This is a genomic window from Neisseria sp. 83E34, from assembly GCF_001308015.1.
Classification (GTDB): domain Bacteria; phylum Pseudomonadota; class Gammaproteobacteria; order Burkholderiales; family Neisseriaceae; genus Neisseria.
In genome coordinates this window covers 1-57,671 of sequence record NZ_LGYH01000012.1, presented here as the reverse complement: position 1 = coordinate 57,671, position 57,671 = coordinate 1, and the positions used below count along the sequence as shown (strand labels likewise).

The 57,671-nt window shown below is 47.6% G+C and carries 55 protein-coding genes; 34 read left to right on the top strand and 21 right to left on the bottom strand.

Annotation, left to right across the window (positions count from 1 at the left end):
* Positions 1-55 precede the first annotated feature (55 nt).
* Positions 56-2,092, bottom strand: a complete 2,037-nt coding sequence (dnaX, locus tag AKG09_RS10755; RefSeq protein ID WP_054619444.1) for a DNA polymerase III subunit gamma/tau — start codon at positions 2,090-2,092, stop codon at positions 56-58.
* A gap of 265 nt (positions 2,093-2,357) precedes the next feature.
* Positions 2,358-3,260: a LysR family transcriptional regulator gene (locus AKG09_RS10750; protein ID WP_054619449.1), complete on the bottom strand. Its 903-nt coding sequence runs from the start codon at positions 3,258-3,260 to the stop codon at positions 2,358-2,360.
* 416 nt (positions 3,261-3,676) lie between these two features.
* Here AKG09_RS10750 and AKG09_RS10745 point away from each other — a divergent pair, with 416 nt between their 5' ends.
* The 15 genes from AKG09_RS10745 to trxA all read left to right on the top strand — a co-directional run bounded on the left by AKG09_RS10745 (position 3,677) and on the right by trxA (position 18,567).
* On the top strand, positions 3,677-3,997 hold the full coding sequence (locus AKG09_RS10745) for a DUF485 domain-containing protein (RefSeq protein WP_054619443.1): 321 nt from the start codon (positions 3,677-3,679) through the stop codon (positions 3,995-3,997).
* Complete coding sequence (locus tag AKG09_RS10740; RefSeq protein ID WP_054619442.1) at positions 3,994-5,682, top strand: cation acetate symporter; 1,689 nt, start codon at positions 3,994-3,996, stop codon at positions 5,680-5,682. Before AKG09_RS10745 ends, AKG09_RS10740 begins: the two co-directional genes overlap by 4 nt.
* 161 nt (positions 5,683-5,843) lie before the next feature.
* A complete protein-coding gene (locus AKG09_RS10735; RefSeq protein ID WP_054619441.1) occupies positions 5,844-6,203 on the top strand; it encodes a hypothetical protein in 360 nt (119 codons plus the stop codon).
* A 5-nt stretch (positions 6,204-6,208) separates the two neighbouring features.
* Positions 6,209-6,631, top strand: coding sequence for a protein YgfX (locus AKG09_RS10730; RefSeq protein WP_054619440.1), 423 nt, complete (start codon positions 6,209-6,211; stop codon positions 6,629-6,631).
* Positions 6,632-6,697: 66 nt separating this feature from the next.
* Entirely contained in the window at positions 6,698-7,987 is a 1,290-nt protein-coding gene (gene folC / locus AKG09_RS10725; protein ID WP_054619439.1) for a bifunctional tetrahydrofolate synthase/dihydrofolate synthase, read from the top strand.
* A 20-nt stretch (positions 7,988-8,007) separates the two neighbouring features.
* On the top strand, positions 8,008-9,444 hold the full coding sequence (locus tag AKG09_RS10720) for an SPOR domain-containing protein (protein WP_054619438.1): 1,437 nt from the start codon (positions 8,008-8,010) through the stop codon (positions 9,442-9,444).
* A 7-nt stretch (positions 9,445-9,451) separates the two neighbouring features.
* Entirely contained in the window at positions 9,452-9,949 is a 498-nt protein-coding gene (locus tag AKG09_RS10715; protein ID WP_054619437.1) for a CvpA family protein, read from the top strand.
* Between the two features lie 22 nt (positions 9,950-9,971).
* Positions 9,972-11,519, top strand: a complete 1,548-nt coding sequence (gene purF / locus AKG09_RS10710) for an amidophosphoribosyltransferase (protein ID WP_054619436.1) — start codon at positions 9,972-9,974, stop codon at positions 11,517-11,519.
* A gap of 224 nt (positions 11,520-11,743) precedes the next feature.
* The gene (gene metZ, locus AKG09_RS10705) at positions 11,744-12,907 is read left to right on the top strand and encodes an O-succinylhomoserine sulfhydrylase (protein ID WP_054619435.1); all 1,164 of its coding nucleotides are present in this window, start codon (positions 11,744-11,746) and stop codon (positions 12,905-12,907) included.
* Between the two features lie 93 nt (positions 12,908-13,000).
* Positions 13,001-14,197, top strand: coding sequence for an MFS transporter (locus tag AKG09_RS10700; RefSeq protein WP_054619434.1), 1,197 nt, complete (start codon positions 13,001-13,003; stop codon positions 14,195-14,197).
* Positions 14,198-14,202: 5 nt separating this feature from the next.
* Positions 14,203-14,409 carry a DUF2788 domain-containing protein gene (locus tag AKG09_RS10695; protein ID WP_197272148.1) on the top strand — a complete coding sequence of 69 codons (207 nt, stop codon included), beginning with the start codon at positions 14,203-14,205 and terminating at the stop codon, positions 14,407-14,409.
* Between the two features lie 69 nt (positions 14,410-14,478).
* Positions 14,479-15,531 carry an ABC transporter permease subunit gene (locus AKG09_RS10690; protein WP_054619432.1) on the top strand — a complete coding sequence of 351 codons (1,053 nt, stop codon included), beginning with the start codon at positions 14,479-14,481 and terminating at the stop codon, positions 15,529-15,531.
* Positions 15,532-15,564: 33 nt separating this feature from the next.
* Positions 15,565-16,587, top strand: a complete 1,023-nt coding sequence (locus AKG09_RS10685) for an ABC transporter permease (RefSeq protein WP_054619431.1) — start codon at positions 15,565-15,567, stop codon at positions 16,585-16,587.
* Positions 16,584-18,128 (top strand): ABC transporter ATP-binding protein, encoded by a 1,545-nt coding sequence (locus tag AKG09_RS10680; RefSeq protein ID WP_054619430.1) that lies wholly within the window; start codon positions 16,584-16,586, stop codon positions 18,126-18,128. The genes AKG09_RS10685 and AKG09_RS10680 overlap by 4 nt, the downstream gene beginning before the upstream one ends.
* A gap of 109 nt (positions 18,129-18,237) precedes the next feature.
* Entirely contained in the window at positions 18,238-18,567 is a 330-nt protein-coding gene (gene trxA / locus AKG09_RS10675; RefSeq protein WP_009116303.1) for a thioredoxin TrxA, read from the top strand.
* Positions 18,568-18,602: 35 nt separating this feature from the next.
* Here the strand turns inward: trxA and rarD are convergent, their stop codons facing one another.
* The 5 genes from rarD to AKG09_RS10650 form a co-directional block, all read right to left on the bottom strand.
* On the bottom strand, positions 18,603-19,517 hold the full coding sequence (gene rarD / locus AKG09_RS10670; protein WP_054619429.1) for an EamA family transporter RarD: 915 nt from the start codon (positions 19,515-19,517) through the stop codon (positions 18,603-18,605).
* 109 nt (positions 19,518-19,626) lie between these two features.
* Positions 19,627-20,244 (bottom strand): NAD(P)H-hydrate epimerase, encoded by a 618-nt coding sequence (locus AKG09_RS10665; protein ID WP_054619428.1) that lies wholly within the window; start codon positions 20,242-20,244, stop codon positions 19,627-19,629.
* Positions 20,245-20,304: 60 nt separating this feature from the next.
* Entirely contained in the window at positions 20,305-21,555 is a 1,251-nt protein-coding gene (gene murA, locus AKG09_RS10660) for a UDP-N-acetylglucosamine 1-carboxyvinyltransferase (protein WP_054619427.1), read from the bottom strand.
* 162 nt (positions 21,556-21,717) lie between these two features.
* Positions 21,718-21,993: a hypothetical protein gene (locus AKG09_RS10655; protein WP_054619426.1), complete on the bottom strand. Its 276-nt coding sequence runs from the start codon at positions 21,991-21,993 to the stop codon at positions 21,718-21,720.
* A 16-nt stretch (positions 21,994-22,009) separates the two neighbouring features.
* Positions 22,010-22,258, bottom strand: coding sequence for a BolA family protein (locus AKG09_RS10650; protein WP_054619425.1), 249 nt, complete (start codon positions 22,256-22,258; stop codon positions 22,010-22,012).
* 131 nt (positions 22,259-22,389) lie between these two features.
* Between AKG09_RS10650 and ftsE the strand changes: the two genes are divergently transcribed.
* Both ftsE and ftsX read left to right on the top strand, forming a co-directional pair.
* Positions 22,390-23,040, top strand: a complete 651-nt coding sequence (gene ftsE / locus AKG09_RS10645; protein WP_054619424.1) for a cell division ATP-binding protein FtsE — start codon at positions 22,390-22,392, stop codon at positions 23,038-23,040.
* Positions 23,040-23,963, top strand: coding sequence for a permease-like cell division protein FtsX (ftsX, locus tag AKG09_RS10640; RefSeq protein ID WP_054619423.1), 924 nt, complete (start codon positions 23,040-23,042; stop codon positions 23,961-23,963). The genes ftsE and ftsX overlap by 1 nt, the downstream gene beginning before the upstream one ends.
* Positions 23,964-24,045: 82 nt before the next feature.
* Here the strand turns inward: ftsX and trpD are convergent, their stop codons facing one another.
* The 10 genes from trpD to AKG09_RS10585 form a co-directional block, all read right to left on the bottom strand.
* Positions 24,046-25,089 (bottom strand): anthranilate phosphoribosyltransferase, encoded by a 1,044-nt coding sequence (gene trpD / locus AKG09_RS10635; RefSeq protein WP_054619422.1) that lies wholly within the window; start codon positions 25,087-25,089, stop codon positions 24,046-24,048.
* 26 nt (positions 25,090-25,115) lie between these two features.
* Positions 25,116-25,712 (bottom strand): aminodeoxychorismate/anthranilate synthase component II, encoded by a 597-nt coding sequence (locus AKG09_RS10630; RefSeq protein ID WP_054619421.1) that lies wholly within the window; start codon positions 25,710-25,712, stop codon positions 25,116-25,118.
* A gap of 54 nt (positions 25,713-25,766) precedes the next feature.
* Positions 25,767-26,066: a hypothetical protein gene (locus tag AKG09_RS10625; RefSeq protein WP_231623934.1), complete on the bottom strand. Its 300-nt coding sequence runs from the start codon at positions 26,064-26,066 to the stop codon at positions 25,767-25,769.
* 113 nt (positions 26,067-26,179) lie between these two features.
* A complete protein-coding gene (locus AKG09_RS10620; RefSeq protein WP_054619419.1) occupies positions 26,180-26,941 on the bottom strand; it encodes an endonuclease/exonuclease/phosphatase family protein in 762 nt (253 codons plus the stop codon).
* A 90-nt stretch (positions 26,942-27,031) separates the two neighbouring features.
* Positions 27,032-27,472 (bottom strand): dihydroneopterin triphosphate diphosphatase, encoded by a 441-nt coding sequence (nudB, locus tag AKG09_RS10615; protein WP_054619418.1) that lies wholly within the window; start codon positions 27,470-27,472, stop codon positions 27,032-27,034.
* Positions 27,469-28,932 (bottom strand): mechanosensitive ion channel family protein, encoded by a 1,464-nt coding sequence (locus AKG09_RS10610; RefSeq protein ID WP_082391996.1) that lies wholly within the window; start codon positions 28,930-28,932, stop codon positions 27,469-27,471. The genes nudB and AKG09_RS10610 overlap by 4 nt, the downstream gene beginning before the upstream one ends.
* 550 nt (positions 28,933-29,482) lie before the next feature.
* Complete coding sequence (locus AKG09_RS10600; protein ID WP_054619416.1) at positions 29,483-30,244, bottom strand: TatD family hydrolase; 762 nt, start codon at positions 30,242-30,244, stop codon at positions 29,483-29,485.
* 70 nt (positions 30,245-30,314) lie between these two features.
* Positions 30,315-31,616 (bottom strand): adenylosuccinate synthase, encoded by a 1,302-nt coding sequence (locus AKG09_RS10595; RefSeq protein ID WP_054619415.1) that lies wholly within the window; start codon positions 31,614-31,616, stop codon positions 30,315-30,317.
* A 41-nt stretch (positions 31,617-31,657) separates the two neighbouring features.
* Positions 31,658-32,797: an ATP phosphoribosyltransferase regulatory subunit gene (locus tag AKG09_RS10590; protein WP_054619414.1), complete on the bottom strand. Its 1,140-nt coding sequence runs from the start codon at positions 32,795-32,797 to the stop codon at positions 31,658-31,660.
* 227 nt (positions 32,798-33,024) lie between these two features.
* Entirely contained in the window at positions 33,025-34,197 is a 1,173-nt protein-coding gene (locus tag AKG09_RS10585) for an alpha-hydroxy acid oxidase (protein ID WP_054619413.1), read from the bottom strand.
* Positions 34,198-34,592: 395 nt separating this feature from the next.
* Here AKG09_RS10585 and iscR point away from each other — a divergent pair, with 395 nt between their 5' ends.
* From iscR to AKG09_RS10545, 8 genes are all read left to right on the top strand, one after another.
* Positions 34,593-35,045 carry a Fe-S cluster assembly transcriptional regulator IscR gene (iscR, locus tag AKG09_RS10580; protein WP_054619412.1) on the top strand — a complete coding sequence of 151 codons (453 nt, stop codon included), beginning with the start codon at positions 34,593-34,595 and terminating at the stop codon, positions 35,043-35,045.
* Between the two features lie 71 nt (positions 35,046-35,116).
* Positions 35,117-36,331 carry an IscS subfamily cysteine desulfurase gene (locus AKG09_RS10575; protein ID WP_054619411.1) on the top strand — a complete coding sequence of 405 codons (1,215 nt, stop codon included), beginning with the start codon at positions 35,117-35,119 and terminating at the stop codon, positions 36,329-36,331.
* A gap of 57 nt (positions 36,332-36,388) precedes the next feature.
* Positions 36,389-37,147 carry a DUF695 domain-containing protein gene (locus tag AKG09_RS10570; protein ID WP_054619410.1) on the top strand — a complete coding sequence of 253 codons (759 nt, stop codon included), beginning with the start codon at positions 36,389-36,391 and terminating at the stop codon, positions 37,145-37,147.
* A 52-nt stretch (positions 37,148-37,199) separates the two neighbouring features.
* A complete protein-coding gene (gene iscU, locus AKG09_RS10565; RefSeq protein ID WP_009116326.1) occupies positions 37,200-37,583 on the top strand; it encodes a Fe-S cluster assembly scaffold IscU in 384 nt (127 codons plus the stop codon).
* Positions 37,584-37,645: 62 nt separating this feature from the next.
* A complete protein-coding gene (locus AKG09_RS10560) occupies positions 37,646-37,894 on the top strand; it encodes a hypothetical protein (protein WP_054619409.1) in 249 nt (82 codons plus the stop codon).
* Positions 37,895-37,996: 102 nt separating this feature from the next.
* Positions 37,997-38,320 carry an iron-sulfur cluster assembly protein IscA gene (gene iscA / locus AKG09_RS10555; protein ID WP_054619408.1) on the top strand — a complete coding sequence of 108 codons (324 nt, stop codon included), beginning with the start codon at positions 37,997-37,999 and terminating at the stop codon, positions 38,318-38,320.
* 331 nt (positions 38,321-38,651) lie between these two features.
* Positions 38,652-39,113 carry a ProQ/FINO family protein gene (locus tag AKG09_RS10550; RefSeq protein ID WP_054619407.1) on the top strand — a complete coding sequence of 154 codons (462 nt, stop codon included), beginning with the start codon at positions 38,652-38,654 and terminating at the stop codon, positions 39,111-39,113.
* A 144-nt stretch (positions 39,114-39,257) separates the two neighbouring features.
* A complete protein-coding gene (locus tag AKG09_RS10545) occupies positions 39,258-41,111 on the top strand; it encodes a SurA N-terminal domain-containing protein (RefSeq protein ID WP_054619406.1) in 1,854 nt (617 codons plus the stop codon).
* A gap of 111 nt (positions 41,112-41,222) precedes the next feature.
* Here the strand turns inward: AKG09_RS10545 and AKG09_RS10540 are convergent, their stop codons facing one another.
* Both AKG09_RS10540 and AKG09_RS10535 read right to left on the bottom strand, forming a co-directional pair.
* The gene (locus AKG09_RS10540; protein ID WP_054619405.1) at positions 41,223-41,960 is read right to left on the bottom strand and encodes a toxin-antitoxin system YwqK family antitoxin; all 738 of its coding nucleotides are present in this window, start codon (positions 41,958-41,960) and stop codon (positions 41,223-41,225) included.
* 6 nt (positions 41,961-41,966) lie between these two features.
* Entirely contained in the window at positions 41,967-43,310 is a 1,344-nt protein-coding gene (locus AKG09_RS10535; protein WP_054619404.1) for an aldehyde dehydrogenase family protein, read from the bottom strand.
* Between the two features lie 252 nt (positions 43,311-43,562).
* Between AKG09_RS10535 and AKG09_RS10530 the strand changes: the two genes are divergently transcribed.
* The 8 genes from AKG09_RS10530 (at position 43,563) to pepN (ending at position 53,952) form a co-directional block, all read left to right on the top strand.
* Positions 43,563-43,769 carry a (2Fe-2S)-binding protein gene (locus tag AKG09_RS10530; RefSeq protein WP_054619403.1) on the top strand — a complete coding sequence of 69 codons (207 nt, stop codon included), beginning with the start codon at positions 43,563-43,565 and terminating at the stop codon, positions 43,767-43,769.
* 145 nt (positions 43,770-43,914) lie between these two features.
* Complete coding sequence (locus tag AKG09_RS10525) at positions 43,915-44,871, top strand: FKBP-type peptidyl-prolyl cis-trans isomerase (RefSeq protein ID WP_231623931.1); 957 nt, start codon at positions 43,915-43,917, stop codon at positions 44,869-44,871.
* A 150-nt stretch (positions 44,872-45,021) separates the two neighbouring features.
* Positions 45,022-46,317 carry a serine--tRNA ligase gene (gene serS, locus AKG09_RS10520; protein WP_054619402.1) on the top strand — a complete coding sequence of 432 codons (1,296 nt, stop codon included), beginning with the start codon at positions 45,022-45,024 and terminating at the stop codon, positions 46,315-46,317.
* 407 nt (positions 46,318-46,724) lie between these two features.
* Positions 46,725-47,684: a beta-ketoacyl-ACP synthase III gene (locus AKG09_RS10515; RefSeq protein ID WP_054619401.1), complete on the top strand. Its 960-nt coding sequence runs from the start codon at positions 46,725-46,727 to the stop codon at positions 47,682-47,684.
* Positions 47,685-47,871: 187 nt separating this feature from the next.
* Positions 47,872-49,182, top strand: a complete 1,311-nt coding sequence (locus AKG09_RS10510) for a DUF1294 domain-containing protein (RefSeq protein ID WP_054619400.1) — start codon at positions 47,872-47,874, stop codon at positions 49,180-49,182.
* Between the two features lie 10 nt (positions 49,183-49,192).
* Positions 49,193-50,119 carry an ACP S-malonyltransferase gene (gene fabD / locus AKG09_RS10505; RefSeq protein ID WP_054619399.1) on the top strand — a complete coding sequence of 309 codons (927 nt, stop codon included), beginning with the start codon at positions 49,193-49,195 and terminating at the stop codon, positions 50,117-50,119.
* 121 nt (positions 50,120-50,240) lie between these two features.
* On the top strand, positions 50,241-50,987 hold the full coding sequence (fabG, locus tag AKG09_RS10500; protein ID WP_054619398.1) for a 3-oxoacyl-ACP reductase FabG: 747 nt from the start codon (positions 50,241-50,243) through the stop codon (positions 50,985-50,987).
* A gap of 343 nt (positions 50,988-51,330) precedes the next feature.
* Positions 51,331-53,952 (top strand): aminopeptidase N, encoded by a 2,622-nt coding sequence (gene pepN, locus AKG09_RS10495; RefSeq protein WP_054619397.1) that lies wholly within the window; start codon positions 51,331-51,333, stop codon positions 53,950-53,952.
* 132 nt (positions 53,953-54,084) lie between these two features.
* Here the strand turns inward: pepN and hemH are convergent, their stop codons facing one another.
* Both hemH and ffh read right to left on the bottom strand, forming a co-directional pair.
* Positions 54,085-55,095, bottom strand: a complete 1,011-nt coding sequence (gene hemH / locus AKG09_RS10490) for a ferrochelatase (RefSeq protein WP_054619396.1) — start codon at positions 55,093-55,095, stop codon at positions 54,085-54,087.
* 85 nt (positions 55,096-55,180) lie between these two features.
* Entirely contained in the window at positions 55,181-56,545 is a 1,365-nt protein-coding gene (ffh, locus tag AKG09_RS10485) for a signal recognition particle protein (protein ID WP_009116345.1), read from the bottom strand.
* Between the two features lie 128 nt (positions 56,546-56,673).
* On the opposite strand from ffh, the gene AKG09_RS10480 reads away from it, so the two are divergent.
* A complete protein-coding gene (locus AKG09_RS10480) occupies positions 56,674-57,486 on the top strand; it encodes an inner membrane protein YpjD (protein ID WP_040666951.1) in 813 nt (270 codons plus the stop codon).
* Positions 57,487-57,671 lie beyond the last annotated feature (185 nt).

Here is a 57,671-nt window from a genome sequence, read left to right as displayed (position 1 = left end):
TCTATTCCAACGGTTATGAAACTTGATGGCCGATAGGTTTTCAGACAGGCATATTTTATTCTTCGATATTTTCAGCCAACTCTATCGTATCGGCTTTCCACTCATGGCAATCGAGCAAATTCATTAGTTTTTGACATGCCGGGTCGCTTTCAAGGAGCTGTTGTGCGCGTTGGCGGCCCTCAATTTGGAGCCGGTTTTTCCGCATGGCGGGCGTTTCCCAGTTGCGGTTTTCTTCCCAGGCGCAGGTTTGCAGCTTGAGGTCGGGCATGTCGTAGGCTTCGGCCAGTGCGTTTCGGATTTTGTCAAAAAAGCCTTTGCTTTTGGCTTCTTTGGCAGCGTTGGCGGTAAGCGAAAGTGTCAATACTTTGTTTTCCGTGTCGAAATCAACCCATGCCGCATGGTTTGTGAGCATTTGTGCTGCGCCGAGTTTGCGGGAAAGGCGGAATGAAATTTGTGCCCAATTGTCTGCCGTAAATTCGGGCATGGGCGCAAATGTTTCTTCTGCATCCGTTTCTACGCCATCCTCTTCTTCATTGCTGCCATACGTTATGTGTTCGGATTCTGGCAATGGAAGCAGGTTGGCTTCCTCATCGTCGAAGGGGGGAGGGTAATCGATCGGGTAATCCGGGTAGGGTTGGGTGGCGGATATTTCGTGTTCCGACGGTGTTTCTTCCCACGGCGGGCTGTATTCTTCGGCCTGCGTGGCGGTAACGGCCACGGCATGTTCAAAAATGGTATCCGCCGGTACAGCTTCTGCAAAAACAGGAGCTTCTATAATGGGTTCAATAAAAGGTGGTGGTTCTACCTGCTCTGCTTCGGGAGCAATAGCCGGTTTGTTTTCAGGCGTCGCTTCTTCGATAACTTGTACATCGGAAGGTTCGGCTGCTTCGGGCTGACCGGAATGATCAGGTAGGGCTATAGGCTTTTTTGCGCCGGTTTCCTTTTCGGTAGAGGGCGTGTGTAGCTCGGTGCCGCTGATTTGGCCGTTGGTTGGTTGGCCTGCGGCGGCGAGCGGGGAGAAAGCGAGCATGCGCAACAAGGTCATTACGAAGCCTGCGTATTCATCCGGCGCCAGGCTGAGATCGCGTTTGCCGTGAATGGCGCATTGGTAATAAAGCTGGATTTGTTCGTCACCTAAATGCTCGGCTAATATTTGCAAGGTGTCCCGTTCGGGGTCGTCTTGACTGATAGCGGAGGGTACGGTTTTGAAGAGGGCGATGCGTTGCAGCAGCACGGCCAACTCGTTCAATGCGCTGTCGAATCCGATGGCGCGTGCGGCCATTTCTTGCGCTTTTTGCAGTAAGGCGGCTCCGTTTTGCTCGGCAATGCTTTGTAGCAGTTCGTAAAGATAGCGTTTGTCAACCGCGCCTATCATATGGCGCACGTCTTCTTCGCTTACTTTGCCCGAGCCCATGGCGATGGCTTGATCAAGCAGGCTCAAAGCGTCGCGCATGGAGCCTGCGGCGGCGCGGCCTAATAGTTGAAGTGCAGCAGGTTCGGCAGGAATATTTTCGGCTCGCAGAACATGGGCAAGATGGTCGGCGACTTGTTGCGGGGTCATATTACGCAACACGAATTGCAGGCACCGGCTCAATACGGTTACCGGCACTTTATGCGGGTCTGTGGTGGCGAGGATGAATTTTACATGCTCGGGCGGCTCTTCCAATGTTTTGAGCATGGCGTTGAATGCCGATTTGGAAAGCATGTGCACTTCATCGATGATATAGACTTTGTATTTGCCGGAAGTGGGCGCGTATTGGGCGTTTTCGAGCACTTCGCGGATATTGTCGATGCCGGTGTTGGATGCAGCGTCGATTTCTAATAAGTCGACAAAACGGCCGGAATCGATTTGTGTACAGCTTTGGCATTGTCCGCAAGGTTCGCCGTTGCTCGGGTTTTCACAGTTCAGGCTTTTGGCTAGGATGCGTGCAATTGTGGTTTTACCGACGCCGCGAGTGCCGGTTAAAAGATAAGCATGATGCAGACGGCCTTTGTCGAGCGCATTTTGCAGAGCTTTGACAACGTGCTCTTGGCCGACTAAATCGGCAAAGGTTTTGGGGCGCCATTTTCGGGCAAGAACTTGATAAGCCATAAGCTTTCTTTAAGGATGCGGGTTGGGATAATTGAATGCTTTCAGACAGGCATTGTGTTTGATTGAAATCCTATGCCTGTCTGAAAAACAAAGTTGCGCTATTTTAGCAGATATGACGGGAGAACTTAATCATCAATCAAGCCGGCCCGATCACTTGGCGGAATTGTCAGTCGCAGATGATGTTCAAGGTTTTGCCGGACATTGTTTGGAAATGCACCGCAGATGGGCGTGTTGCGGAGGGTTTAGCCGATTTGTTTGAAACGGCTTATGTGCCCTCGGGTTGGTTTTTTAGCTGCCACACGTTTTCTACACTCTGTTTGATCAAGACAAGGGCAGGGTCGTGCTCGTATTCGTCCAGATAAATGAAATTGAGCGGTAAGGTTTGGCGGAATTCTTCAATCACGCTAACCGGTTTGCCGGCGTTGATTGCATCCTGTGCTTTGTGGCTGGGCACCATCGCCACGCCGATGCCGTCGCTCACTAAGTCGACTATGGTTTGGGGATAGTCGCAGATAATCTGCCGCTTGGGCGAAAGGCGGTTGGCGCGCCAGAATTGTTGCAAGTGTTTGTTGCTGGCAGATACGCCCGACATTTCGATCCAGATATAGTTTTCAAGGTTTTTGGGTAGGTTGTTGCGGATATTTTCTACCTCTGCCGTAGGGCAAATGAGTGAATATTGAATGTTTTCCAAAAAGATGCTGCGCACGCTGCGGGTGTTGACCGGGCCGAGAAAGAAACCGCCGTGCAGCTGTTTGGACAATATGCGCTCCAGAATTTCACCGCTCATGCCGTATTGGATGTGTAGCTGGATATCGGGTGCCGAATCGTTTAGCAGGCGGGTTAATTTGGATACGCGTTTGCTGCTGATGGGATGTATCAGGCCGATTTGTGCATCTTGCGTGTAATGCTCGGCCAGTGTTTTGGCAAAGTTATCAAGCCGGTGTTTGTGTTGTAGAAGGGATTCGGCTTCCGGCAGGAAAATCTCGCCGGCGCGGGTTAGGCTCATGCCGTTGCTGGTGCGGTTGAATAAAGGCGTGCCCAAATAAGTTTCGATGGCTTTAATCTGGGCGGATACGGCAGGTTGTGAAAGAAACAAACGCTCAGCGGCTTGGGTAAGGTTGCAGTGGTAGGCAACTGCTACAAATGATTTTAAATGGTTGATGTCCATATCGGTATTTCTCAATTTCAGCAGAATTAGGTCGGCAAAAATATGGTGTATTCCGGCCATTTTTTATTATGTACATTATTTTTTTAATATATTAACTGATTGGAGATAAATTTGGAAATTGTTTTAAAAACAGAAAATTATTGTTAGTTCATAAAAAAAACGGATGGATGGCATCAGAAAACAAAATACAGCATAAGCTTATCTTTGAAGTATGGTTATGGAATTTTAATATCTTAGGTGATGGATAAGCTCGTCGTTTTGTATGGGAAGTTATGGCAAATGAACTTATTCCTGCTACGGCTTTGCTGTATATTGTGTCAAAAATAAGTTTGTTTGCTAAGAAGTAGTTTGGCATATATTGACGATACGGTTTGTCTGTTATGGGTAATTTTAAAGGGTAGAAGGAGAAAATTAAGATGGACAAACAAACTGCACGCAGGGTGTTGGATGATCCTGAATTTCAAAAAATGGCCCGGCAAAAAGCTTTGCTCGGCTGGGGGTTTTCGGCAGTCATCCTCTTTATGTATCTGGCTTATATATGGGTGATAGGCAGTAGTCCTGACCTGCTTAAAACCCCCGTGTCTGCAGATGGTATTACCACTTGGGGCATTTATGTCGGTATCTTTGTGATTGTGTTTTCATTTGTCACCACAGGGATTTATGTGACGATTGCCAACGGTAAGTTTGAAAAAATGACTAAGCAGGTAATTGACAGCGTTATGGAGGATAAAGCATGAATTTTTCAGGCAAAACTTTTTGGTTTGCAGCTTTATCGTTGCTGGCTTGTTCGGGTGCATTTGCTGATGCGATTTCGGGAGAAGTGCAAAAGCAGCCTTTGAATATCCCGGCGATTGTAATGTTTTTGATTTTTGTGGGTTTAACATTGGGCATCACGGTTTGGGCGTCGATGCAGAATAAATCTACAAAGGATTATTACACTGCAGGCGGCGGTATTTCCGGCTTTAAAAACGGCTTGGCGATCGCGGGCGACTATATGTCGGCAGCTTCGTTTCTCGGTATTTCTGCAATGGTGTTTACCAGCGGCTATGACGGCTTGATTTATTCGACCGGCTTTTTGGTGGGCTGGCCAATTGTGCTGTTTCTGGTAGCCGAGCGGTTGCGTAATCTGGGTAAGTTTACCTTTTCCGATGTGGCCGCTTACCGTTTGGCACAAACGCCGGTACGTTTGTTTGCTGCTTCCGGCTCGATTCTGGTGGTGATCTTTTATCTGATTGCCCAAATGGTGGGTGCAGGTAAGCTGATTCAGCTTCTCTTTGGCATGGATTATATTTATGCCGTGATTTTGGTGGGCGTATTGATGGTTTGCTATGTGTTGTTCGGCGGTATGCTGGCCACGACATGGGTGCAGATCATCAAGGCGGTGTTGCTGCTTTCCGGTGCGACGTTTATGTCGTTTATGATTTTGAAGCACGCCGGTTTCAGCTTTGAAACCATGTTCCAACAGGCTACTGCTATTCATGAAAAAGGTACGGATATTTTAGGCCCGGGCGGTTTGGTGAAAAACCCGGTTGATGCGCTTTCGCTCGGCTTGGCGTTGATGTTTGGTACGGCCGGCTTGCCGCACATTCTGATGCGCTTTTTCACCGTGCCTGATGCGAAGGAAGCACGTAAATCCGTGTTTGTGGCCACAGGCTTTATCGGCTATTTCTATTTGCTGACTTTCATCATCGGCTTCGGTGCGATTATTTTTGTGTCTAAAGAAAATCCGCATTTCTTTACCGCCATTTTGAAAGAAGGCAAAACAGTGTATGAGATGGTGGGCGGCACGAATATGGCGGCGATCCACCTTGCCGAAGCATTGGGCGGTAATTTGTTCTTGGGCTTTATTTCTGCGGTGGCATTTGCCACGATTCTGGCGGTGGTGGCCGGTTTGGCTTTATCCGGCGCTTCTGCGGTGAGCCATGATATTTACGCCTCGGTTGTCCGTAAAGGCAAAGCTACGCAAGAAGAGGAAATGCGCGTTTCTAAGATGACAACGCTCACGCTGGGCGTATTGGCGATTTTGTTCGGTGTGATGTTTGAGAAACAAAACGTGGCGTTTATGGTGGGCTTGGCGTTTGCCATTGCTGCATCGGCCAACTTCCCGGTGTTGATGCTTTCTATGTTCTGGAAAGGCTTAACCACTAAAGGCGCGGTAGCCGGCGGCTTTACCGGCTTGATTTTGGCTTTGGTGCTGATTGTGTTGGGGCCGACTGTGTGGGTGAGTGTGTTGCACAATGAATCGGCGATTTTCCCGTATGCCAATCCTGCGCTTTTCAGTATTCCGGCGGCGTTTATTGTGGGCTGGCTGGTGTCGCTGATGGATAAATCCGAGCAGGCGCAAAAAGACAAAGAAGGTTTTGAAGCCCAATATGTGCGTTCGATGACGGGTATCGGCGCTGCCGATGCTTCGGATCATTAATCAGGCTTATTGAATGAAACACCATCCGCTAAATTGCGGATGGTGTTTTTTTTCAGACAGGCATTGCGGGGCAGTCATAACTGCCGACGCATACTTTCAGACAGGCATAGTTTGAAGTACAATCCTGCTTCGCTAAAACCGAATCCAAAGGATAACCAAGCATGTATTTTGTTGACCGAACGGCCGTAGTGCTGAAGCCTACTGAAAAATTTCTAAGCTGGCTGAAATCTTCCGATCAAGATATGCCCGACTTGACCTTGGCGCAAATCCGCACCAACTGTTCGGTTTATCTGGTGCCGCAGTTTGACGAACCGGAGGCAGTGGTTTCTTATTTCGATGAGCGTTATCAGGAAATTTTTGAAGCCGAAATTTCCGGCTGGGACATTGAAAAAAGCAAATGGCCCCAAGACATGAGCCTGCAAGCTTTTTGGGAGTTTTTCGAAGTGGAAATCCACGATATGGTGCTGGACATGGATGATTCGCACATCAGCGTCAGCCCCGTGTTCGACAATATGATGTAAGCCTGATGCAGGCGTTTCAAGTTAAGCTCAAGCCGTCGAAACGCGGCATGCTGCTGGCAGCGGCATTGCATGTTTATGCTTTTGTGTTATGTTTTACCGCATTTTACGGCTGGATGCGTTGGCTGGGTGTGGCGGCATTGGGAGCAAGCTCGGTTTGGGCATGGTGGCTGCAAAGCATGAAGGGCAAACACAGTGTGTCTGCCATCCATATCGATACTTCGGGCCGCGCCTCGCTTTCGCAATCGGATGCCGTGTTGCGCCATGCAAGCCTGTCTGAAAGCAGTTTGATACACAGAAGAGCTTGTTTTTTGCAATGGCAGCTTGAGGGTAAACGCATTTCGCACACCGTGCTACCCGATATGACCGATGCCGAAAGCTACCGCCGCCTGATTGTGTGGGCGAAATTCGGCAGAAGCAAAGAAGAGTAACATTAATCCACCTATGCCTGTCTGAACAAGTTTTCAGACAGGCATTCAGCCAATATCATCAAAACCATGAAAAAAAATCTGAACGACTGGCTCTCCCATTTAGAAACCGCCCACAGCGCGGGTTTGATTTATATGGGTCTATCGCGCGTGGGAGAAGTGAAAAACACCATGCGCCTGAATCCGCAGTGCCCGGTAATCGTGGTAGCGGGCACCAACGGCAAAGGCTCGGTTTGCGCATTTTTATCGCAAATATATAAAGAGGCCGGCTTCAAAACCGGCACGCTAACCAGCCCGCATCTGTTGAAATTCAACGAGCGCATTTGTGTCAACACACAGCCTGTTTCAGATGAAGAAATCGTGGCCGCATTCGAGCGCATCGAAGCAGCGCGGGGCGATATTTCCCTAACTTATTTCGAATTCAACACGCTGGCCGCAGTAGATATTTTCATGCGAAACCAAGTAGATGTGATGATATTGGAAGTCGGGCTGGGCGGCCGTTTGGATGCCGTGAACATATTTGACGCCGACGTATCCGTGGTAACCAGCATTGATTTAGACCACCAATCTTTCCTCGGCGACACCATAGAGCAAGTTGCTTATGAAAAAGCCGGCGTGTTCCGCAGTGGAAAACCCGCCATCTGCGGTCAGAACCCGCCGCCAGAAACGCTGAAAAAACACGCTGAAGCCATAGGCGCGGATTTATTGTTGATCGGCGAAGATTTCAGCTATACCAAGCTGGAAAACCAGCAATGGTCATACCGTTTTCACCCGCGGCCTGATCCGCAGTTTTCAGACAGGCATACACGCAACCGAAACGCTCTGCCGATTCCCGCATTGCGCGGTGCATATCAAATCAATAACGCGGCCTGTGCGCTGACCGTTATCGAGTGCCTCAACCATCAATTGCCGATAGACATAGGCGCCGTCAAACGCGGCTTATTGATGGTGCACAACCCCGGCCGTTTCCAAGTTTTACCCGGCAGGCCGCTGACGGTTTTGGATGTAGGCCATAATCCCCACGCAGCCCGCGCGCTGCGCCAAGGCTTGATGGCCTTGCCGTTTGCACAAAACCGCACTGCCGTGTTCAGCATGTTGAACGACAAAGACATTGATTCGGTTTTGGAAATTCTAAAAGACCAGTTTGACGAATGGCATATCGCCCCGCTGCATCTGCCTCGCGGCATGACGTTGGAGCAGATAGCTGAAAAACTGGCTGCCCACGACATAAGCAATGTAAAACAGTTTGAAAATATAGCAAAAGCCTATGATGCAGCTTTTGCGGCAGCTTCGGAAAATGATAGAATTGTTGTATTCGGCTCATTCCACACTGTTGCCGAAGTTATGGGAACACTATAGTACACATATAGGATTAAACAATGCTGCCTAAGCACTTGGAATCATTGGAAGAATACGAAAATCTCAAGCGCAGAAACCGTCGCCGGTTAGCCGGTGCGTCGGCTATGGTGGTTGTGGTGGGTTTGATATTTGCCAAAACCTCTGGCAAAGATGAGGCAGAGCAAGCCGCCGCTTCAGCCCCTGTTGTTACAGCATCCAAAAAAGCTACTCAAGTTACCCAATCCGAGCATAAAAAAGACGAAATATCCGAAGAAGCCGACACTAAGAAAGCAGAAGAGGAAGCCGAACGAAAAGCAGTAAAATCAGAAAAGGCAGAAAAAACTGCAGCTGCGGAGAACAATAAGCAGCGCGTAGTGTTCCTCAGCCCGGACGACACCAATCCCCCTCCCAAAGAAGAAACACAAGATGTTAAGCCTAAATCCAAAGATAACCGGATTTATGAGCTGGCTGAAAATCAGGAAAGTGTAGAAGTTTCGGATGAAGACGGCCATTCCCGAACCGTAACCCAAAAAGCAGCTCCGGCTGAAAAAATGGATCCCAAGCCGGAAGAGTTCGCACCGATTCCAATAGTGACTATTAAAAATACCAACAAAGAAGCGGTTGTTAAAGAGCGTGAGCGTAAAGCTGCGGAAGAGAAGAAGGCTGCCCAGCTGAAAAAAGAGGCTGATGCTAAAAAAGCAGAAACAGAGAGAAAATCCGAGCAAGCCAGAAAAGCGGCTGATGAGAAAAAGACCGCCCAGTTGAAGAAAGAGGCCGAAGCGAAGAAAGCGGCGGAAGAACGCAAAGCCGCCCAGCAGAAAAAAGAAGCGGAAGCCAAAAAAGCAGCGGATGAGAAAAAGGCCGCCCAGTTGAAGAAAGAGGCCGAAGCGAAGAAAGCGGCGGAAGAGCGCAAAGCCGCCCAGCAGAAAAAAGAAGCGGAAGCTAAAAAAGCAGCGGATGAGAAAAAGGCCGCCCAGTTGAAGAAAGAGGCTGAAGCGAAGAAAGCGGCGGAAGAGCGCAAAGCCGCCCAGCAGAAAAAAGAAGCGGAAGCCAAAAAAGCAGCGGATGAGAAAAAAGCCGCTCAGTTGAAGAAAGAAGCCGAAGCGAAGAAAGCGGCGGAAGAGCGCAAAGCCGCCCAGCAGAAAAAAGAAACAGAAGCCAAAAAAGCAGCGGAAGCGAAAAAAGCCGAAGATGCCAAAAAAGCTGGCCAGCAAAAGAAAGACGCAGAAACTAAAAAAGATTCTGGCAGGGCGGTAATTCAGGCGGGCGCATTCCGTGACGAAGAGGCAGCCAAGAAAACGCTGCAAACTTTGCGCCAATCCGGTATGAGTGCTTCTATCAGTAAAGTAGAAACCAGTAAAGGTACGGTTTACCGCGTGCGCAGTGGTTCTTTCCCTAACAAGGAAGCCGCAGACAATGCTTTGAACCGGTTGAGAAGCAAAGGTGTAAACGGTTCTGTGGTTAGTCAGGGTAAATAGTATTGTTATGGCCACTTTTGATATTCTTGCCGCCCTCGTGGTCTTTATATGTATTATTATTTCGATGATGCGCGGCGTAATCGCCGAAATTGCGGCTTTGATGACTTGGATAGTGTCGTTTATCGCCGCACGTATGTTCGGTCAGGATTTTGCCGAAGCATTTCTCACATCAATCCAACCCCATGCATTAAGCGTGGCGGTTGGTTTTATTTTGGTATTTGCTGCGGCGTGGTTGGTGATGTATTTGCTGCGTTCTTTGCTGACTTCGATGGCAGGATCGCTGGGTTTAGGCAGCGTGAACCGCTTACTGGGCGGGGTATTCGGCGCGTTAAAAGGGGTGTTGATTATTACCTTTGTGGTGCTGGTGTGCTCGTTTACCGATTTGCCTAAAACCAATGATTGGCGAAGCTCCGTCAGCGCGCCTTATTTTGAAACGCTGGCCTCCACCGCGTTGCCGGCGCTTTCAGACTATATGACGGAAAAATTGAAAAATCCGATGATTTAATTGTTTTGGAGATATAAACAAGATGTGTGGTGTGTTTGGGTTGGTGGCGAATGAACCTGTGAACCAGTCGCTGTATGACGGTTTGCAAATGTTGCAGCACAGGGGGCAGGACGCAGCGGGCATTGTCACGGTTCAAGGCAATATGTTTCACATGCACAAAGGCAAAGGCATGGTGCGGGATGTGTTCCGGACCCGCAATATGCGTGATTTGCGCGGCAATGCGGGTATTGCGCACGTGCGTTATCCTACTGCCGGCAGTGCGGGCAGCGGTGCCGAAGCGCAGCCTTTTTACGTAAGCTCGCCTTTCGGCATTGTTTTGGCGCACAACGGCAACCTGACCAATACCGACGAGCTTTATGAAAATGTGTGTAACAGGCATCTGCGCCATATCAACACGCGTTCTGATTCGGAAGTGTTGCTCAATGTATTTGCCCACGAGCTGCGCCGCGAGATAACTGCTTCTAATGATGCTCAATTGAGCGTGGATAATATTTTTAATGCCGTTTCCCAACTTCATCGCTGTGTGCGGGGCGCCTATGGCGTGGTTGCACTGATTGCAGGCTATGGTTTGGTGGCGTTTCGTGATCCTAATGGCATCCGCCCTTTGGTTTTGGGCGCGCAAATTGATGAGCAAACAGGTAAAACGGCTTATGCGGTGGCTTCGGAATCGGTTGCGTTTAACTGCCTGGCTTTTGACTTGGAGCGTGATATTGCGCCGGGCGAAGCTGTGTTTATCACGTTTGACGGCCAGTTTTATTCGCGCCAGTGCGCTGAAAATACCAAACTTTCCCCTTGTTTGTTTGAATACGTTTATTTTGCCCGTCCGGATTCGGTGATTGACGGTGTGTCGGTTTATCAGTCGCGGGTCAAAATGGGTGTGGCTTTGGCGGAAAAAGTGAAGCAGCATTTGTCGGTAGATGATATTGATGTGGTAATGCCGATTCCTGATACCAGCCGCCCCAGTGCAATGGAGCTGGCGCATCATTTAGGCAAACCTTATCGTGAAGGTTTGATTAAAAACCGTTATATCGGCCGTACATTTATTATGCCCGGGCAGGCTACCCGCAAAAAATCCGTGCGTCAGAAGCTTAGCCCTATGGCTTCCGAGTTTGAAGGTAAAAATGTTTTATTGGTTGATGATTCCATTGTGCGCGGCACCACCAGCAGGGAGATTGTTGAGATGGTGCGCGATGCCGGAGCGCGTAAAGTTTATTTTGCTTCGGCAGCGCCTGAGGTGCGCTACCCTAATGTTTACGGAATCGACATGCCGACCCGCGAGGAGCTGATTGCCAATGGCCGATCCGCCGAAGAAATCGCGCGGGAAATCGGCGCGGATGCCTGTGTGTTTCAAGAATTGGGGGAATTGGAAAATTTGGTGCGTGAGTTAAACCCGGAAATAGAAGGTTTTGAAGACTCTTGCTTTAGCGGCTGCTATCCGACCGGCGATATCGACGAAGCTTATCTAAAACGCCTGTCTGAAGGTGAATCTACCGGCTCGGCGGCTTTTGTTCAACCGAGCTTGATTGACCACAACGTACGCGTAGACATCAGCTCGGATACGGATGAATAATGCTTAACCAAATATTTTAAATCTGTTTAACCGGCAATGCCTGTCTGAAAACGTTTTCAGACAGGCATTTTGTTGTTGAACGGGACCAGCCGTACATATGCCTTCTTCCGCGCATTTACACATCCGTACGCATATTTCATTAAGCGCCTTGAAATCGCCTGAAAATAAGCGCAAAATCGTTGCTCCGTTCAAACCACAAGAAGCAAGAATAAAGGAAATCAAGCATGAGTGAGCTTCACCCCCAAACTCTGGCAATACGGGGCGCTAAAGAGCAAACCGAATTTAACGAACACAACCAAGCCCTATTTCTTACCAGCAGTTTTATGTGGCAGGATGCTGCTACTGCCGAAGCTTTGTTTTCAGGCCGGCAAAGCGGTTATACATATAGCCGCACAGCCAACCCGACCGTAAGTGCGTTCAATAAGCGGATGGCTTGTCTTGAAGGGGGAGAACAAGCGGTTTCGATGGCTACGGGTATGGCTGCGATTCAGGCTGCTTTGTTAACCTTTCTCAATGTGGGCGACCATATGATTGCCAGCCGCAGCCTGTTCGGCACCACCATGGGTTTTATCATGAACCATGTTACGCGCTTCGGTATCGAGGTAACGCTGGTTTCGCCTACGGATGTAGCCGAATGGCAGGCGGCGCTGAAACCGAACACCAAAATCCTGTTTTTAGAAACGCCTTCCAACCCGTTGGGTGAAGTGGCTGATTTGGAAGCTTTGGCCAAAGTGGCGCATGACGCAGGCGCGCTTTTGGTGGTGGACAACAGTTTGTGTACGCCAGCTTTGCAGCAGCCGCTGCGCTTCGGCGTTGATTTGTCGGTGGAATCGGCCACCAAAGGCATCGACGGCCAGGGCAGGGTACAAGGCGGTGTGGTGGTTGGTAAGGCTGAATTAATGAAGCAGGTTCAGGTTTATATGAATGCCGCCGGCATTTCGATGTCGCCGTTTCATGCTTGGGTGTTGCTCAGCGGCTTGGAAACGCTGACCGTGAGGATGAACGAGCAGAGCCGCAATGCCGCGCAGATTGCCGATTGGCTTCGGGCGCAGCCGCAGGTGGAAAAAGTGTATTACGCCGGTTTTGCCGATCATCCGCAAGCCGAGCTGGTTAAGAAACAGCAGGCTTCTGGCGGGATAGTGATTGGCTTTGAGGTTAAAGACGCAGAAACTGCATGGAAAGTGATTGATTCTGCGAAAATCTTTTCCAGAACGGCAAACTTGGGTGATGTGCGCTCCACCATCTGCCATCCGTGGACAACCACACACGGCAAAATGGCACCCGAAGAAAAGCGTGAAGCCGGTATTGGCGAAGGCTTGGTGCGTTTGTCGGTGGGGTTGGAGCATCCTGATGATTTGATTAATGATTTGAAACAAGCATTGTCGTAATGTTGTTTTCAGACAGGCATTTCAAATATGCCTGTCTGAAAACATCCAAACACGCTTGATTAATCAATATATGCCTGTCTGAAAGCCTCAATCATGTCTGCTGCCAAAAAATACACCTTGCTCACCATCGCCGCTATTTTCCTGATAGCCTGCTGCCTGCGCACGCCTATTGTGTCGATGGGGCCGCTAGTGAAAATGATTCAGGCAGACATGGGCAGCGGCAGCACTCTGATGGGCATTATCGGCACCGTGCCTGTGTTGGTGTTTGCTTTTTGCTCGCCGTTTGCCGCTCCGCTGGCGCGGCGTTTCGGCTTTGAAGAAGTGTTGATCGGCGCGCTGTTGGCTTTGGTTGCGGGGATTTTATTGCGTACGGCGGGCATGTCGCCAATGCTGATGCTGGCGGGTACGTTGATTTTATCGGTGGGTATTGCGATGGGCAATGTGCTGGTTTCCGGCGTGATTAAACGCAGCCTGCCTTCGCATGTGGGGCGTTTTACCGCGCTTTATAGCGTGACTATGAGCCTTACGGCGGCTTTATCTGCTGCTGTTGCCGTGCCGGTGGCGCAGCGTGTGGGCTGGCAGATGTCTTTGAATATGTGGGTGTTGCCGGTAATGCTGGCTTTGGCGGTGTGGCTGGTTTTGCGTGTGAAACAAGGGCATCGGCCGGTGGCGGGCGTGGCGGAGCAGGAGCTGGTAGTGTCGGTGTGGCGCAATAAGCTTGCTTGGGCAATCAGCATTTTAATGGGCATGCAATCGCTGCTGTATTACACGTTTTCCGCTTGGCTGCCCACTATTCTCGCCGACCGGGGCGTGAGCGCGGATGAAGCCGGCTATTATGCAATGCTGATGCAGATGGCGGCCTTGCCGGCGATTTTCTGTGTTACCACGTTTTCCATGAAGATGCGCAATCAGCGCCTGCTGGTGCTTTCGGTAACATTTTTGAGCTTAATCGGCATGGCGGGGCTTTGGCTGCTGCCTTATGCAACGGCTTTATGGGTGTTCTGCCTCGGCGCGGGTGTGGCGGGCACGTTTACTTTGTGTTTGCTTTTATTTGTGCAGCGCACTGATTCGGCGGCGGAAGCGGCCATGCTTTCGGGTATGGCGCAAACAGTCGGCTATCTGCTGGCGGCAACCGGGCCGGTGGGTGCGGGCTGGTTGTTTGATAAAACACAATCGTGGAATATGGCGCTGGCTGTTATGACCATGTTGATGCTGGTAAAATGTGCCTGCGGCTGGTATTGCGCCCGTCCGGTTACGTTGCGTGAGGCAGCTGGAATCAAGAAAGGATAAAGATAATGACTGAAGCGGAATTCGCAACTTGGTCTTTGAGAATCGGCCTGACCGTGTTGGTGGGCTTTTTGGGTTTTATCGTGTGGGATTTGGGTAAAAAATCCAATGCGGGTAAATTCGGCATGTTTATGCTCTTTTTGGTATTGGGCTTGGGTGTGATCGGATTCTTGTTTAAAAACGTGTTGGTCGAGCTGATTTTGCTCAATAAATAAGCAAATGCCTGTCTGAAAAAAGCCCGATGGTGTTTTCAGACAGGCATTTGCTTAAAAAGGATTGGTTGCATGCTCCGATACATCATTCAGCGTTTGCTGCTGCTGGTTCCCACGCTTTTAGGGATTCTGGCGATTACTTTCGCCATTATCCAATTTGTGCCCGGCGGCCCGGTTGACCAAATGGTTGACCGGCTGACTGGTGCGGGCATGATTAGCGAAGCGGCGCAGGGCAGCGGCGTGGGTATTAACCGAAGCGGCAACCGCCTCAATGCGGAAGACATGGCAAAGCTCAATGCGCTTTACGGTTTCGACAAACCGCCTTTGCAGCGTTTTGGTGAAATGGTGGCGAAGTTTGCCCGCTTTGATTTGGGCGAAAGCTTTTTCCACCATCAAACCGTGTTGGAGCTGGTAAAAGAAAAACTGCCTGTTTCCATGAGCTTAGGGCTGTGGACTTTTTTTCTTACCTATCTGATATCCGTGCCCTTAGGCATTATGCGCGCGGTAAAAGACGGCACGCGCTTTGATGCTTTGAGCGGCATCGTGATTCTGGTGGGCTACACAGTGCCCGCTTTTGTGTTGGGCTTGGTGCTGCTGGTGCTGTTTGGTGGCGGCAGCTTTTTCGCCTGGTTTCCGCAAGGTGGCCTAACCGGTAGCAATTGGGACGAACTCAGCACGGCGGGCAAAATCAAAGATTACCTCTGGCATATCACGCTGCCGATAACCGCTTCGGTGGCAGGCAATCTGGCCGTGGTTACCGTGTTGACCAAAAACGTGTTTCTCGAAGAGATCCGCCGCCAATACGTTTACACCGCACGCGCCAAAGGCCTGTCTGAAAAACACATTCTCACCAAACATATCTTCCGCAATGCCATGATTCCGCTGGTAACCGGCTTTCCCGCCGCATTTATCGGCGCGTTTTTCACCGGCAGCCTGCTGATTGAAACCCTGTTTTCACTCGACGGCCTCGGCCTGCTTTCCTACGAATCCGTGATGAAGCGCGATTATCCGGTAGTAATGGGCACGCTCTACGTGTTTACCCTCATGGGGCTGCTGGCCAAGCTGCTTACCGACATTTCTTATTCATGGGTTGACCCGCGCATCCATTTCGGCGGCCGGAAATAGCTTTTCAGACAGGCATAGACCAAACGGAGACTTATGCGAAACATCTTAGCCGCAAAAGCGTGGCAATCATTTAAAAAACATAAGCGCGGCAGCATCAGCCTGATCATCCTGCTGATGCTTTTTGCCGCCGCCTTGCTCGCGCCTTTCTGGAGCAACGATAAACCCTTGTGGGTCAACTATGAAGGCCGCCACTACTTTCCTATTTTCAAAACCTATTACGACAAAGATTTCGGCGGCGACTTCGATACTCCCGCCGATTATCTCGACCCGCTTATCAAACACAATATCACCAGCAGCGGCAACCGCGCGGTTTATCCCGTGAACCCCTACGCCGCCAACACCTTAAACGATTTCGACACGCTGCCCGACCCCGCGCCGCCGTCTGCCAACCACCTGCTGGGCACCGACGACCGTGGCCGTGATGTGTTGGCAAGATTGGTTTACGGCTTCCGCGATTCACTGCTGTTTGCCTTGGTGTTAACCGCCGTTACCACCACCATCGGCGTGTTGGCCGGCGCCGTGCAAGGCTATTTCGGCGGTAAAACCGATTTGCTGATGCAGCGCTTTATGGAAATCTGGGGCGGCATGCCCGAGCTTTATCTGCTGATTATCCTTTCATCATTCTTCAACCCCGGCTTGTTGGTGCTGCTGTTTCTGCTTTCATTGTTCGGCTGGATGGGTTTATCCGACTATGTACGCGCAGAATTTCTTAAAAACCGGCAGGCTGATTATGTGCTGGCCGCCAAAAGCATGGGCGTGCCCGACCGCACCATCATGTGGCGCCACATCCTGCCCAACAGCCTAACCCCCGTGCTCGCTTTCCTGCCTTTCCGCATCTCCGGCGGTGTGCTCGCCCTCACCAGCCTCGACTTCCTCGGTTTGGGCGTGCCCGCTTCGCAAGCCAGCTTGGGTGAACTCTTGGCGCAAGGTAAAGACAACCTCGATGCTTGGTGGATAGGCCTGTCTGCATTCGGCACGCTGACCGTGATGTTGCTTTTGCTGGTAATGATAGGCGAAGGGCTGCGGCATGCGTTTGATGTGAGGGCGAGGGGATGACGAATATTCTGCAAATTGAAAATCTAAATGCCTCGTTCCCCGGCAAACAAGTGCTGTACGACATCAACCTCAACGTCAAACAAGGCAGCAAAACGGCGGTTGTGGGTGAAAGCGGCAGCGGCAAAACGGTGCTGGCGCAGGGGATTATGCGTTTGAATCCGGATGTGTCGCTGAGCGGCAGCCTGAAATTTAACGGCGAAAACCTGCTTGATTGCAGCGAGCGGCAGCTGCGGCGTTTGCGCGGGCGGGAAATAGGCATGGTGTTTCAGGAGCCGATGACGGCGCTGAACCCTGTGATGCGCGTGGGTGCGCAAATTGCCGAGGTGTTGACGCTGCATTTGGGTTTGGATAAGAAACAGGCGTGGGCGCGGGCGGTGGAACTGCTGGCGGAAACGGGCATTCACCATCCCGAAGAAAAAGCGTTTGCCTATCCGTTTCAGCTTTCCGGCGGGCAGCGGCAGCGGGCGATGATTGCGATGGCGGTGGCGGCGGAACCTAAGCTACTGATTGCCGACGAGCCGACCACGGCGCTGGATGTGGCGGTGCAGGCGCAGATTTTGGATTTGCTCGGGCGCTTGCAACAATCGAAAAATATGACGCTGCTTTATATCAGCCATGATTTGAACTTGGTGCGCCGCTTTGCCGATAATGTGGTGGTGATGCAGCACGGGCGCGTGGTGGAGCAGGGCAGCGTGGCGGAGGTGTTTGCGAGGCCGCAGCATGAATATACGCGCATGTTACTGAATGCCGTGCCCGAGCGCAGGGTGCAATGTCTGTCTGAAAAAGCGGAAACGGTGATGGAGGCCGGGCAGGTCAGCGTGTCGGTTAGCGAGCGGGCGGGTTGGTTTAAAAAGCGGGAAAAAGTGCTGCTGCAACCGGTGTCGTTCAGGCTGAAAAGCGGTGAAACGCTGGGTGTGATCGGTGAGAGCGGCAGTGGAAAAACCACGCTGGCGAAGGCTTTGGTGAAGCTGATGCCGGCAAAAGGCAGCCTGAAAATCCGGGGCGAAGCTTGGCGACCGGATTTGCGGCGCGAAACTCAGATGGTGTTTCAAGATCCGTTCGGGGCGTTTAACCCGCGTATGAATGTGTTGGAAATAGTGTCTGAAGCTTTGAATGTGTACGAGCCGGCGTTGGATGCGGCGCAAAAAAAGGCACGGGTGCTTGAGGTGTTGCAAACCGTGGGGTTGGGCGGCGATATTCTCGAGCGCTACCCGCACGAGTTTTCCGGCGGGCAGCGGCAGCGGCTGGCGATTGCACGCGCGATTATTGTGCGCCCTAAAATTTTGGTGCTCGACGAGCCGACCAGTGCGCTTGATGTGCAATGGCAACAGCAGATTTTGAAGCTTTTGGGCGATTTGCAACGGGAACACGGCTTGAGCCTGATCATCATTAGCCATGATTTGGTGGTGATTTATGCTTTGTCGCACCGCGTGATGGTGTTGAAAGACGGCGCGATAGTGGAAGAGGGCGATTGTGAGGCGGTGTTTGCAAATCCTGATAACGACTATACGAAAAAACTATTAGCGCATAATAAGGCTTGAAATTTAAGCCCGGCGGCCTTATCCTCACAGGCAGGTGAGTTTTAATTCAAGCTATGGCTGTGAAGTTTGATTTTTCATGGCTATCTATTCCAAAAGAAAAGGAAAAAATATGAGCAATTTAGTCGTACACGCTACCGATGCTTCTTTCGAGCAAGATGTTTTGAAATCAGATGTGCCTGTGTTGTTGGATTTCTGGGCGCCGTGGTGTGGCCCCTGCAGAATGATCGCGCCGATTTTGGACGAAGTGGCGGCTGAGTTTGAAGGTAAAGTGAAAGTGGTGAAAATCAATATTGACGATAACCAGCAAACGCCTGCGCAATTCGGTGTGCGCGGTATTCCGACGCTGATGGTGTTTAAAAACGGCCAAAGCGTTGCCACTAAAGTGGGCGCATTGGCTAAAGGCCAGTTGGTGGCATTTGTGAACGCTTCTATCGGCTAATATGAAATAGTTGTTGAAATGCCTGTCTGAAAGTTTCAGACAGGCATTTTTCTTGCCCGCCAGCCGGCAAGCAGAAAAACGGCCACCCCCGTCCACACCCATAAATAGCCGATGAAGCGGTTGAAATCGAAGCTTTCGCCAAACAAAGTCAGCCCGATTAAAAACTGCAAAGTCGGCGCGCCGTATTGCAAAATGCCGAGCAATGATAATGGGATGCGCTTGGCACTGGCGGCGAAAAACAGCAGCGGGATGGTGGTGATGGCGCCGGAGCCGATCAGGAGTGAGATTTGCAGGGTGTTGAGTTCGCCGAAAACCAATGTGCCTTGCGTATAGCACCAAGCCAGATAAGCCAGTGCGAAAGGCACGATAAGCAAAGTTTCCAAAGCCAAGCCGGGTAAGGCTTCCATCGGGGCGAGTTTGCGTATCAGGCCGTAGCCGCCGAAGCTGAAGGCAAGCAGCAGGGCTACCCACGGAATCTGCCCGGCAGGCAGCGCCAGCCAGAGGATGCCGATAAAGGCGAGCACTACGGCAGATTTTTGGGCGCGGTTTAATTGTTCTTTAAAAATCAGGCCGCCGAGCAACACGTTGAACAAGGGGTTGATGAAATAGCCGAGGCTGGCATCCAGCACATGATGGTTGACAATCGCCCACAGATAAACCAGCCAGTTGATGCCGATCAGAAAAGATGAAAGCATCAGCAGCCCCAAAACTCTGGGTTGCTTAAACGCGGCGCGCACGGCAGCAGTTTGCTTGAATATAAGCAACATGAGCAGGGCGAATATGGCCGACCAAACGATACGCTGCGCTAAAATCTGATCGGCGCCTATGGCCGATTGGTTGAGCGGATACCAGTAAATCGGGAACAGCCCCCAGATGGAATAGCAGCCCAGCGCATACCATAAGCCTTTGCGCTTTTCGCCGGATGCGTGGTGGTTTTCTGTTGTGTGCATGTGGGTGATGAGAATCGCGGGTTTAAAGGCAATGCCTGTCTGAAAAAGGCGGCGTGGTTTTCAGACAGGCATTGGATGGCTGCTTATGAATTTGTTGTGCAGCAGTGTGTTATTCAATTCCTATATCCAAACATAGGGTTTCGCCGCAATAAGCTTTGCCGGCTTCATCAAGATGTGCGGGTTTGTAGGCGGCGAACGTGTAGGTAATGTCGGCCTGAAAGGTGTCGGCATCGGCTTCGGACGTATCGCAGTTTAAGCCGGTAGGAATATCCAGCGCGATTTTGGTGCCGGGCATGGCGTTTAAACTACGGCAGGCTTCCGCTACCGCTTGGGGCAGCGCGCCGGTAAAACCGGTGCCGAAAATGCCGTCGATAATTAAGGTGTAAGGCTTTTTCAGACAGGCATTGAGTTCGGTAAACTCAATGCCCGGCAGGTTGAGCAGCTTTTGCCGGTTGGTTTCTGCCAGCGGCGATAATTCATTGCCTAACACAAACACAATATCGGCCTGCCAACCCGCTGCCTGTAAGATGCGGGCGATAACCAAGCCGTCTCCTCCGTTATTGCCTTTCCCACACACAATCAGCGCGCGACCGGCCTCGGGAAAACGTTTGAGCAGATCGCCTGCCGCCGCGCTGCCCGCGTTTTCCATAAGCTGGGCAAAACTGATGCCTTTATTTACGGCCATTTGCTCGTGTTGCCGCATTTCTTCTGCTGTGTAAACTTTCATGGCATGCTCCTTAACTGGGGTTGTTAGGAAAACAGTGGTTTACCGCCTAGCCGCAGCACATCAACTGATGCGTTCGATTTTCGCGCCCACTTTGCCGAGCTTGGTTTCGATATGCTCGTAACCGCGGTCGAGGTGGTATATGCGTTCGACTATGGTTTCGCCGTCGGCAACCAAGCCCGCCATCACCAAGCTGGCGGAAGCGCGCAGGTCGGTGGCCATCACGGTGGCGCCGGACAATCTTTCCACGCCTTTCACAATCGCGGTATTGCCTTCGGCGGTGATGTTCGCGCCCATACGGTTCAACTCGGGCACGTGCATGAAGCGGTTTTCAAAAATGGTTTCCACCACTTTGCCGGTGCCTTCGGCGATGGCATTCATCACCATAAACTGCGCCTGCATATCGGTGGGGAAACCGGGATGCGGCACGGTGCGGATATCGACGGCTTTGGGGCGTTGCTGCATGTCGATAGAAATCCAGTCGTCGCCCGCTTCGATAATCGCGCCGGCTTCCACCAGTTTATCCAACACCACTTCCATGGTTTTCGGTGCGGCGTTGCGCAACACCACTTTGCCGCCGGTCATGGCGACGGCACACAGGAACGTGCCGGCTTCGATACGGTCGGGCACAACGCTGTGTTCGCAGCCGTGCAATTCTTTCACGCCTTCGACAGTCATAATGGATGTGCCGATGCCGCTGATTTTCGCGCCCATTTTTACTAAGCATTCGGCCAAATCCACTACTTCCGGCTCGATAGCGCAGTTTTCCAAGATGGTGGTACCTTCGGCCAAAGTCGCGGCCATCAGCAGGTTTTCAGTGCCGCCCACGGTAACCACATCCATCACCACGCGCGCGCCTTTCAAGCGGCCTTTGGCCTTCACATATCCATGCTCGATGGTAATTTCCGCACCCATTGCTTCCAAACCTTTCAAATGTTGGTCAACGGGGCGCGAACCGATGGCGCAGCCGCCGGGCAAACTCACTTGGGCTTCGCCGAAGCGCGCCAGCGTGGGGCCGAGCACCAGAATCGAAGCGCGCATGGTTTTCACCAATTCATACGGGGCAACGGTGTTGTTGACCGTGCCGCCGTTGATTTCAAATTCGTGCACATTGTCGGTCAGCACGCGTGCGCCCATGCCTTGCAGCAGTTTTTGGGTGGTTTTCACGTCGCGCAGCATGGGTACGTTTTTCAAGCGTAAAGTGCCTGCGGTGAGCAGGCCGGCGCACATCAGCGGCAGGGCGGCGTTTTTTGCGCCGGATACGGTAATTTCGCCGTTTAACGGGCCGTTGGCGGAGATTTTGAGTTTATCCACAGTTTTGGTCTTTCGAGTATGGCTGGCAGCGCGTTTGGGCTGCTTCAGAATGAATGGTTACGGCTTATGACGCCGAATTTGGAATTATAAAAGATAAAGGCGGTTTTGGGATATGGGTTGGCAATGCCTGTCTGAATATTTTCAGACAGGCATTGGTTTAGGTTAACGGGCTTTGTTTAGAATATCCTGATAGGATTGCAGCCGCGCTTTCAAATCGTTGGCATCTACCCATTCGCCTTGCTCGCGCTTGGCGAACGAGCCGCTGCCCAAATCAGTGATGAGTGTTTCGAATGTGCCGTTTTCGTAAACGAGCATTTCCAGAAAAAAACGATGGTTGCTTTGTGACAGATAAATATGGTCGCTTTTTTCTTTAAACGGAATTTGATTGATTTGCAAGTGAATGATGAAAGCTTGCAGGTAGGTTCGTTTATCCATCATCGCCGGAAACCTTTTATCAGTTGCCTCTGGCTGCCCATTCTTCAGGCGTGGCGGCAGTTTGAATGGAAAGGGCGTGTAATTCGTTGGATGCGAGCTTCTCGGCCAGACCGTCTTTAATCATGCGGTGGCGTGCCAAGCGGGCTTTGCCTTGAAATTGGCTGGAAACGATGGTGGCAAAAAAATGATGGCCGTCGCCTTCCACTTCAATATGTTCACATGCGGCGATATCTGCAATCATTTGCTTCACTTGATCGGGGGTTAACATTGTGTTTCCTTTTATCTTGGATTTGTTTCACATTATAAAACAGACGGGCGGTTTTAGTCGGCCTTATTGTATAATCGGTCAGATATTGGTTTAAATATTACATTGGCTTAAATAATTCACAGACAACCATCATGATACGATTCGAACAAGTCTCTAAAATCTACCCGGGCGGGTTTGCCGCAATCAAGAATCTGAGCTTTCAGATTAATAAAGGCGAAATGATTTTTCTGGCAGGCCATTCCGGTGCGGGCAAGTCAACCGTGCTCAAGCTGATTGCCGGAATCACCAAGCCCACCGAAGGCAAGGTTTGGATGAATAATCAGAATATCAGCGATCTTTCCGATAACCAACTCGGTTTTCTGCGCCAACATATCGGCATTGTTTTTCAAGACCATAAAATCCTTTATGACCGCAATGTGCTGCAAAATGTGATTCTGCCGCTGCGTATTACCGGCTATGACGTGAAAGCGGCGGAAGAGCGGGCGATGATTGCGATTGAAAAAGTGGGGTTGGCGGGCAAGGAAAAGGCGGATCCGATTACCATGTCGGGCGGTGAGCAGCAAAGGCTGTGTATCGCCCGAGCTGTGGTTCACCAGCCCAGTTTGCTGATTGCCGATGAACCTTCGGCCAACTTAGACCGCGCTTATGCTCTGGATATTATGGAGTTGTTTAAAACATTTCATGAAGCGGGCACCACGGTTATTGTGGCGGCGCATGATGAAAGTTTGATGGCGGACTACGGCCACCGGATTCTGCGTTTGCACCAAGGGAGGTTCGCATAATGAATCTGAAACATTATTTTTCGCTGCATACCGAGTCGGCCAAGAGCGCAGCTGCGCAGTTTGTCCGCCAACCTTTTGGTATGTTTTTGATTCTTATCATGCTTTCGATTGCGATGACCTTGCCGTTGTCGCTTTATCTTGGTGTGCAGAGTGCGCAGGCGTTGATCGGTAAAATGAAAGAAGCGCCGCAAATTACGCTTTATATGGAGCTGAGTGCGGATTCGGGCGACAATGAAGAAGTGCGCAAACTTTTGTCGCAAGACAAGCGGATTGAGAAATATGAATTTGTCGGTAAGCAGCAGGGCTTGGATGAATTGCAAAAAAGCATGGGCGGGCAGGATTTGGTGTCGATGCTGGATGAAAACCCGCTGCCCGATGTGTTTATTGTAACGCCGCAAGGCCATCCTGCGCCGGAGCAGATGAAGGCATTGCAAAATGATTTGAACGAGTTTCCTATGGTGGAAAGTGCGCAGCTTGATGCGGAATGGATGCAAACGCTTTACCAAGTGAACGATTTTATCCGAAAAATATTTTATTTTCTTGCGGTTACTTTGAGCTTGGCTTTTGTGTTGGTGGCGCACAATACCATCCGTTTGCAGATTCTGAGCCGCAAAGAAGAGATTGAAATTACCAAACTTTTGGGTGCGCCTTCATCGTTTATCCGTCGGCCTTTTCTTTATCAGGCTGCATGGCAAAGCCTTTTGGCTGCCGGCGTGAGCTTGGTGTTATGCGCTTGGTTGATGGCTTCGAGCCGGCCTTTGGTCAACCAGATATTCAAACCTTACGGCGTGAATATTGAATGGCGTTTTTTCACTTTCTCGGAAATTTTGCTGGTGTTGTTGGTGGTTACCGCGCTGGGCATGGGCGGCGCGTGGCTGGCGACACAGCAGCATTTGCTGGGCTTTAAAGCTAAGAAGTCGTAAAAAACGATTGGTAATGAAGAATGCCTGTCTGAAAGTGTTTCAGACAGGCATTGTTTTGTGCCGGTATATTGGGAATATCAGGCTAAGCGTTTTGCTCTTGTGCCAGTTTTTGCGTGTAGGCAATCAGTTCTTGCTGCTTGGCTTTGGCACGGCCTGAATCGAGCGCTTCTTTGGCGGCTTCAAAACCTTCTGCCAGGGAGTCCGCCTTGCCGCCGGTGTAGATGGCTGCGGCGGAATTGAGCAATACGATGTCGCGTGCGGCGCCGGGTTGGCTGGCCAATACGGCGTTCATCATTTCGAGAGATTGTTGGCTGTTATCTACGCGGATTTCGTTGAGGTTTTCGCGCAGCGGAATGCCGAATTCCTCAGGTGAAATATCGTATTCGTTGATTTTGTTGTTTTTGAGTTCGGCAACCCGGGTGGTGCCGGTCAGGGTGATTTCGTCCAGCCCGTCTTTTCCGCAAATAACCATCACATGTTTGGAACCGAGTTGCTGCAAAACGCGGGAGAGGATGCCGCATAAGTCGATATGGAATACGCCGAGCAGCTGGTTTGGCGCGCCGGCAGGGTTGGTGAGCGGGCCTAAAATATTGAACATGGTTCGAATGCCGAGCGAGCGGCGCACGGGGGCGACATAGCGCATGGCGTTATGATGGTTTGGAGCAAACATAAAACCTATGCCGGTTTCGTCGATGCATCGCCCTACTTGCTCGGGTGAGAGGGCGAGCGATACGCCCATTTGCTCCATCACGTCGGCTGCGCCGCTGGAAGAGGATACCGAGCGGTTGCCGTGTTTGGCGATGCGCACGCCTGCTGCTGCGGCAACAAAGGTGGTGGTGCTGGAAATATTGAATGTTTTGGCGCCGTCTCCGCCGGTGCCGACGATATCCACCAGATTTGCGTGGTTGATTACGGGTACGGGCGTGGCAAACTCGCGCATCACGGCAGCAGCTGCGCTGATTTCAGATATGGTTTCCACTTTGACCCTTAAGCCGACCAGAATGGCGGCGATTTGTTCGGAAGGAACTTGGCCGCTCATAATCTGACGCATCAGGTCGGTCATTTCATCATAAAAAAGCTCATTATTATCGATAAGGCGGGCGATTGCTTGTTGAGGGGTGATCATAATTCTTCTTGAGATTGCAGATTGTATTATTCGGTTTTCAGACAGGCATTGAAGGTTTTGAATGCTTCTAAAAAGTTGTTCAGCATATCATGGCCGTGTTCGGTAAGCAGCCCTTCGGGGTGAAACTGCACGCCTTCGATGGGCAGGGTTTTATGGCGCACGCCCATGATTTCGCCGTCGTCCGTCCAAGCGGTGATTTCAAGGCAGTCGGGCAGGGTGGCGCGGTCGATAACCAGGCTGTGGTAGCGCGTGCAGGTTACGGGGTTGGGCAGGTTGCGGAACATGCCTTGACCGAGATGTTTTACAGGTGAAACTTTGCCGTGCATCAGGGTTTGCGCACGAACGATATTGCCGCCGAAAGCTTCTCCTATGGTTTGATGCCCGAGACAAATGCCCATGATGGGGAGTTTGCCGGCGAAATGCTGCATGGCGGCAACGGAGATGCCGGCTTCTTTGGGCGAACAAGGGCCGGGGCCGATAATGAGGTATTGGGGGGAAAGGCTTTCTATTTCTTCCATGCTAATATCGTCGTTGCGGCGCACGAGCACTTCCTGCCCCAGTTCGCCGAAATATTGCACGATGTTGTATGTGAAACTATCGTAATTATCAATCATTAAAAGCATTTTTTTCTTTCTATATGCCTGTCTGAAAAAAGCCCGTACTATTTTGTACGGAGCTTATTTTACGGAGTTGAGGTTTTCAGGCTTGTTGATGAATTTCCACAGCTCTTCATCGTTTTTAAAAATATTTTTTCGGATAACATAGGTCAGGTTGCGGGGTACGAGATTGTCGGCAGGACGGCGGACAACCCTCATGCCGCATTGGTGGGCGGCAATTTCCAGAATTTTAGCGGAAAAGCGTGGCTGATGCAGACGCGGAATAATAAAGGGGTGGCGCTGAATGTAGGCATTCAGGTCGCGGCTGCTGTCATCATAGGAATGGCCTTTTTTATCGATAAATACGATTATGAAAGGCATCTTTCTCAGGTAATCCATAGGGGTGTACGGTATATTTGATTACTTGTTTTTACACTATACCGTGAATTGTGCCGCCTGAAAAGCTTTCTTCCTTTAAGGGGAACGAAAGCCGGTTAAAAGGAGGTGGGCGCCAGTGTGGCACTTAGCGGAAGATGGTCGGAAAGGTTTTGCCAGGGGTTACCGTTGTGTAGTTTGGCGTCGAGAATATCCAAATTGCGCGTATAGATTCGGTCGAGGCTTAAAAACGGCATACGGGCGGGAAAGGTTTTGGGCCGGGAGCCGAAATAGTCGATAAACACTTCTTTCAAGCCCAGCGCGCTGCCTATGTTCATGCAGGATTTGTGGCGCCAATCGTTGAAGTCGCCGGCAAGAATAAGCGGGCTTTGCGGTGCAACGTAGGTGGTAACGTATTCGAAGATGGCGGTGTATTGCTTAACGCGGTCAACTTCCAGCAGATTGAGGTGGGCGCACAGGCATACGATGGGGAAAGGCCAGCCTTCGGGATGGATTTCGCAATGCAAAACGCCGCGCCGCTCAAGCTTGTTGACGGTGATGTTCAGATTGTGTTGTGTGTGGATGGGCAGGTGGCTCAAAATGGCATTGCCGTGGTGTTTTTCCTTATATATGGCGTTTTTGCCGTAGCTTGAGTAATAATCCAGACGGTCGCTCAAAATGTCGTAATGGGGAGCTTTGGGGAAAGCGGGCAGCTTGAGCTGGCGGCGCAGGTTTTCGCCTTGTACTTCTTGTAAAAATAAAATATCGGAACGCAGACTTTGGATGGCTTCTGCCATACTGTCGACTTGCACAAAGCGGTTGAGCGGCGACATGCCTTTGTGCATATTATAGGTGGTAATAATAATGGGATTGACAGACATGGTTGTGGTGTTTTCCGTATTATTTGTTGAAGCTATATATTTAATATATGCCTGTCTGAAAGGATATTCAATCTTTGCAGACAGGCATTTTCAATGTTTAGCCAAATTTAAAATGGCAAGACGGTTGGATGGGGAAAATACCAATTCTGCGGCTTCTTCTGCCGGCAGCCATCGGTAGGAAACGTGTTCTGCCAGAGTAATCTTGCTTGATTTGGCGATGACGGCTGAAAATATGTGTTCGGTATTGTGTGTGACGCCCTCCGGATAGCGCCAGCGCCAGTGCGGGTAGATTTCATATACCGTACTTTCTTGCCAATCATTTAAATCTTCGGCATTCAGCCTGATACCGGTTTCTTCCCAGACTTCGCGGAGGGCGGTTTCAGACAGGCTTTCGCCGGTTTCGATACTGCCGGTTACAGACTGCCAGAACCCTGCATTGTCGGCGCGCTCCAGTAATAAAACCTGCCCCGTACCGTCGTGAAGTACGACCAGCACGGAGATGGGTTGTTTTAAGGGTTTGGCTTGATTCATTCGTCGCTGCCCGGGTCGACGGATTCGGTATCGCCGCGGGCTTTAAGGCCTGCCCGCAAGATAGCCATATCGCTGGGTTCGGCAGCTTCGTTAAGGATGCGCACTTCGCGTTGTGGGAACGGGAATTCGATGTTCTCTTCATTAAAACGCTTCCAAATATCCAGCAATATAGCGGAAAACAGGCCGAGGAAGCCGTTTTCAGGGTCTTTTACCCAAAAAGTTACGCTCAAATCAATGCCGTTATCGCCGAAGCCGATTAAAAAGGCATTCGGTTCCGGTGAGGTTTCAACGCGCTCTTGTGCCGCTGCGGCCGCCTTCATGATTTCCATTGCACGCACAATATCGGAACTGTAAGAAACCTGAACGCTCAGGCTCTGAGAAAGAGATTTGCCGGTATACGATTCGTTGATCACCATTGAGGTGATAAATGTTTCATTCGGCACTAATGCTTCCGAGCCGGTGGTGCTGCGTAATACCACAAAGCGCGAGGTAATTTTGGTAACGTAGCCGGTAAAGTTATTTACGGTAAGTCTGTCGCCGGGGCGGATGGAGCGGTCGCCGAGAATAATGAAGCCGGAAATATAGTTGCTGGCAATTTTTTGCAATGCAAAACCGATACCCACACCCAATGCACCACCAAACACTGACAATACGGTTAAGTTGATACCGACCAACGGCAGGGCGATTAACACGGATAATATAACCAAAACGGTTTTGATTATATTGGACAGCATGATTCTCAAGTTGATATCGAGCTGGGTGCTGCCCATTAATTTGGCTTGAATCGTTTTAGACAGCCACAGAGCCAGCATCATAACCACACCTACCCAAATAAAGCCGGTGAGTATGGTGTACAGACTTAATGAACCTGAACCGATAGAAAAGGTTAGGCCTTTCATCCAGTTGATGATGATGCTATCTATGCCGGAAACCCAAAGCAGAAAGTATCCCCACAGAGTGCTGGCTACCGTATTTTCCAACCAGCTGCTGAATTTGTTAGCCGGCATGGCGGCATGAACGATAGCCAATGCGGCGCGGATTAGAATCATCCATTGTGCGGCTAATAAAAGCAGCCGTAACCAAAGCGGCTGTAGGCCGAGGGCGTTCCATACGATCAATGCGACAAAGGTAAGCACCAATATTAATATCGGCCAAAGAATCCTCTGCCCGAGATGGCGGAGAAAGGCAAAGCGGGCTGAATAATCAATTGGCTTTTTGCGTATCCAAATAGAAGACAGCCAATAAGCCAATATCATAATGGCTGCGGCCACGGTGATGTCGACCCAGCCGGAAAAGTGGCGGAAGCTGGTTTGTAAGAATTGGGAAGCAAATTCGTCTCGTGCGAAGAGGGAAAGAATAAAGCTTTTGAATCCTTCGCCGGTATTTTTAAGCAGAGCTGCACCGGTTTGGTCGGCAATTTGCGGAATAAGATGTGTGAAGTCCGAAAATAAGGCAAACATACTTTATAGATTTAATTAGGATAAATGGTGTTGCATTATAAAGAACTTAGGCCGACTTGGAAAACGGCAGATAGGATGTCTGTCTGAAAAATGTTTCAGTGTTCGGTTAAATTTGCCCAGTCATGTTTATGCAGGCAGGCGAATACTTGAGAGGGAGAAAAAGTGATGATGCCGATTATCCAGAAAGTATAACGAAAGGCATTATGCAGGTTGCCCCCGCTGATTTCGGGAATGCGGTATTGAGAATAGTGGCATCAAGCATTTGCATAAATATCGACAGCGCCAGCAGCAGGGGCAGATATTTGTGCGGTTTGACTGGAAGCATAGCGATATAGAGCAGAAAAAATAATAATGTAATGATGAATGGGATTATGCCTTGAGGCAAGGGAGTGCTTTAACTTCGTTGTATGAAAGCAATATAGTCGTGATTATGGAAATGCCTGTCTGAAAAAGTAGTTTTCAGACAGGCATCTGAAAAATGAAAAAAACCTTTCCAGCAGATTCCGAGAGTGGTTGATGCCTGTCTGAAAGCTTAACGCGATAGAAACTGTTACCGGCAGAAACTCAGTATGGCATCCACGTTTTTTTCGGTTTGCTCTGATAGGGTTTGTAGCGGAATATTGCGTAGTTCGGCCACAATTTCCGCAATGCGGCACACATTGGCGGGAACATTGGTTTCGTCTCTCAGCATAAAAGGGCTGTCGGTTTCCAAAACGATGCTTTCCAAAGGCAGCTCTGAAGCGGCTTTGCGGGCTTTTTTTGCTGTTGGATTCAGTAATAAACAGCCGATGCCTATTTTGAAACCAAGCTTGATGAATTCGTTTGCCTCCTCAAGGCTGCCTGAAAAAGCGTGGGCGAAACCGCCTTTTGAGAAGCCGGTTTCTTTAATTGTGCGTATAAGGTCATTACCCGCGTGTACATTGTGCAGAATAACGGGGCGGCTGTGGTGCGTGGCAAGCTTGAGCTGTTGTCTGAGCACATTTTTTTGTTGATTGATAGATTCAGGCGCTTGTTTTTTATTGGCATAATCCAGGCCGATTTCACCAATTAGGGCGTGAGGATGCAATTGCAAAAGTTTATCGAGTTTGCCTAAAGAAGCTTGATCGGCTTCTTCTGCAAACCAGGGATGAATGCCGAAAGCGCAATGAACAGAATGCATTTGTAATTGCGCCACTCTGTTCCAATCATTAACGGATGCGGAAGGAACAATGAAACGCCAAACACCAACATTTCCTGCTTGCTGCAGAACCGGTTGTAGCTGACCGTATAGTCGAGCATCTGCAAGATGTGTGTGGGTGTCGGTGAATTTCATAATATAAAGTATTGGGATTATTAAATAAGGCGGCTATAAGAGCCGCCTTTAAAGTGTATGAAAAACTGAATCAGTTGGCAAACGGGTGTTGCAACAAGATGGTTTCGTCGCGATCAGGGCCGGTAGAGATAATAGCAATCGGTGCGCCGCATACTTCTTCGATGCGTTTCAAGTATTTTTTCGCATTTTCAGGTAGCTTATCATATTCTTTTACGCCGAAAGTCGTCTCACTCCAGCCGGGTAAAGTTTCATAAATCGGTTCGCAACCTGCAACTGAATCTGCACCAAAAGGCAGAATATCGGTTGTGCTGCCATCAGGCAAAGTGTAGCCCACACAGAGCTTAATTTCTTTAATGCCATCCATAACATCCAGCTTGGTAATACACATGCCGGTAATGCCGTTGATTTGGATAGAACGTTTCAGGGCTGCGGCATCAAACCAGCCGCAACGGCGCGCCCGACCGGTTACTGAACCAAACTCATGACCGCGCTCCGCCAAGCCTTTACCTACCTCATCAAACAACTCGGTAGGAAACGGGCCGGAACCTACACGGGTGGTGTAAGCTTTAACAATGCCTAAAACATAATCCAACATGTGTGGCGGAACACCCGCACCGGGTGCAGCTGCGCCTGCAGAGCAGTTGGATGAAGTTACAAAAGGATAGGTTCCGTAATCAATGTCTAAGAGCGTACCTTGTGCACCTTCAAACAGCAGGCATTCACCTTTTTGCCCTTTTTCATGCAGAGTACGCGATACATCGGAAATCATCGGTAGAATGCGGTCTTTGAAACCTCTGATGGTTTCCATGATTTTTTCATAGTTTACCGGTTCCGCATTGTGTAGATGTTTCAGTTGAACATTGTAAAGCTCAACGTTGGTTTTGATTTTTTCGGCAACTTTCTCAATGTCGAATAAGTCGCCGGCACGAATTGCACGGCGGGCTACCTTGTCTTCATATGCAGGCCCTATGCCACGTCCGGTTGTGCCGATTTTCCCCGCACCGCGTGAGGCTTCGCGCGCTTGATCCAATGCGATGTGATAAGGCAGAATCAATGGGCAGGTTGGTGCGATTTTTAAGCGGCCTTCTACGTTTTTTACACCTGCTGCATTCAATTCGTCAATTTCGGCCAAAAGTGCTTCCGGGCTGACTACGACGCCGGAACCGATAAAGCAATCAAGATTTTCATGCAGAATGCCGCTTGGAATCAGGCGTAAGATTGTTTTTTTGCCGCCTACAACCAAAGTGTGGCCTGCGTTATGGCCGCCTTGGAAGCGCACTACGCCGGTGGCTTGTTCTGCCAACCAGTCTACTATCTTACCTTTGCCTTCATCGCCCCATTGGGAACCGATCACTACTACATTTTTAGCCATGTTAAATAACCTGTGTGAATAATGTGAATAAATTGTTGGAATTACTGAACTTCCCAGTTGCTGTTTTTCAACACTAATCGACGGGAAGCAATGCTATCGTTAGATTCAACGCCATAATCAATGATAACGCGCTCGCCGTTTGCGCGTAGATGATTAACCGCATCGCGTGCTGCTTCTAGGTCTTGATAAGCAACACTGATAGGAAGGTTGCGTTGTTCGGTAAAGCTGCCGGTAAACCGACGTAAGTCGAAGCTGAAACCGGTAGCCGGCCGGTTACGGCCAAAATGCTTGCCTAATCCGTCATATCGGCCGCCGCGCGCGATTGCGTCGTGGCTGTGTTGGCCATAGGCGGCGTAGAGTAGGCCGGTGTGATAATTATCGACGCGCAATTCGGAGAGGTCTATATGCATCGGTTGATCGGAAAATGCGTTGCACACCGTTTCAAGCTGGTCTAATGCGTTGTTGACATTGAATAAATCGGGCAAACGTTGGCGAGCCTCTTCGATTATTTCGCGCCCCCCGTATAAAGATGGGAGTAGGGTAAACGCTTTGGCCCACATGCCGTCAAGTTTCCATTCACCAACTAATTTTTTAATGATATCGGTGTCTTTATTCTGCATTAAAGCCAATAGTTGTTGAGATTGACTTTCGTTCAGTTCGGCAGCGCTGGCAAGCGAACGGAAAACGCCGATATGGCCGAGGGACAGTAATACATTGTTAATATTGCCTATTTGCAGACTCTTGAGCATTAATTCGATGATTTCGATGTCTGCTTCTACCCCTTCGTAACCATACAGCTCTGCGCCTGTCTGAAAAGGCTCGCGCGTTGTCAGAAAGCCTTCGGGTTTTGCATGTAGTACGGAACCGGAATAACATAAACGGTTGATTCCGTTGTTGGCCGATAAAAGATGGGCATCGATACGGGCGACTTGGGGTGTGATGTCGGCACGAATACCTAATTGGCGGCCACTTATCTGATCCACTACGCGTATGGTTTTGAGTGAGAGGCCGGTATCAATATGGGTAAGCAGCGAAGCGCTGTATTCCATAAGGGGCGGGTGCACAAGTTCGTATCCGTAAGAACGGAAGAGGGCCAATAATCTTTCTTTCGCGCTTTCAAGATGCCGTGCGCGATCAGGCAGAATGTCGGCAATATGTTCGGGAAGTTGCCAAGACTGCATACTAAGAATTTCTTTCTCGAAACACAATAAAAAAAGCGGCATCAACCGCTTGTGCCCAATGAAGTTATGAAAACCAAACTTTAACACAAAAAAGATTATTTTTGCAGCCACGATTCGAGTTATGGCTAATCTGCCCCTTATTTTCCTTATAAAAATGGTTACAAATAAATTATGCCTGTCTGAAATAGTTTCAGACAGGCATTGTGTTTCTTCATACTTATATCAAATTATTTGATAGGGGTTGGGTATGTGCCCGGAACCAGAATCTGCTGGTCTACATCGTGGATGTCGCGATGACCGGTGAATGCCATGGAAACATCCATCTCTTTATATAGGATTTCTAAGGCGCGGGTAACACCATCTTCACCATAAGCGCCCAAACCGTAGAGGAAGGCACGGCCAATCATGGTGCCGCGGGCGCCCAATGCCCATGCTTTTAGAATATCTTGACCGCTGCGGATGCCGCTATCCAACCAAACCTCAATGTCGCTGCCCACTGCGCTGACAATATCCGGTAAAGCTTTAATACTTGAGATGGTGTCATCAAGCTGGCGGCCACCGTGGTTGGAAACAACAAGGGCATCTGCACCACTCTTAACAGCAAGTTCAGCATCTTCAGGCATCATAATGCCTTTGATAATCAATTTACCGCCCCACAAATCTTTGATGCGTGCTACATCATCCCAGCTCAAACGCGGGTCGAACTGCTCGGAAGTCCAAGATGATAAAGATGATAAATCGCCTACGTTTTTGGCATGACCTACGATGTTGCGGAATGTGCGACGCTCAGTGTTGAGCATTTTCATGCACCATTCGGGTTTGGTGGCGAGGTTAATCAGGTTGGCCAATGTTGGTTTGGGAGGTGCGGAAAGACCGTTTTTAATGTCTTTGTGGCGTTGGCCTAAAACCTGCAGGTCGGCAGTTAAGATAAGCGCGGAACATTTTGCTGCTTGAGCGCGCTTAATCAGATTTTCCATAAACTCACGATCACGCATCACGTAAAGCTGAAACCAGAAAGGTGCACTGGTGTTTTCTGCCACATCTTCAATCGAACAGATGGACATGGTAGATAATGAAAATGGAATGCCAAATTTTTCTGCTGCGCGCGCTGCCAGAATCTCACCGTCGGCATGCTGCATACCGGTGAAACCGGTAGGGGCGATGGCAACCGGCATTTTTACGTCCTGGCCGATCATCTTGGTGGCCAAACTGCGGCCTTCCATGTTTACTAAAACACGTTGATTGAATTTAATGTCTTTAAAGTCAGTTGTATTCTCACGATAAGTTGCCTCAGTCCATGAACCAGAATCAGCGTAATCGTAAAACATTTTCGGCACTTTACGTTGAGCTACCCTGCGCAAGTCTTCAATGCAGGTCATTTTGCTTAAATCTCGTTTCATTTTTATTACCTATAAGGGTTGTAAGTGGGTATTTACAAATAGCGCTGTTTAACAGGGTTTGTTTGCTATTAATGCTTATACTCAGGTATTTGTGCAAATAAAATTCGTCCCATTCTATACTAAGAAAAAAAATATTCCAATTTTTTTTGCCTGAATGGTGTGGGTAGGTATTTAAATTAATTAAACGTGCTTCAAGAAGCCATAATAATGGGTAGCGGGTAGTAGTCTGAAAATTATAAGTGGCTTTAAGAGCATCTGATCTCAATACTTGACTAAAACACTCGGATATTGGACAATCTCTTTTCCCTGAAAATTTTAGAGTCGGACTAAATCTTAAACGAAATGCTTTAAATTTCGTTTAATACATATAATACATAATATAGAGTAAAGAATTTATGCGACTGACTACGAAAGGCAGGTTTGCCGTAACTGCCATGTTGGATTTGGCTATGCATGCTAATCATGGGGCAGTAAAGCTTAATGCTATCAGCGAAAGGCAGAATATATCTTTATCGTATCTCGAACAGCTATTTAGCAAATTAAGGCGGGCGCACTTAGTAGAAAGCGTGAGAGGGCCGGGAGGAGGATATATATTGTCTGCAGGTGCGGATAAAATTAATATTGCTCAGATTATTTCAGCCGCCGAAGATAGCTTGGATGCTACACAATGCAATGGCAAAGCAAATTGTCATAAAGGCGCACCTTGTCTTACCCATTATTTATGGGAAACATTAAATCAAAAAATTGATGAATATTTATGCAATGTAACATTGCAGAATGTTTTGGAGCAATATACTGCTGAAAATAATCGGAATATACAAGCAATCAGTTTTCAGCAGATACGTTAACCTGAATCAACTAAATTTTTCTGAAGAAAAATCAAATATATAAAATTGATCATTAGGAAAGAACAAATACCATGACCATTAAAACACCAGTTTATCTCGATTATGCAGCCACTACTCCTGTTGACCCCCGCGTGGCCGAAAAGATGATTCCCTATCTAACCGATATATACGGAAATCCTGCTTCAAATAGTCACAGTTTCGGATGGGTTGCAGAGGAAGCTGTTGAAAATGCACGAGTGGAAATTGCGAAACTTATTAATGCAGATGCTAAGGAAATTGTTTTCACCAGCGGTGCCACTGAGTCTAATAATCTCGCGATTAAGGGTGCGGCCAATTTTTATAAAACCAAAGGCAAACATCTGATTACGGTAAAAACCGAGCATAAAGCCGTTTTAGATACTATGCGTGAGCTTGAGCGTCAAGGTTTTGAAGTGACTTATCTGGGCGTTAAAGAAAATGGCTTGCTTGATTTGGAAGAGCTGAAAGCAGCTATCCGCCCGGATACCATTTTGATTTCGGTTATGTGGGTAAATAATGAAATTGGCGTAATTCAAGATATTCCGGCTATTGGTGAAATCTGCCGCGAGAATAAGATTATTTTTCATGTTGATGCAGCGCAGGCCGCAGGTAAAACCCCCGTTGATGTGGAAGCGGCTAAAGTTGATTTATTAAGCCTTTCCGCACATAAAATTTATGGGCCTAAAGGTATTGGCGCGCTTTATGTGCGCCGAAAACCCCGAGTACGACTTGAAGCGCAAATTCATGGTGGCGGGCATGAGAGAGGTTTCCGTTCCGGTACTTTACCGACGCATCAGATTGTCGGTATGGGGGAAGCTTTCCGTCTGGCACGAGAAGAGCTGGAACAGGATTATGCTCATGCTTTGAAATTACGCGACATTTTCTTAAAAGGCATTGAAGGTATCGATGAAGTCTACATCAATGGCGATTTAGAACATAGAGTACCAACAAATTTGAATGTAAGCTTTAATTTCGTTGAAGGCGAGAGCCTTATTATGGCCGTGAAAGAGTTGGCTGTATCCAGCGGTTCGGCTTGTACTTCGGCCAGTTTGGAACCATCTTATGTATTACGTGCATTAGGTCGCAATGATGAATTGGCTCATAGTTCGTTGCGTATAACTTTTGGTCGTATGACCAAGGAAGAAGAAGTTGCCTTTGCAGCAGAACTGATTAAATCGAAAATTGATAAATTAAGAGAGTTGTCTCCCTTGTGGGAAATGTTTAAAGAAGGTATTGACTTAAGCACGGTGGAATGGGCCGAACACTAAACCTTGTAATAGTTTATAATAAAAAAATTGCAACATGGAGAAGCGGAAAGATGGGTTATGGTCGATTTAGCCAAATGTCATTGCTATGCAGCAAGTTTTCCTGATGGAAGCCCTTGCATTATTAGAGTCCGTACCGATTTAGCTGATAAGGCGCCGTTAGCAGGTAAGCCTATATTATGCAACATTGCCTTAGGGTATAAAGGTGAAGCAAACGGATTGCCGACAGAGCGAGAAGTGGAGCGTTTGCAAGCTTTTATAGAAGGTATTATAGAACATGCCGAAGCGAAAAAAAGCGGTATTTGGGTAGGTTCAATTACTTCACACAGGCAGCGTATCGTCTTTTTCTATTCAGATGATGCGGATTTGTTCCACAAAACCAATGCTGCATATTTAAACAGCCTGTCTGAAATTCCGTTCGTTTTGGGCGGAAATGCAGAAGATGATCCTGATTGGCAGCTTTACCGAAATACCTTGCTACCTAGTAGGGAGGTTCGGGCTTATGAGCGTAATGCCCCCATGATTGAAGCTTTGCAAAATTATGGGGATAACCTTTCCCAATTGAGGCCAATTCATCACTATGCTTATTTCGATAGTTTGGCAGATGCAGAAGCATTTGCGTGTGCGGCAGGGAGTTTGGGTAAATATTTAAATGACATTAATCGTTCAATAGATAACACAGAAGTGTACAGAGTAACGCTGACCCATGTTGATTACATTGATGCAGAGAGAATGGCGAAGATAGCGGCTAATCTGGAAGCACTCGCTGAACAATACAACGGAGAATATGATGATTGGGAAGCTTTATTGGCGAAATAAGGTAAACCCACCATCTCAATAAACATACTATATATCATGAAGGAAAAAAGCCATGGCATACAGCAATAAAGTAATTGATCATTATGAGAATCCGCGCAATGTCGGTTCGTTTGATAAAAATGATGAATCAGTCGGTACGGGTATGGTCGGAGCCCCTGCTTGTGGTGACGTGATGAAATTACAAATTAAGGTAAATGATGAAGGTGTAATTGAAGATGCTAAATTCAAAACGTATGGCTGCGGTTCGGCTATTGCATCTTCGTCTTTGATTACAGAATGGGTAAAGGGCAAAAGTTTGGACGAAGCTTTGGCTATTAAGAATAGTGAAATTGCCGAAGAATTAGAGTTGCCTCCGGTAAAGGTGCATTGTTCTATTTTGGCGGAAGATGCTATTAAAGCGGCCATCTCTGATTATAAAAAGAAAAAAGGCGTTTAAGTTTTTCAGACAGGCATTGTTTAATCTGTAACGTATCAAGCCCGTGTTTGATGAGGTGTGTGATGGCTTTTACTGAAACACAAATCCAATCTTTATTGGCGCAGAAAGGTATGGCTCCAACAGTGTTGAAGCGCTTGCAGCAAATGGGCTTGGATGACGTTACGCAGCTGGCGGCTGCCAATGTGGAAGATATTTTGCAACAAGGTGCTGTGTTAACCGGTTCTGCTTGTTGGAAAAATAGCCCTCAAGCTAAAAGTGCTGTTCGAGCAGCGGTAGAATGGGCAAAGCAACAATCCAAAACTGGTGGATAAGCATAAACACAATGCAGGCTTTCTAAGCAACTAAATTAATTCTTATAGTTTTCTTGCTTTGCAAGCAGCTCTGAAATGCCGGATTGATTAAATGAGGATCAAATTATGATTACCCTTACTGAAAAAGCGGCCAACCATATCCGAAATTTTCTTACTAAGCGCGGAAAAGGCGAGGGTATCCGCTTAGGAGTAAAAACCAGTGGTTGTTCTGGTATGGCTTATACTTTAGAGTTTGTTGACGAGATTCAACCAGAAGATTTGATATTCGAGGGATTCGGTGTAAAAGTGTTTGTAGACCCGAAAAGCCATGTGTACCTTGATGGTACCGAGTTGGATTACGCGAAGGAAGGCTTACAGGAAGGTTTTAAATTTAAGAATCCGAATGTTAAAGATGAATGTGGTTGCGGTGAAAGCTTTCACGTTTAAATAAGCCGGTTTATTTTTTACGAATGCCTGTCTGAAAATTAAAAGGTATGTTGCCTAAGTTTTCAGACAGGCATTACCTTATTTTCTTAATAGATATACTAAATAAGACGGATTGGGTTGGCGAAAATTTTGCTTTTCAGCTACAATGCCGCCAGATTTTATGACGAAAAAACCAAATCATTATTTTGTCGGAACTTCAAAAGGATAAAATTTGGTTTTGTCGCTACTAGAGATAATTTCCGACTAAATCAAAACTTGGACTTTATCAACAAAAAACAGCAGATTTAAGGAATCTATAAAAATATTTGTTACCCTAAAATAGGAAACGAAAATGACCCAAGAAACCGCTTTGGGCGCAGCATTGAAAACAGCTGTGCAAACCATGAGCAAGAAGAAACAAACCGATATGATTGCCGATCATATCTACGGTAAATATGATGTTTTTAAACGGTTTAAACCGTTAGCTGTTGGTATTGATCAGGATTTGATTACTGCTATGCCACAATACGACCCGGCTTTAATCGCACGGGTTTTGGCCAATCATTGCCGCCGTCCCCGTTATCTGAAAGCTTTGGCTAAAGGTGGTAAACGTTTTGATTTGAATAACCGCTTTAAAGGTGAAGTTACGCCGGAAGAGCAGCAAATTGCTGCGCAAAACCCTGCCGTGAAAGAATCTCTTGAACGTTTGGCAGCAAAAAAAGCCGAAGCAGCGGAAAAAGCAGCAGTTAAAGAAACAGAATTGCAAGAGCAAGATGTGGCTACGCAAAGCGATACGTCAGAAGCCTCAGAATAAATCAAGTATTATTCGGATGACTGATGATTGCTCCCTGCAATGTCTCTGTTTTATTAACAAATAAGATGTTTACTCAATTCGGGCGTTTGTGCGTAAAAAACTAAAATACGTTACAATGCCCTTTTTTATATTCTAATTATTACTATGTTTTATACCATAGAAAAATACAGTGGCCTGGCCAAGGTCATTATCGGATTGATTGCTTTAACATTTGTCGGTTTTGGTGTGAATAGTGTGGCTTTTGGTGAGTCTGATTACATCACGAAAGTCGGCGACCAGAAAATCAGCCAGGAGCAAATTGATCAGGCTTTGAGAAATCTACAAAATAGTGGAAACGCGGGTGTGCTTCCCGCTAGTATTTATCAAAGTTTGTTGCAACACGCTTACCTGATAGAAGGTGCACGTTTGATGGGTATAGGTGTTTCTATGGAAACGCTTAAAAAGAATATTGCTCATACACCGATATTTCAGGAAAACGGTCAATTCAGCCAGGCTAAGTTTAATGAGTATCTTCAACAAATCGGCATTTCAGAAGATCAATTGGTTGAGCAGGAACGTGATGCTTTGGCTTTAGAGACTTTGGAAAATCTGTCGAGAGATGGTGCCATTGTCAGCGATGCACAAGCCAAGCAGATTGTCAGCATCTTAAATGCTGCGCGTGTTGTGCGGATGACTACAGTTAATCCGGAAGCTTTTTTGGCAAAAGTAAGCTTGGATGACGCGACACTGAAAAGTTACTACGAAGCTAATAAAAAAAATTATATATTGCCGCAGGCTGTGAAGTTTCAATATATCGCATTGGCGCCGGAAGATTTGATCGGCAAACAAACGGTTAGTGAAGCAGAACTAAAAGAAGCATATGAAAAGTCTGCCAATGAAGGAAAACCACGTCGCTCTGTACAGCATATCCTGATTCCTTTGGGTAATTCAGACGAAGAAAAAGAAGCCAACAAAAAATTGGCTGAGAAAGTTGCTGCAGAAGCGAAAGCCAAACCTGAATCGTTTGGGGAGTTGGCCAAACAATACTCTTCAGATGCTGCAACCGTTGGAGGCGGAGGGAACTTGGGTTTTATTCAGCAAGGCGGTCAGTTGCCTAAAGCTTTTGAAGACGCAGTATTTGCGATGGAGCAGGGCAAAGTGAGCGGGCCGGTTCAAGTTGACTATGGCTATCATATTATCAAGCTGAATGAAATCCGCGATAAACCGAATTTTGAACAAGATCGTGCTTTATTGGAGGAAGAAATCAAGCTGAAAAAAGCTCAGCAAGCGATGCTTAAAGCGCGTGAGGAGTTGGAAACCGCCGCATTCGACCATCCTACAGATTTGGCTAAAGTTGCCGAAAAAATGGGGGTTAAACTCAATACGATTGACCAATGGGTAACCAAAGCTGAAGCGGAACGTGAAACAGAAAAGATGGGTTCTCCTGAAATGGCCAAAACGCTATTTAGTGAAGAGTCTTTGAAAAGTAAGCATAATTCCGAGCCAATCACTGTGGGCAACGGTGTGATTACCGTGGTGCGTGTAACAGATGTTCGTCAGGAAACAACGGAATCGTTTGAAGCCGCCAAAGAAAAAGTGAAATCAGCTTATCTGGCTTCGCAAGCCCGCAAATTGGCACTTGATCAAGCCAAACAAACTTTGGCTGATTTGAAAACCGGTGAGAAGGTTGATGTGCAGTGGTCTCCGGTACAAAAACTGACTCGGGCCGAAGCAGGCCGTGTGTTAGGTCCGGAAGAGGTGAATGCGCTTTTGAAAGCTAAGCCTCAAAAAGACAAACCGGTTTATGTATTGGCCGAAAATCTACCTCAACCGGTATTGATTGAAGTACAAAGTATTGAAGAGCCTGAGAATGTTGAAGCTCAAATGCCGCAGGCCCGTGCTGCTTTGGTACAAAGTATGAATATCAATATTTATGATGCTTTTTTGCGTTACTTGCAACGTGAAATCAAACAGAAAAACGGGTCGCAGAAATTAAGTTCTGAGAGCGAAGCTTCTTAAAATAGACATATGCTGGAACTGTAACAATGCCTGTCTGAAAATTTGTTTCAGACAGGCATTGTTTTATTGTGATGAAAGTATGTTCAGCATAAGCATATTCCGGAGGAAGGTTTACTCCAAGACATTTCCATTTTCATCCCATACGGTTCTGTTTATTAACACATCATCCTGATATGCGGATTCGGATTTTTTTTCGCCGTTAGGATACCAATCCAAAACGATCCCGCTGCGCTTGCCGTTGGCAATGCTTAATTCGGAAGTTAAACGGCCATCTTCATTCCAAGTGACTAAAGTAGTTACTTCGTCATTGTGGATGATGCTTTCGCTTTTAGGGTTGCCGCTTGGATACCATTGCTTATGCAGCCCATTGGCTTTGTCATTTCGAAAACGGATTTCGCTTTCTTTACGGCCATTACGGAAAAACCGCTCTCCCAAGCCTTCTGTTTTACCGTTTACATAAGGCATAACGGCAGATTTTTTACCATTGGGATACCAATTAATCCAAATGCCGTGCGGTTTGCCTTGACGGTAAGAACCCGCCATTTTTTTTGTTCCGTTGAAATGCCAAAGTGTTAGTGTGCCGTTTTGTAGATTAGGTACGAATTTTTTAATTTCCGATACTGGAATTTCATACGGATCAGAATATTTTTTCATCGACGGATAATAGAAATCGCGCACTTTTGCGGTGGCTCCGTCAACTTCATATTGGCGCTCGTAAGCCGCGTTCGTGGTTTCCGCGATATATTGTCCGCGCTCAGTAAAATATGCTTTTTGCAAGTCAGACGCATGCAACATTAGCGGAAATGATGCTAACGCAGCTAGACAAATTTGTTTCCATTGTGTATTCATTATTTTTTATTTCTGCCAATAAGTTTTTATGTTCACGAATTCATATAAACCGAATTCGGATAATTCTCTTCCGAACCCCGATGCTTTCACACCGCCAAAAGGCAGGCGTAGATCGCTACTGGTATGCCGGTTAATGTACACGGCGCCGGTTTGCAGTTTCTGCGCATATTGCCATGCGGCTTCTTCATCTTGGGTATAAATACTGGCGCCCAAACCAAAAGGATTGTCATTGGCCAAGTAAACGGCATCTTCCGCATCGCGGGCAAGCAATAAAACGGCCACAGGGCCGAATACTTCTTCATGATATACGCGGCAATCAGAGGTTACGTCAGCCAAAACCGTTGCCGGGTAAAACCAGCCCGTGCCTTCGGGTAGAAAGCCGCCGCACAAAACTGTTGCGCCGTTGTTCACCGCATCAAGCACCTGCCCGTGAACTTGTGCGCGTAAATCTTCTCTGTGCAATGGTGCCAGGGTTGTTTCTGAAAGCATGGGGTTGCCCATTTTCAGACAGGCAGTTTCTTTTAAAAACAATCGGATAAACTCATCTGCCACAGCTTCGGTAACAATAATTCGTTTTGCTGCATTGCATGATTGGCCGGCATCACGGAAGCGCGAATAGCAGGCATCTTTAGCGGCTTGCTCTAAATCGGCACCCGGAAGCACGATAAAAGCATTACTTCCGCCCAGTTCCAACACGGTTTTTTTCAAATGTCTGCCTGCATATCCGGCCAAAATACGGCCGGTTTCGACCGAACCCGTAAAAGCCAGTGCATCTGTATCCGCAATGGCTTTTTCCAAATCTTCATGCGCAAGCCATGCAGGAATAAAAGGCAAATCATTGCCGACCAAATCAAACAAAGCCGCGCTTACTCGGGCTACGCTGGGGGCGGGTTTGACCACGCAGGCATTTCCTGCACATAAAGCAGACACGGCAAAACGCAAAATTTGCCATACCGGGTAATTCCACGGCATCACAGCCAATACTATGCCCAAAGGCTCAAACCGGACTTGACTCAAACTGGCTTGGGTCGCGATGGTTTTGTGCGCGAGTAATTCAGGAGAAAGATGGCTGTAATAATGAATCAGCTCAACCGACTTATCCAGCTCTGCTTCACATTCTCTCAAACAGCGTCCCACTTCCTCGCACACCATGCGGGCAAGTTCGGCTCGCTTTGCTTTTAACCTGCTGCCGAATTCTGAAAGCAAAGCAGCCCGTTTGGTTACTGGAAGGGTAGCAAATATTTGCTGCCGAGCTTTCAAGTCTGCCAGACTTTGCGCGAAAGTGGCGTAGGAGTCGGCGGCGCGTTCAAACAACACTTCCTGCGTAATAACATGCTCGCTGCGAAACACAGATTCTCCGGTATTTTTATTTAATATTTAGGATATTGAATCATATCCTATTTACACTCTTTTTACATTGCTTTTTCTTTAGTTAGCGCGTTTTCAGACAGGCATCGTTATTTTTTGTTTAAAACTATCGGCATAATTTACAATCTCAATACTTGCAATAAAAACTGTTTGCATTTATATTTACGAACACGACTAAATCTCATTTAGGATTACAAGCTATAACACTGCAAAGCATCATGTGGAGGAGCCATTATGTTTGTATGTATCTGCAATGCCGTTACCGACCACCAAATTAAAGAAACCGTTGCTGCGGGTGCGATGACCTTGAGTGATTTACAAGCTCAGTTGGGCGTGGCTACCTGTTGTGGTTGTTGCAGTGACTTGGCTTCTTCTTTCCTTTCGGCTACCGGCTCACAAAGCCAGAATACCGTTACTGCCGGTATTAAAGTATCTGTTTAAGATATTCTGAAATTTTAACAATGCCTGTCTGAAACCGTTTTCAGACAGGCATTTTCACGTTCTTTAACGATATAACGAAACTTAAACTAATTCTCTTATAGAATGCCAGCCTATTATTTCCCTAGTCTCAAATCGAAAGCAGAATATGAAACAAACTCTTAAATTCAGCGCTTTGGCGATAGCAGCCGCACTATCCCTTGCTGCATGCAAGCAAAACGGTACCGCCGAACAAGCAGCCGGCTCATCGGCTCCGGCTGCCGCATCAGGTGCCGGTGCGACCAATATGGCGCCTACCACCGTAGGTTACGCATTGGGCTTGCAATTGACTGATTTCGTGACCTCAGCCTATAAGCAGCGCGGCGTGAAATTCGATAATGCCTATCTGTTGGAAAATGTGAAAGCCGTTGCGCAGGGTAAAGAACCTTTGTTTAGTAAAGAAACCTTCGCCAAGCTTTCAACAGAAGTACCTGCGATCATGCAGCAAGCATCTTCAGGGACGGAGCCTAAGTTTAGCGCCGAACAGCTGAAAAATCTCAGCGGCTTGCTTGGCGCCCAAATCGGCAGCGGTTTTTTTAATGCTAAAGAAGCCGGTGTTGAAGTGGATCTCGAAAGCTTCACTATAGCAATTTCCGATACGTTGGAAAGTAAAAAAACACAGATGTCGCTGGAGCAGGCAGGGCAAACGCTGCAAGCTGTTGAAGATAGATTTGCACAAAAAGAGCTGGAAAAAGGCCAAGCTTTCTTAAAAGAGAATTCAACCAAAGAGGGCGTGAAAACCACAGCCAGCGGCCTGCAATACAAAATCACCAAAGAAGGCAGCGGCAAACAGCCTAAGGCAACAGATGAAGTGAGCGTTGCATATGTCGGTAAGCTGGTTGACGGCACGGAATTTGACAACAGCAAAGGCCAAGCTGTTACTTTCCCTCTTAACGGTGTGATTAAAGGTTGGACAGAGGGTCTGCAATTGCTGAAAGAAGGCAGCGAAGCAACTTTTTACATCCCTGCCGAATTGGCTTATGGAAAAAATCCGCCGCCCCAAAGCAATATCATGCCCAACTCCGTTTTGGTATTTGATGTGAAACTGGAAAAAGTGGGTAAATAATTAAACAGTGCCTAAATTTCATAATGCCTGTCTGGAAACGTTTCAGACAGGCATTTTTAGTATCACCTCTTAAAGCAGGTATAGTGTTGAAGTTTACTGCCTATGGTTTAAAATACGCATTTATTTCAATCCCACTTTGAAGGATTCCTCATGCTAGACATTCAACAGCTCCGTAATAACACAGCAGCCGTTGCCGAGCGCTTGGCCGCGCGCGGTTACGAATTCGACACAGTACGCTTTGAAGCGCTTGAAAACAAACGCAAACAATTGCAAGTGAAAACCGAAGAATTACAGGCTGCACGCAATAGCGAGTCCAAAAAAATCGGCGCATTGAAAGGTCAGGGCAAACACGAAGAAGCCGGTCAGGCAATGGAGAAAGTGGCGCAGATTAAAGCCGACTTAGAACAAACCGCTGTTGATTATGAGGCTGTGCAAGCCGAGTTGGATGCCTGGTTGGCAACTATTCCCAATTTGCCGCACAAAAGTGTGCCATTGGGTGAAGATGAAACACAGAATGTTGAAGTGCGCAAAGTCGGTTCGCCGCGTGAGTTTGATTTTGAAGTGAAAGACCATGTAGATTTAGGTGCACCGTTGGGCTTGGATTTTGAGACCGGTGCCAAACTTTCCGGCGCGCGCTTTACTGTGATGAAAAATCAGGTTGCCCGTTTGCACCGCGCGTTGGCGCAGTTTATGTTGGATACCCACACGCAGCAGCATGGTTATACCGAATGTTATACGCCTTATATCGTGAATGACACCACACTGTTCGGCACCGGCCAGCTTCCAAAATTTGGAGAAGATTTATTTCATGTAACCCGCGGTGGCGATGAAAGCAAAACCACGCAGTATCTGATTCCTACTGCAGAAGTTACACTTACCAATACCGTGGCTGACAGTATTTTGGCCGAAAACGAATTGCCGTTAAAACTAACCGCCCATTCGCCTTGTTTCCGCAGCGAAGCGGGTGCTTACGGTAAAGATGTGCGCGGCTTAATCCGGCAGCATCAGTTTGATAAAGTGGAAATGGTGCAAATTGTTCATCCCGAGCAATCTTATGATGCGTTGGAAGAAATGGTCGGCCACGCAGAAAAAATCCTTCAATTGCTGGAGCTGCCTTACCGTGTGATTGTGCTCTGCTCCGGTGATATGGGTTTTGGTGCGGCTAAAACTTATGATTTGGAAGTATGGGTGCCGGCACAAAATACCTACCGCGAAATTTCCAGCTGTTCCAATTGCGAAGACTTTCAAGCCCGCCGCATGAAAGCACGCTTTAAAGATGAAAACGGCAAAAACCGTTTGCTGCATACGCTCAATGGCTCCGGCCTTGCTGTGGGCCGCACATTGGTTGCCGTATTGGAAAACCATCAGAATGCCGATGGTTCAATTAACATTCCGGCAGCATTGCAGCCTTATTTGGGCGGAGCGAGTAAGTTGGCAGTGAAATAAACTTTGATGCTGAAAAGCCGGGCTGTTTGAGCCGGCTTTTTTGTTGCTGAAAGGTGTTGTATTTTTTGATTATGTTTTCAGACAGGCATAGTTTGCGATTTTGAATGTCTGCCTGAAAAAGTTGGAAGCTGTCGACGTGGTGTTGATACAGAAACACAGTAATACTTTTGTTTATATTTTGCTTTGCGCTGACACATCTTGACGAGACTGAGCCATAATTCAAACATCTGCAGGAATGATGAATTGATACAGAAACAGCTATTTACATTGAACATTATCTTCAGGAATGATCTCTGAATTAATCAGCTAAAGAATGGATATTTGGTAAATCGTTTAATTTTGATTGAGTGAAATTTCCATATTTAATACAATAGAAAAATCGTTTAAAAACTATAAAAGGCCACGCCATGCAATATGCGAAAATTCTCGGTTCGGGATCTTATCTGCCCGCCAAGCGTGTCAGTAATGATGATTTGGCGAAGTTTATTGACACCTCGGACGAATGGATTACCAGCCGCACCGGTATTAAAAACCGGCATATTGCCGCGGATAACGAAAAAACCAGCGATTTGGCTGTTTTTGCGGCGAAAGCCGCATTGGCCGATGCGGGGTTGAGTGCATCTGATATCGATTTGATTATCGTAGCAACGGCTACCCCAGACATGCAGTTTCCGTCTACTGCAACGATTGTCCAGCAAAAGCTCGGCATTGGCGGTTGCCCTGCTTTTGATGTGCAGGCGGTGTGTGCGGGCTTTATGTATGCGCTGACTACGGCAAATGCGTATATTAAAAGCGGCATGGCGCAAAAGGTGTTAGTCATCGGTGCGGAGATTTTCAGCCGCATTTTGGATTGGAATGACCGTTCAACCTGCGTTCTGTTCGGAGATGGCGCCGGAGCGGTAGTGCTGGGCGTTTCGGATGAGGCCGGTATTATTCACAGCAGATTACAGGCCGATGGAAATTATCTGGATTTATTGAAAACACCGGGGCAGATTGCCAATGGGCAGATTTGCGGTACGCCGTTCTTGACTATGGACGGCCCGGGTGTTTATAAATTTGCCGTGAAAAATCTTTCACAGGTTGCCGAGGATGTTTTACAGGAGGCAGGCATGACTGCCGACCAAGTGGATTGGGTTGTGCCGCATCAGGCCAATAAACGCATTATTGAAAGTACAGCCAAACATTTGGGCTTGAGTATGGACAAGGTGATTTTAACGGTTCAGGATCATGGCAACACTTCCGCTGCTTCTGTTCCATTGGCTTTGGATGCGGGTATTAAATCGGGAAAAATCAAACGAGGGCAAGTCTTGCTGTTAGAGGGTATCGGTGGCGGATTTGCTTGGGGTGCGGTTTTGGTTAGGTATTAAAGTTTGCTCAGATTGATAATAGATTGAGCGTTAACTTTTATGTTGTTTTCTTTCGGTAATTTGAAGAAAACGGGTTGAAATCAAAATATATAATACTGACTCTTTAAATAAGAAGTTATAATAAATACTAAATACTATGCCTGTCTGAAAAAGTGACGTCAGACAAAGTTTACGGGTTAGCTTACGGATGAATCAAACATTAGAAAATACTCAAGAACATTACGGTACGATTGCTCATTGGTTCAACCATCAAAAAATCGGTTCTATCAAACCGGACAGCCAAAGCATCAGTGAAAATATCTTACTGATTGCTGAAAAGTTGCCGGAATTTTATATTTCACCCAAAGTAGGGGATGAAGTCTGTTACCGGGTACAAAAAGACGATAAAAACCGGTTGTATGCAACTTCAATCGAGCCGCTTCCGCCGCCGAAAGAAGGCGGCCTGATACGGATTACAGTTAAGTCATGGGATCTCAGGTATAACGGGGGGTATGGTATCTATGGCCTGCGCAAGCAGGTGCCTGTTTTCGTTTTGGGCCAATGTTTGACAGACAGAACCCGTGTTCCCGAAATAGGAGATGTATTACAGGGTTATCTGACCAAACATGAAAACCAACATTGGATGCTTACTGAAATCAGCATTATTGATAAGGTAAACATGCCGGATGAAGCAAATCTGGAAGAAGAGCGCTTGGCCGCAGAGCTCAGATATGCCGGTTCCAGTTATGCGGGAAGAGTTTACGCCGCACGAAAAAAACAGGATCAGCCAAGTTTTATTCCTCCGGTAGCACCCGTCGACAAAAGTAAGCAGCAAATTAAAGAAAATATGGTGTTTCCCGCTTTTATGTCGTTGAGAGGCCATATTGTAAAATGGGATGATGAGAAGGGTTTCGGATTTATACAGAGCGGTGCAGAAGACAAGCAGGTTTTTTTTCATATTAAAGCGTTTCACTATACCAAGCTGAGGCCGAAAGAAGGCCAGTTGGTTAGTTTTTATTGCAATAAGCCGATATCGGAAGCCCGGCAGCAAGCCGTTAGGGTGGTATTAAGTGAGCATGAAGAATGGCTCTATTGCGATGTGCCCTATGAAATGGGAGAGGCAGATGATAAAGTGAAACGGCTATTGCTTGCAGTACCGATTGTTGGTGCCTATTTTTATTGGGTTTACACCCTTTCTTTAATCACAGCCCTTTTCTATGCGTTGATCAGTTTGATTGCGATGACTTGTTATCATACAGATAAATGTGCGGCTTTGCAGAATGCAACGCTGTCAAAGTCAGAGCAGAAGAGAAGAATACCGGAAAGTACCCTGCATTTTATCGGATTGATCGGCGGCTGGCCCGGGGGATTATTGGCTAGAGTGATATGTAATCACAAAACTTCAAAACAAAATTTTATTACCATGTTTTGGCTGGTAGTATTGGCAAACATAGCGATAACTTACACCTTGCTGATCTTTTTTGCCAAAGAGCCGATGCTCGCATTTTTAAGAAACTAAAAGGAATGATATGTCTTTTGCATTTTTCTTCCCCGGTCAAGGCTCGCAAAGCCTGAATATGATGAACGGCTTCGAAGGCCTGGCTGTGGTAAAGGCAACGTTTGACGAAGCTTCCAATGTGTTAGGCCAAGATTTGTGGGCAATGATAAATGGTGAAGATGCCGAGATTATCGGTCAAACTGTGAATACACAGCCTTTAATGTTGGCAGCCGGTGTGGCAACTTATCGTGCTTATCTGGAAGCCGGCGGTAAAGAGCCTGACGTAGTGGCGGGGCACAGTTTGGGCGAATATACGGCTCTCGTTGTTGCGGGTTCTTTGGACTTCACCGATGCCGTAAAACTCGTGCGCTTACGTGCGGAGCTGATGCAGAATGCCGTGCCTCAGGGCGTGGGAGCAATGGCCGCGGTTTTGGGGCTGGAAGATGAACAAGTTAAAGCTATTTGTGCAGAAGTCGCGCAAGGTGAAGTTGTGGAAGCGGTAAACTTCAATTCTCCCGGTCAGGTTGTGATTGCCGGTAATGCAGCAGCAGTAGAGCGCGCAATGGCGCTGGCGAAAGAGGCCTGTGCGAAACGTGTGTTGCCTTTGCCTGTGTCTGTGCCTTCGCATTGCAGCTTAATGAAACCTGCCGCTGAGAAATTAGCCGAGGCTTTGAAAGAAGTGTCAATCCGAGAACCGAAAATCCGCGTGATTCACAATGTTGATGTTGCTTCGTACGGTGATGGCGAAAAAATCAAAGATGCCCTTGTGCGCCAGCTTTACAGCCCCGTGCGTTGGACTGAAACAGTGAATGCTTTGGTAGAAGAAGGTGTTACGGAATCTGCCGAATGCGGCCCGGGAAAAGTGTTGGCAGGATTGGCAAAACGCATTAACAAAGCGGCCGTCTGCTCGGCGCTGACAAATGCCGAACAAGTAGCGGCGTTTATCGAAGCGCACTAATTCAAACAGAGATTATAGTTTTCAGACAGGCATAATAAACACTATGCCTGTCTGAAAACATTGAAATTCCAGATACCAAAGATTTTGAATTTTTCCAACTGAAATAAACAGGAAGCCAATTATGACAACTCAAGATTTATCCGGCCGTATTGCTCTGGTAACCGGCGCATCGCGTGGTATTGGCGCGGCGATTGCAGATACTTTGGCGCAAGCAGGTGCCACGGTTATCGGTACGGCTACGAGCGAGAGTGGTGCCAAGGCTATCGGAGAGCGTTTGGCGCAATGGGGCGGACAAGGCCGCGCATTGAATGCGGCGGAAGAAGGCAGTATCGAAAATCTGATTGCCGAGATTGAAAAAGGATTCGGCAAATTGGATATTTTGGTAAACAATGCCGGTATTACACGCGATAACTTATTGATGCGTATGAAAGAAGAAGAGTGGGATGAGATTATGCAGGTGAATCTGAAATCTGTGTTCCGTGCTTCCAAAGCTGTGTTACGAGGCATGATGAAACAGCGCAGTGGCCGTGTGATCAATATCACTTCTGTAGTGGGCGCAATGGGTAACGCGGGGCAGGCCAACTATGCGGCTGCTAAAGCCGGCTTAATCGGTTTTTCTAAATCGATGGCGCGCGAAGTGGGCAGCCGTGGCATTACCGTAAACTGCGTAGCGCCGGGCTTTATCGATACCGACATGACCCGCGCTTTGCCGGAAGAGACCCGTAAGATGTTTGAAGCACAAACTTCGTTGGGTAAATTTGGTGAGGCACAGGATATTGCTAATGCTGTGTTGTTTTTAGCCAGCGATCAGGCTAAATATATTACCGGTCAAACCATTCATGTAAACGGCGGTATGTTAATGCCTTAATTGAAATGCCTGTCTGAAAATTTTTTCAGACAGGCATTTGGATTTAAAGAGAATGGTCGTTATGAAAACTGCGTTGCAGCAATTATAGTTTAGTCAGTCTAACTTTTGCTACGGCGTTGCTGAGCCTTAGCTCAAAGAGAATGATTTTGTAAGCTGCTGAAGCAGCGACAAAATCAGCCCCGTACTAACTTGTATTGTCTTCGGCTTGCTGCCTTGTATCAAAAATGTGTTGATTGACTATAACTATAAACTGCACGAAATAAAACCCATGCCTGTCTGAAAAGGTTTTTCAGACAGGCATTCTGTATAATTAAGCGTGATGATAGATTTACAAGGAAAAAGCATGCAGCAAAATACCGTTCATTATCTGAAAGACTATCAAGCACCGGATTACCATATCCGTCAAACAGATTTAACTTTCGATATTTTAGATGAGGAAACACGCGTTACATCACGTTTAAGCGTTGAGCCCGTAAATGCAGGAACACCGCTGGTGCTGGATGGTTCTGCCGAGTTAATTTCCGTGTCGTTGGATGGGCAGGCTGTTGAGCAATATACACTGGCGGATGAGCGGCTAACTTTAGAAAACGTGCCGACCAAGCCGTTTACATTGGAAATTGAAACCAAAGTATTTCCCGATAAAAATAAATCCCTGATGGGCTTGTATGCTTCGGGTGGCAACCTTTATACACAGTGCGAACCGGAAGGTTTCCGAAAAATCACGTTTTATCCCGACCGTCCGGATGTGATGAGTAAATTCACGACTACCATTATTGCCGACCAAACACGTTTTCCTGTGATGCTTTCCAACGGCAACAAAATTGACGGCGGTAAACTGGAACACAACCGTCATTGGGTGAAATGGGAAGATCCGTTTAATAAGCCGAGCTACCTTTTTGCGTTGGTAGCCGGCGATTTAGCATTAACCAAAGACACGTTCACTACCATGAGTGGGCGCGAAGTGGCGATTGAATTTTATACCCGTGCCGAAGATGCGGATAAAGTCGGCTTTGCGGTGGAGTCGTTGAAACATGCTATGAAGTGGGATGAAACCCGCTTCGGTTTGGAATACGATTTGGATATTTACATGATTGTGGCCGTAGGCGATTTCAATATGGGCGCCATGGAAAATAAAGGCTTAAATATTTTCAACACCAAATTCGTATTGGCTGATAGCCGCACGGCAACCGACGCGGACTTTGATGGCGTGGAAAGCGTGATTGCACACGAATATTTCCATAATTGGACGGGTAACCGCGTTACCTGCCGCGATTGGTTTCAGCTTTCGCTTAAAGAAGGCTTAACCGTATTCCGTGATCAGGAGTTTTCTGCCGACCGAGCAGGGCGCGCTGTGCGCCGGATTGAAAACGTGAGCCTGCTGCGTCAACATCAATTCCCGGAAGATGCGGGGCCGATGGCACATCCGATACGCCCTGCGTCTTATGTGGAAATGAATAATTTCTACACCATGACTGTGTATGAAAAAGGCGCGGAAGTGGTGCGGATGTATCATACTCTGTTGGGCGAAGAAGGTTTTCAGACAGGCATGAAGCTTTATTTTAAGCGGCATGACGGTCAGGCAGTAACTTGTGATGATTTCCGTGCTGCAATGGCGGACGCAAATGGCATTAACCTTGAACGGTTTGCGCTTTGGTATAGCCAGGCGGGTACGCCGGTACTGGACGTGGATGCCTGTCTGAAAAATGGCGTGCTGAACCTGAAAATCAAACAAACCGTGCCGTCTACGCCGGATATGGCGGAGAAGCAGCCAATGCTGATGCCTGTGAAAGTGGGCTTGCTTAATAACCAAGGTCAAGTCGTGCTGTTTGAGTATAACGGTAAAAAAGTAGAAGAGGCTGTTTTGGTGTTGGAGCAGGCAGAGCAGGTTTTTGAATTGAAAGATGTACGGGAACCAGTTGTGCCCTCGCTGTTGCGCGGTTTTTCCGCGCCGGTGCATTTGAATTATCCTTACAGCGATGCCGAATTGAGTCTGCTTTTGGCGTATGACAATGATTCGTTTGCACGTTGGGAAGCAGGGCAAACGCTTTACCGGCGTGCGATTGTAGAAAATGAAGCAGCGTTGGCTGCAGGAAAACCTTTGCCGCAGCATGATGCTTTGATTGATGCAGTGAAAACGGTATTGCAATCGGATATTGATCCGGCATTTAAAGCCGTGTTATTGCAGATTCCGGCGGAAGCCGAGTTGTGGGCAGACGGTGAAAATATCGAACCCTTACGCGTACACCAAGCCCGGGAGGCATTGTTGGACAATATTGCCAAATCGTGTGAAGTAGAATGGTTGGCACAAAACGAACTGACTAAAAATCGGGAAGAAAGCAGCGGTTTGGCACAGCCTTATGAATATGAGCCGCAACAGGCCGGCCGGCGGACACTACGCAATGCTTGCCGTGCGTTTTTATTGAGAGCCAATCCGAAACGCATTATCGAAGTTGCGGCAAATTATGATGTAATGGCGAAAAACATGACGCATGAGTGGGGTGTTTTAAGTGCGATCAATCATGTGGAAGACGAAAAACGCAATGTTTTGTTGGAACGGTTTGCTGAAAAATTCAGCGAAGAAGCGCTGGTAATGGATAAATATTTTATGCTTACCGCTTCGAGCCGCCGCAGCGACACTTTGGCTAAAGTGCAAACCGCTTTGCAGCACCCGAAATTCAGTTTGGAAAACCCGAATAAAGCCCGTTCATTGCTTGGTGCGTTTAGCCGCAATGTACCGCATTTCCATGCGGAAAATGGCAGCGGCTATGAATTTTTAGCAGAAAAAGTGATGCAGATTGATACGTTTAACCCGCAAGTGGCAGCGAGATTGGTGCAGGCATTCAATATTTGCAAACGCTTGGGGCCAAAGCGCCGCGCATTGATGGAACTGCAGTTGCAAAATATTGCGGCAAAAGAAGGCTTGTCGAAAGATGTGGCCGAGATTGTGGGCAAGATTTTGTCTTAAAGTGGTATTGCTGTGAAACCTAATCATTATAAGGCTTGGTTTTGCAATTTGTAGTAATGATTGGATTTCATGGCGATACATAAACAATGCCTGTCTGAAATTTTCAGACAGGCATTGTTTGTTGGTTCGGATTTATATCCAGCCTTGCAGATGCTGCTTGGCCAACTTGCCAAGAGCATCAATCCAAGCCGGATTGGCATTGAGGCAGGGAATATAGTTAAATTGCGTACCGCCCGCGGCATGAAATGCTTCGCGCCCTGCAATCGCGATTTCTTCCATGGTTTCCAAACAATCTGATATAAATCCGGGGCAGACCACATCAAGTTTGCTGACACCTTGCTTTGGCAGGATCTCCAATAGATCTTGTGTGCTCGGTTCTATCCATTTGGCTTTTCCGAAGCGGCTTTGAAAGGCCATGATGTAATCTTGTTGTTTTAAATCCAGCTTTTCAGCAAGCAGGTGTACCGTTTTACTGCATTCGAATAAATAAGGGTCTCCTTGGTCACAATTGGCCTGGGGTACACCGTGAAAACTGAACATGATTTTGTCACCGCGCCCGTGCTGCGCCCAGTAGGCTTGGATTTGCTTCGATAAGGCATTGATATAGTGTTCGTCATCATAAAAACGGCTAACTGTACGCAGGCTCATCATGTTGCGTTGGTAAAACAGAGTGGATAAAACTTTATCCAATGCGGCACCGGCGCTGGAGGCAGCGTATTGAGGGTAAAGCGGGATCACGAGAAGCTGGGATACTCCTTGTGCTTTTAATTCGTCGATTGTATCGGATATGGAAGGTTTGCCATAAGTCATGGCATGGCGAACGATCACGTCAGGAAGCTGCTCAGCCAATCCGGCAGCTTGCTGCTCCGTATAAATGGCTAACGGAGAGCCTTCGGGAAACCAGACTTTTTCGTAGCCGTGCGCACTTTTTTTAGGGCGTAAGGTTAACACCGCGCCGTGCAGAATAGGTTGCCACAATACTTTGGGTAGCTCCACCACGCGTTCATCAGATAAAAACTCACGCAGATAGGGGCGAACGGCTTCGGCCGTAGGCGCTTCAGGTGTGCCGAGGTTGAGTAGTAAAACGGCAGTGCGGTTTTGTTCGGAAAATGCAACTGCTGGTTCTGTGCGGAAGCGGGACATAATGGAATCCTATTGATTAGGTCGGTTTGATGGGAAATATGAAGATGCCTGTCTGAAAACTTTCTTTCAGACAGGCATCCGAAAGTCAGAAGCCAGGGAATTTGCCTTTCATACCTTTGGCCAGATTCATCAGTTTAGACATGCCTTTGCCACTAAACATTTTCATCATTTTTTGCGACTGCTCAAATTGATTGAGCATTTTGTTCACTTCCTGCACAGTCGTGCCTGAGCCTGCTGCGATGCGGCGCTTGCGGCTGGCTTTGATTAAGGCTGGGTTAGCGCGCTCTTTTGGTGTCATCGAGTTGATAATGGCTTCAACATGCCCCATGGCTTTTTCAGCAGTCCCTTCGGGGATTTGTTTGGAAATCTGACCTAATTCCCCGGGCATCTTTGACATAATGTTTTCCAAGCCGCCCATTTTACGCATTTGTTGGATTTGGGCTTTAAAATCATTCAAATCAAAGCCCCTGCCTTTGCGCAGCTTGGCAGCCATTTCAGCAGCAATTTCTTCATCAATACCTTTTTGAACATCTTCCACCAAGGTCAAAACGTCGCCCATGCCTAAAATACGGCTGGCGATGCGGTCGGGGTGAAAAGCCTCCAAACCGTCGATTTTCTCACCGACACCGATGAATTTAATCGGTTTGCCGGTTATTTGGCGTACTGATAAGGCCGCACCACCACGTGAATCGCCATCCATTTTAGTTAGGATAACGCCGGTCAGCGGCAGCGCTTCATTAAAGGCTTGCGCCGTATTAACCGCATCTTGACCCAGCATGGCATCAACAACAAATAAGGTTTCGATAGGCTTAACCGCAGCATGGAGTGCTTTGATTTCGTCCATCATCTCTTCATCAATAGCCAAGCGGCCTGCGGTATCGACCATTAAAACATCATAGAAGTTGCGTTTGGCATGTTCAAGTGCCTTTTGGGCAATTTCAACCGGCTTTTGGCTTGTATCTGAGGGGAAAAAATCCACGCCTACCTGTTCTGCCAAAAGCTTGAGCTGTTCAATGGCAGCAGGGCGGTACACGTCCGCAGAAACTACTAAAATTTTCTTTTTCTTGTCTTGCTGTTTCAACAGGCGGGAGAGTTTACCTACCGTGGTGGTTTTACCCGCGCCTTGCAAGCCTGCCATCAATACCACCGCGGGAGGAGTAGCTGCGAGATTTAAAGCGCTGTTTTCTTTACCCATCAACTCTATCAGCGCTTGATTGACAATGCTGATAAAAGCTTGTTCTGCCGTTAGGTTTTCACTGATTTCCTTGCCGATAGCTTTGTCTTTGATATTTGCAACAAAATCTTTTACAACAGGCAACGCAACATCGGCTTCCAGCATCGCCAAACGCACTTCGCGCAGAGCCGGTTTGATATTTTCTTCATCCAAATGTGCTTGGCCGCGAATATTTCGGAATACCGAATAGAAGCGGTTGGTTAAATTATCTAACATTCTAAATCCTTGATAACGACAAACATACAGGCTGTGTAAACACAACACAGTATGCGGATATTTGGTAAAATCGTCGTATTTTACACCACATACGCTATTCTGAATATGCGTAACCAGGGATGTTTGCTATGCCGGTTTTAATGATTTTACTTATGGTGATTTATACCGCATTAGCTGTTTTTGTTTGGCGGTATTACAAAAATGGCAACGGTGACACTTATCCTTTAAAAATAGAATTAAGCATTCTGGCACCTGCGACACTTGTGCATGGGGCGATAGTGCTGTTGCCGATATTAGTTGATAGGGTTTTGGTTATGGGCTTTGGCTATGCTTTAAGCCTGATTGTCTGGTTGATGCTGGTTATGTATTTTGCGGGCAGTTTTTTTTACAATTTAAGAGGGCTTCAGCTGCTTCTTTACCCAATTGCAACTATTTCTTTATTGTTTGCAGCCGTGTTTCCTGGCAAATATACAGGGTATTCTATTGAAAATATTCCTTTTATGGCGCATATAGGTGCATCGTTAATAGCATATAGTATGTTTGCTATCATCACGTTGTTAGCAGTTCTGATTTTGTGGTTAAGTCGGGATTTACATCAACGTAAATTCTCGTCGTTAGTGTCATTCTTGCCACCTTTGCTTAGTTTGGAAAAGTTAATGTTCCAAGGTATGTGGGTGGGGTTTATTTTGTTGAGCATTTCGGTGGTCAGTGGCACATTTTTTGCAGAAGAAGTATTTGGTCGCCCATTTGAATTTACTCATAAGTCAATATTCGGCATTTTTTCTTGGTTTATTTACGGTACTTTGCTTTTAAAAAGAAGTATGATGGCATGGAGGGGGAAAAATGCGGCTATTTGGACAGTGTTGGGATTTATTAGCCTGATGCTGGCATATGTGGGGAGTAAATTTGTTTTAGAGGTTATATTAATAAATAGGCTGTAAACTAAATTCTCATATAAAACATTTGTTTAGTGTTTGTTGGGTATATTTGAGTTGTTTTGGGTGTTGACGCTGGTTGGGTTGTTGGGTATAGTTCGGTTTCTTCGCTGCTGCTGCAGTGATTCACGAACTGGTTATTATAGCACAAGCTGTTTTGATTGGTTCGCGCTCTTTAACAATACAGATTA

Coding starts and splice junctions, on each gene's coding strand:
- dnaX (WP_054619444.1), bottom strand. CDS start 2,092: ATGGCTTATCAAGTTCTTGCCCGAAAATGGCGCCCCAAAACCTTTGCC.
- AKG09_RS10750 (WP_054619449.1), bottom strand. CDS start 3,260: ATGGACATCAACCATTTAAAATCATTTGTAGCAGTTGCCTACCACTGC.
- AKG09_RS10745 (WP_054619443.1), top strand. CDS start 3,677: ATGGACAAACAAACTGCACGCAGGGTGTTGGATGATCCTGAATTTCAA.
- AKG09_RS10740 (WP_054619442.1), top strand. CDS start 3,994: ATGAATTTTTCAGGCAAAACTTTTTGGTTTGCAGCTTTATCGTTGCTG.
- AKG09_RS10735 (WP_054619441.1), top strand. CDS start 5,844: ATGTATTTTGTTGACCGAACGGCCGTAGTGCTGAAGCCTACTGAAAAA.
- AKG09_RS10730 (WP_054619440.1), top strand. CDS start 6,209: ATGCAGGCGTTTCAAGTTAAGCTCAAGCCGTCGAAACGCGGCATGCTG.
- folC (WP_054619439.1), top strand. CDS start 6,698: ATGAAAAAAAATCTGAACGACTGGCTCTCCCATTTAGAAACCGCCCAC.
- AKG09_RS10720 (WP_054619438.1), top strand. CDS start 8,008: ATGCTGCCTAAGCACTTGGAATCATTGGAAGAATACGAAAATCTCAAG.
- AKG09_RS10715 (WP_054619437.1), top strand. CDS start 9,452: ATGGCCACTTTTGATATTCTTGCCGCCCTCGTGGTCTTTATATGTATT.
- purF (WP_054619436.1), top strand. CDS start 9,972: ATGTGTGGTGTGTTTGGGTTGGTGGCGAATGAACCTGTGAACCAGTCG.
- metZ (WP_054619435.1), top strand. CDS start 11,744: ATGAGTGAGCTTCACCCCCAAACTCTGGCAATACGGGGCGCTAAAGAG.
- AKG09_RS10700 (WP_054619434.1), top strand. CDS start 13,001: ATGTCTGCTGCCAAAAAATACACCTTGCTCACCATCGCCGCTATTTTC.
- AKG09_RS10695 (WP_197272148.1), top strand. CDS start 14,203: ATGACTGAAGCGGAATTCGCAACTTGGTCTTTGAGAATCGGCCTGACC.
- AKG09_RS10690 (WP_054619432.1), top strand. CDS start 14,479: ATGCTCCGATACATCATTCAGCGTTTGCTGCTGCTGGTTCCCACGCTT.
- AKG09_RS10685 (WP_054619431.1), top strand. CDS start 15,565: ATGCGAAACATCTTAGCCGCAAAAGCGTGGCAATCATTTAAAAAACAT.
- AKG09_RS10680 (WP_054619430.1), top strand. CDS start 16,584: ATGACGAATATTCTGCAAATTGAAAATCTAAATGCCTCGTTCCCCGGC.
- trxA (WP_009116303.1), top strand. CDS start 18,238: ATGAGCAATTTAGTCGTACACGCTACCGATGCTTCTTTCGAGCAAGAT.
- rarD (WP_054619429.1), bottom strand. CDS start 19,517: ATGCACACAACAGAAAACCACCACGCATCCGGCGAAAAGCGCAAAGGC.
- AKG09_RS10665 (WP_054619428.1), bottom strand. CDS start 20,244: ATGAAAGTTTACACAGCAGAAGAAATGCGGCAACACGAGCAAATGGCC.
- AKG09_RS10655 (WP_054619426.1), bottom strand. CDS start 21,993: ATGATGGATAAACGAACCTACCTGCAAGCTTTCATCATTCACTTGCAA.
- AKG09_RS10650 (WP_054619425.1), bottom strand. CDS start 22,258: ATGTTAACCCCCGATCAAGTGAAGCAAATGATTGCAGATATCGCCGCA.
- ftsE (WP_054619424.1), top strand. CDS start 22,390: ATGATACGATTCGAACAAGTCTCTAAAATCTACCCGGGCGGGTTTGCC.
- ftsX (WP_054619423.1), top strand. CDS start 23,040: ATGAATCTGAAACATTATTTTTCGCTGCATACCGAGTCGGCCAAGAGC.
- trpD (WP_054619422.1), bottom strand. CDS start 25,089: ATGATCACCCCTCAACAAGCAATCGCCCGCCTTATCGATAATAATGAG.
- AKG09_RS10630 (WP_054619421.1), bottom strand. CDS start 25,712: ATGCTTTTAATGATTGATAATTACGATAGTTTCACATACAACATCGTG.
- AKG09_RS10625 (WP_231623934.1), bottom strand. CDS start 26,066: ATGCCTTTCATAATCGTATTTATCGATAAAAAAGGCCATTCCTATGAT.
- AKG09_RS10620 (WP_054619419.1), bottom strand. CDS start 26,941: ATGTCTGTCAATCCCATTATTATTACCACCTATAATATGCACAAAGGC.
- nudB (WP_054619418.1), bottom strand. CDS start 27,472: ATGAATCAAGCCAAACCCTTAAAACAACCCATCTCCGTGCTGGTCGTA.
- AKG09_RS10610 (WP_082391996.1), bottom strand. CDS start 28,932: ATGTTTGCCTTATTTTCGGACTTCACACATCTTATTCCGCAAATTGCC.
- AKG09_RS10600 (WP_054619416.1), bottom strand. CDS start 30,244: ATGAAATTCACCGACACCCACACACATCTTGCAGATGCTCGACTATAC.
- AKG09_RS10595 (WP_054619415.1), bottom strand. CDS start 31,616: ATGGCTAAAAATGTAGTAGTGATCGGTTCCCAATGGGGCGATGAAGGC.
- AKG09_RS10590 (WP_054619414.1), bottom strand. CDS start 32,797: ATGCAGTCTTGGCAACTTCCCGAACATATTGCCGACATTCTGCCTGAT.
- AKG09_RS10585 (WP_054619413.1), bottom strand. CDS start 34,197: ATGAAACGAGATTTAAGCAAAATGACCTGCATTGAAGACTTGCGCAGG.
- iscR (WP_054619412.1), top strand. CDS start 34,593: ATGCGACTGACTACGAAAGGCAGGTTTGCCGTAACTGCCATGTTGGAT.
- AKG09_RS10575 (WP_054619411.1), top strand. CDS start 35,117: ATGACCATTAAAACACCAGTTTATCTCGATTATGCAGCCACTACTCCT.
- AKG09_RS10570 (WP_054619410.1), top strand. CDS start 36,389: ATGGTCGATTTAGCCAAATGTCATTGCTATGCAGCAAGTTTTCCTGAT.
- iscU (WP_009116326.1), top strand. CDS start 37,200: ATGGCATACAGCAATAAAGTAATTGATCATTATGAGAATCCGCGCAAT.
- AKG09_RS10560 (WP_054619409.1), top strand. CDS start 37,646: ATGGCTTTTACTGAAACACAAATCCAATCTTTATTGGCGCAGAAAGGT.
- AKG09_RS10550 (WP_054619407.1), top strand. CDS start 38,652: ATGACCCAAGAAACCGCTTTGGGCGCAGCATTGAAAACAGCTGTGCAA.
- AKG09_RS10545 (WP_054619406.1), top strand. CDS start 39,258: ATGTTTTATACCATAGAAAAATACAGTGGCCTGGCCAAGGTCATTATC.
- AKG09_RS10540 (WP_054619405.1), bottom strand. CDS start 41,960: ATGAATACACAATGGAAACAAATTTGTCTAGCTGCGTTAGCATCATTT.
- AKG09_RS10530 (WP_054619403.1), top strand. CDS start 43,563: ATGTTTGTATGTATCTGCAATGCCGTTACCGACCACCAAATTAAAGAA.
- AKG09_RS10525 (WP_231623931.1), top strand. CDS start 43,915: ATGAAACAAACTCTTAAATTCAGCGCTTTGGCGATAGCAGCCGCACTA.
- serS (WP_054619402.1), top strand. CDS start 45,022: ATGCTAGACATTCAACAGCTCCGTAATAACACAGCAGCCGTTGCCGAG.
- AKG09_RS10515 (WP_054619401.1), top strand. CDS start 46,725: ATGCAATATGCGAAAATTCTCGGTTCGGGATCTTATCTGCCCGCCAAG.
- AKG09_RS10510 (WP_054619400.1), top strand. CDS start 47,872: ATGAATCAAACATTAGAAAATACTCAAGAACATTACGGTACGATTGCT.
- fabD (WP_054619399.1), top strand. CDS start 49,193: ATGTCTTTTGCATTTTTCTTCCCCGGTCAAGGCTCGCAAAGCCTGAAT.
- fabG (WP_054619398.1), top strand. CDS start 50,241: ATGACAACTCAAGATTTATCCGGCCGTATTGCTCTGGTAACCGGCGCA.
- pepN (WP_054619397.1), top strand. CDS start 51,331: ATGCAGCAAAATACCGTTCATTATCTGAAAGACTATCAAGCACCGGAT.
- hemH (WP_054619396.1), bottom strand. CDS start 55,095: ATGTCCCGCTTCCGCACAGAACCAGCAGTTGCATTTTCCGAACAAAAC.
- ffh (WP_009116345.1), bottom strand. CDS start 56,545: ATGTTAGATAATTTAACCAACCGCTTCTATTCGGTATTCCGAAATATT.
- AKG09_RS10480 (WP_040666951.1), top strand. CDS start 56,674: ATGCCGGTTTTAATGATTTTACTTATGGTGATTTATACCGCATTAGCT.